General features: G+C 49.4%; 37 protein-coding genes and 1 pseudogene. 14 read left to right on the top strand and 24 right to left on the bottom strand.

Annotated features, from left to right (window positions below; genetic code table 11):
• The first annotated feature begins 219 nt into the window (after nt 1-219).
• On the top strand, nt 220-1,350 hold the full coding sequence (locus tag Q0986_RS16090) for a THUMP domain-containing protein (RefSeq protein ID WP_299412529.1): 1,131 nt from the start codon (nt 220-222) through the stop codon (nt 1,348-1,350).
• A gap of 17 nt (nt 1,351-1,367) precedes the next feature.
• Here Q0986_RS16090 and Q0986_RS16085 read toward each other — a convergent pair whose 3' ends face one another.
• On the bottom strand, nt 1,368-1,931 hold the full coding sequence (locus tag Q0986_RS16085; protein WP_299412526.1) for a Uma2 family endonuclease: 564 nt from the start codon (nt 1,929-1,931) through the stop codon (nt 1,368-1,370).
• A gap of 746 nt (nt 1,932-2,677) precedes the next feature.
• Here Q0986_RS16085 and Q0986_RS16080 point away from each other — a divergent pair.
• Nucleotides 2,678-4,690 carry a lipoxygenase family protein gene (locus tag Q0986_RS16080; RefSeq protein WP_299412523.1) on the top strand — a complete coding sequence of 671 codons (2,013 nt, stop codon included), beginning with the start codon at nt 2,678-2,680 and terminating at the stop codon, nt 4,688-4,690.
• Nucleotides 4,691-4,717: 27 nt separating this feature from the next.
• On the opposite strand, the gene Q0986_RS16075 is transcribed toward Q0986_RS16080, so the two are convergent.
• The 5 genes from Q0986_RS16075 to Q0986_RS16055 form a co-directional block, all read right to left on the bottom strand.
• Complete coding sequence (locus Q0986_RS16075) at nt 4,718-5,776, bottom strand: PleD family two-component system response regulator (protein ID WP_299412519.1); 1,059 nt, start codon at nt 5,774-5,776, stop codon at nt 4,718-4,720.
• Between the two features lie 71 nt (nt 5,777-5,847).
• Nucleotides 5,848-7,113 carry a diguanylate cyclase gene (locus tag Q0986_RS16070; protein WP_299412516.1) on the bottom strand — a complete coding sequence of 422 codons (1,266 nt, stop codon included), beginning with the start codon at nt 7,111-7,113 and terminating at the stop codon, nt 5,848-5,850.
• The gene (locus Q0986_RS16065) at nt 7,106-8,374 is read right to left on the bottom strand and encodes a hybrid sensor histidine kinase/response regulator (protein WP_299412512.1); all 1,269 of its coding nucleotides are present in this window, start codon (nt 8,372-8,374) and stop codon (nt 7,106-7,108) included. The genes Q0986_RS16070 and Q0986_RS16065 overlap by 8 nt, the downstream gene beginning before the upstream one ends.
• 6 nt (nt 8,375-8,380) lie before the next feature.
• Nucleotides 8,381-8,776, bottom strand: coding sequence for a response regulator (locus Q0986_RS16060; protein WP_299412510.1), 396 nt, complete (start codon nt 8,774-8,776; stop codon nt 8,381-8,383).
• Complete coding sequence (locus tag Q0986_RS16055; RefSeq protein ID WP_299412505.1) at nt 8,773-14,262, bottom strand: ATP-binding sensor histidine kinase; 5,490 nt, start codon at nt 14,260-14,262, stop codon at nt 8,773-8,775. Before Q0986_RS16055 ends, Q0986_RS16060 begins: the two co-directional genes overlap by 4 nt.
• 992 nt (nt 14,263-15,254) lie before the next feature.
• Here Q0986_RS16055 and Q0986_RS16050 point away from each other — a divergent pair.
• The gene (locus Q0986_RS16050; RefSeq protein ID WP_299412500.1) at nt 15,255-17,042 is read left to right on the top strand and encodes an SLC13 family permease; all 1,788 of its coding nucleotides are present in this window, start codon (nt 15,255-15,257) and stop codon (nt 17,040-17,042) included.
• A 32-nt stretch (nt 17,043-17,074) separates the two neighbouring features.
• On the opposite strand, the gene Q0986_RS16045 is transcribed toward Q0986_RS16050, so the two are convergent.
• On the bottom strand, nt 17,075-18,100 hold the full coding sequence (locus Q0986_RS16045; RefSeq protein WP_299412498.1) for a WG repeat-containing protein: 1,026 nt from the start codon (nt 18,098-18,100) through the stop codon (nt 17,075-17,077).
• Between the two features lie 200 nt (nt 18,101-18,300).
• Here Q0986_RS16045 and Q0986_RS16040 point away from each other — a divergent pair, with 200 nt between their 5' ends.
• The 6 genes from Q0986_RS16040 to fabZ all read left to right on the top strand — a co-directional run bounded on the left by Q0986_RS16040 (nt 18,301) and on the right by fabZ (nt 24,299).
• Nucleotides 18,301-19,116: an inositol monophosphatase family protein gene (locus Q0986_RS16040; RefSeq protein ID WP_299412495.1), complete on the top strand. Its 816-nt coding sequence runs from the start codon at nt 18,301-18,303 to the stop codon at nt 19,114-19,116.
• A gap of 17 nt (nt 19,117-19,133) precedes the next feature.
• A complete protein-coding gene (locus Q0986_RS16035; protein ID WP_299412492.1) occupies nt 19,134-19,541 on the top strand; it encodes a DUF1824 family protein in 408 nt (135 codons plus the stop codon).
• 109 nt (nt 19,542-19,650) lie between these two features.
• Nucleotides 19,651-20,388 carry a phosphoribosylaminoimidazolesuccinocarboxamide synthase gene (gene purC / locus Q0986_RS16030; protein WP_299412490.1) on the top strand — a complete coding sequence of 246 codons (738 nt, stop codon included), beginning with the start codon at nt 19,651-19,653 and terminating at the stop codon, nt 20,386-20,388.
• A gap of 87 nt (nt 20,389-20,475) precedes the next feature.
• On the top strand, nt 20,476-22,965 hold the full coding sequence (locus Q0986_RS16025; protein ID WP_299412486.1) for a BamA/TamA family outer membrane protein: 2,490 nt from the start codon (nt 20,476-20,478) through the stop codon (nt 22,963-22,965).
• Nucleotides 22,916-23,791 carry a UDP-3-O-acyl-N-acetylglucosamine deacetylase gene (lpxC, locus tag Q0986_RS16020; RefSeq protein ID WP_366918604.1) on the top strand — a complete coding sequence of 292 codons (876 nt, stop codon included), beginning with the start codon at nt 22,916-22,918 and terminating at the stop codon, nt 23,789-23,791. The genes Q0986_RS16025 and lpxC overlap by 50 nt, the downstream gene beginning before the upstream one ends.
• Nucleotides 23,792-23,828: 37 nt before the next feature.
• A complete protein-coding gene (fabZ, locus tag Q0986_RS16015) occupies nt 23,829-24,299 on the top strand; it encodes a 3-hydroxyacyl-ACP dehydratase FabZ (RefSeq protein ID WP_299412482.1) in 471 nt (156 codons plus the stop codon).
• A 233-nt stretch (nt 24,300-24,532) separates the two neighbouring features.
• Here the strand turns inward: fabZ and Q0986_RS16010 are convergent, their stop codons facing one another.
• Complete coding sequence (locus tag Q0986_RS16010) at nt 24,533-24,730, bottom strand: hypothetical protein (RefSeq protein ID WP_299412479.1); 198 nt, start codon at nt 24,728-24,730, stop codon at nt 24,533-24,535.
• Nucleotides 24,731-25,083: 353 nt separating this feature from the next.
• Between Q0986_RS16010 and lysS the strand changes: the two genes are divergently transcribed.
• Complete coding sequence (gene lysS, locus Q0986_RS16005; protein WP_299412475.1) at nt 25,084-26,634, top strand: lysine--tRNA ligase; 1,551 nt, start codon at nt 25,084-25,086, stop codon at nt 26,632-26,634.
• Between the two features lie 213 nt (nt 26,635-26,847).
• Nucleotides 26,848-27,855 carry a hypothetical protein gene (locus Q0986_RS16000; RefSeq protein WP_299412470.1) on the top strand — a complete coding sequence of 336 codons (1,008 nt, stop codon included), beginning with the start codon at nt 26,848-26,850 and terminating at the stop codon, nt 27,853-27,855.
• 38 nt (nt 27,856-27,893) lie between these two features.
• On the opposite strand, the gene Q0986_RS15995 is transcribed toward Q0986_RS16000, so the two are convergent.
• The 4 genes from Q0986_RS15995 to Q0986_RS15980 form a co-directional block, all read right to left on the bottom strand.
• The gene (locus tag Q0986_RS15995; protein ID WP_299412466.1) at nt 27,894-30,395 is read right to left on the bottom strand and encodes a hypothetical protein; all 2,502 of its coding nucleotides are present in this window, start codon (nt 30,393-30,395) and stop codon (nt 27,894-27,896) included.
• Between the two features lie 84 nt (nt 30,396-30,479).
• Complete coding sequence (locus tag Q0986_RS15990) at nt 30,480-31,025, bottom strand: hypothetical protein (RefSeq protein WP_299412463.1); 546 nt, start codon at nt 31,023-31,025, stop codon at nt 30,480-30,482.
• A gap of 100 nt (nt 31,026-31,125) precedes the next feature.
• On the bottom strand, nt 31,126-33,780 hold the full coding sequence (locus Q0986_RS15985; protein ID WP_299412459.1) for a chloride channel protein: 2,655 nt from the start codon (nt 33,778-33,780) through the stop codon (nt 31,126-31,128).
• Nucleotides 33,781-33,799: 19 nt separating this feature from the next.
• Complete coding sequence (locus Q0986_RS15980; RefSeq protein ID WP_299412456.1) at nt 33,800-34,705, bottom strand: ABC transporter permease; 906 nt, start codon at nt 34,703-34,705, stop codon at nt 33,800-33,802.
• Between the two features lie 185 nt (nt 34,706-34,890).
• Here Q0986_RS15980 and murA point away from each other — a divergent pair, with 185 nt between their 5' ends.
• Nucleotides 34,891-36,186, top strand: coding sequence for a UDP-N-acetylglucosamine 1-carboxyvinyltransferase (gene murA, locus Q0986_RS15975; protein ID WP_299412532.1), 1,296 nt, complete (start codon nt 34,891-34,893; stop codon nt 36,184-36,186).
• A 90-nt stretch (nt 36,187-36,276) separates the two neighbouring features.
• On the opposite strand, the gene Q0986_RS15970 is transcribed toward murA, so the two are convergent.
• The 4 genes from Q0986_RS15970 to Q0986_RS15955 form a co-directional block, all read right to left on the bottom strand.
• Nucleotides 36,277-36,729, bottom strand: a complete 453-nt coding sequence (locus Q0986_RS15970) for a nucleoside deaminase (RefSeq protein ID WP_299412453.1) — start codon at nt 36,727-36,729, stop codon at nt 36,277-36,279.
• 36 nt (nt 36,730-36,765) lie between these two features.
• Entirely contained in the window at nt 36,766-38,250 is a 1,485-nt protein-coding gene (gene gatB, locus Q0986_RS15965) for an Asp-tRNA(Asn)/Glu-tRNA(Gln) amidotransferase subunit GatB (protein WP_299412449.1), read from the bottom strand.
• 197 nt (nt 38,251-38,447) lie between these two features.
• Nucleotides 38,448-38,540, bottom strand: coding sequence for a cytochrome b6-f complex subunit PetL (petL, locus tag Q0986_RS15960; RefSeq protein WP_299412446.1), 93 nt, complete (start codon nt 38,538-38,540; stop codon nt 38,448-38,450).
• Between the two features lie 152 nt (nt 38,541-38,692).
• The gene (locus Q0986_RS15955; protein ID WP_299412443.1) at nt 38,693-39,034 is read right to left on the bottom strand and encodes a hypothetical protein; all 342 of its coding nucleotides are present in this window, start codon (nt 39,032-39,034) and stop codon (nt 38,693-38,695) included.
• Between the two features lie 376 nt (nt 39,035-39,410).
• Between Q0986_RS15955 and Q0986_RS15950 the strand changes: the two genes are divergently transcribed.
• Entirely contained in the window at nt 39,411-39,794 is a 384-nt protein-coding gene (locus Q0986_RS15950) for a hypothetical protein (protein ID WP_299412440.1), read from the top strand.
• 500 nt (nt 39,795-40,294) lie between these two features.
• On the opposite strand, the gene Q0986_RS15945 is transcribed toward Q0986_RS15950, so the two are convergent.
• The 6 genes from Q0986_RS15945 to Q0986_RS15920 form a co-directional block, all read right to left on the bottom strand.
• A complete protein-coding gene (locus tag Q0986_RS15945; RefSeq protein ID WP_299412437.1) occupies nt 40,295-40,504 on the bottom strand; it encodes a hypothetical protein in 210 nt (69 codons plus the stop codon).
• A gap of 248 nt (nt 40,505-40,752) precedes the next feature.
• Nucleotides 40,753-43,689, bottom strand: a complete 2,937-nt coding sequence (gene infB, locus Q0986_RS15940) for a translation initiation factor IF-2 (RefSeq protein WP_299412434.1) — start codon at nt 43,687-43,689, stop codon at nt 40,753-40,755.
• 405 nt (nt 43,690-44,094) lie between these two features.
• A complete protein-coding gene (gene nusA, locus Q0986_RS15935) occupies nt 44,095-45,444 on the bottom strand; it encodes a transcription termination factor NusA (RefSeq protein WP_299412431.1) in 1,350 nt (449 codons plus the stop codon).
• Between the two features lie 71 nt (nt 45,445-45,515).
• On the bottom strand, nt 45,516-45,980 hold the full coding sequence (gene rimP / locus Q0986_RS15930; protein ID WP_299412428.1) for a ribosome maturation factor RimP: 465 nt from the start codon (nt 45,978-45,980) through the stop codon (nt 45,516-45,518).
• A 154-nt stretch (nt 45,981-46,134) separates the two neighbouring features.
• Nucleotides 46,135-47,619 carry a hypothetical protein gene (locus Q0986_RS15925; protein WP_299412425.1) on the bottom strand — a complete coding sequence of 495 codons (1,485 nt, stop codon included), beginning with the start codon at nt 47,617-47,619 and terminating at the stop codon, nt 46,135-46,137.
• 39 nt (nt 47,620-47,658) lie between these two features.
• Nucleotides 47,659-47,970: a thioredoxin family protein gene (locus tag Q0986_RS15920; protein ID WP_299412422.1), complete on the bottom strand. Its 312-nt coding sequence runs from the start codon at nt 47,968-47,970 to the stop codon at nt 47,659-47,661.
• 160 nt (nt 47,971-48,130) lie between these two features.
• On the opposite strand from Q0986_RS15920, the gene smpB reads away from it, so the two are divergent.
• On the top strand, nt 48,131-48,595 hold the full coding sequence (smpB, locus tag Q0986_RS15915; protein WP_299412419.1) for an SsrA-binding protein SmpB: 465 nt from the start codon (nt 48,131-48,133) through the stop codon (nt 48,593-48,595).
• An 18-nt stretch (nt 48,596-48,613) separates the two neighbouring features.
• Here smpB and Q0986_RS15910 read toward each other — a convergent pair whose 3' ends face one another.
• Nucleotides 48,614-50,071: a carotenoid oxygenase family protein gene (locus Q0986_RS15910; protein WP_299412416.1), complete on the bottom strand. Its 1,458-nt coding sequence runs from the start codon at nt 50,069-50,071 to the stop codon at nt 48,614-48,616.
• Nucleotides 50,072-50,169: 98 nt separating this feature from the next.
• Nucleotides 50,170-51,004: pseudogene (locus tag Q0986_RS15905) on the bottom strand (sodium:calcium exchanger); the annotation flags it as partial.

Here is a 51,004-nt window from a genome sequence, read left to right as displayed (position 1 = left end):
GGCATAAACACTTCATGAATCATGGGTTAGTTTTCCGAAACGAATAGCAAGATAAACCAAAGCCTATCCAGTTTGAATTTTATCCTGTTCAGGGCTATCCACACTATCTCCTTTGCGGAGAAGGAATAAGCTAATGCAACAAGATGCTTCAATAGGCAAAGCGATGTTGTGGACATCTGGGTGATTCTGCCACCAACTTTAGAGAGAGAGGCCCCGTTTATGTCCAGGCAATATTTTGCAACCGTTGCCCGAGGATTAGAGTCCTTAGCCGCTCAAGAACTGGCAGAACTGGGGGCAACGTCCGTTGAGCCAGGATTTTGTGGGGTGGCTTTTCAGGGCGATCGCAAATTGCTATACCACGTGAATCTCTGGGCCAGACTCCCTTTTCGCATCTTGCTGAGACTCGAAGCCTTCCCTTGTCGAACGGCAGAGGATCTCTATCGAGGGATTCAAGGGTTACCTTGGCAGGACTATTTAACCCCAGACTACACATTGGCCGTCGATGCCACGGGGAAAACGCAGCAGCTTAACCACAGTCATTTCACCGCGCTGCAGGTCAAAAATGCGATTGTCGATCAGCAACGCCAGCAGTTTAGGGCGCGATCGCACATCGATACCCAAACCCCCGATGTGCGGATCAACGTGCATCTGCATCGCGATCGCTGCGTGGTCAGTCTCGATAGTTCTGGCAGCAGCTTACATCGACGGGGATATCGTCCAGCGGTAGGGACTGCGCCCTTGAAGGAATCCTTAGCTGCTGCTCTTATTCGCCTGTCAGGTTGGCAACCCGAATCAGCTTTTATGGACCCGCTGTGTGGGTCTGGCACCCTGCCCCTAGAAGCCTGTCTACAGGGTTTAAACGTCGCCCCAGGCCTCTTTCGACAACAGTTTGGGTTTCAAACCTGGCCAGATTTTGATCCGTCTCTCTGGCAATCCTTGCAGACAGCAGCTCGGAAGCAACAACGGACTCAACTGCCGATGCCGATTTGGGGCAGCGATCGCAACCCTGATGTCATTGAACAGGCTCGTCTCAATGCTCAAAATTGCCACGTCGCAGACCATATCTGGTTCGAACCTATCGACTTACAGGATATTGAACCACCTACTGATAGCGGCATCTTGATTTGCAATCCACCCTATGGCGAACGGTTGGGTAATGCGCAGGAATTAGGCAGTTTTTATCGTCAGTTGGGACAAATCCTTAAGCAGCGCTTTAAAGGCTGGACAGTCTTTGTTCTCAGCGGGAATAAAGCGCTGTCTCAGTCTATTGGTCTTAAATCTTGTCAGCGAACAGCCGTCAATAACGGATCGATTCCCTGTCAGTTCTTAAAGTACGAGCTATATCGTTAACCATCGGTTCTGAACCGCTATTCCGGTAAGGATAGCCAGCTAAAGATATCGTTTGCAGACAATACGAGTTCCAGCTCCGGCAACAGCGGTAAGGGATCAAGATCCTGATATAGCTTGATACGGGAGTCCGCAGAAATCACGAGGATACTGTCGGCTTCTGGATCTAACAACCACCCCCATTCCGTACCGTGATCAATGCAGTGTAGGAGTTTTTCTAAAGGCTTCGTTTGGGTTTGCTCAGGCGAAAGGATCTCAATCGCCCAATCGGGACAGATCTCGAATCGATTAGCAATTCGCCCTGAGGCGGTCCGTGGAATCCGTGGCCAGCGAAATACAACGATATCAGGGACAATAGCAGCTCCGCCAAACACACAGCGAAGCTCGGGAAACGCATAGGCCATACGACGGGGTTTACCCACTGCATTAATGGCATTCACTAATTCACTTTGCAAGGTACTATGTTCACCTTGTGGCATCGGTTTCTGCGTGATCTGATTATGGATAAATTCGCTGGCAGGCTGGGTCTCCGATCGTTGCAAAAAGGTGTCTAGCGTTAGGGGTTGAGCAGAGATGTGTACCATGGTGGATATTCTGATGCTGCTTCTATCCTAATCCTGAGCTGCGAAACTGGCGATTTTTAGCGATATGGAGCTGTGGCCGCTTCGAAGATCTTTAAACCTGATTGAGGATTTTGGCAGTGACAAGGTAGTTTTGTGATTTATCCATCATTGCTAACGGGTGCGATGGTTTCCGACCGGCCCGTGGCCATCGCAAAGAATCATCACACTTTCGTAAAAATCATCTCACCAGCAGATAGATCAATAGAAGGAATCTACAACCCATTTTGTGGGCTTGACTCGCTGATTTTACGAATTCTGTTAAGTTTATATTTTTATTCCGTAAGAGATTATAAAATACCCAGCTATAGTCCCACCAAAAATACTGACTAATTGCCTCCTTCTCTTTTATATCAATTATTTCAGAATATAAAAGAGACTATGAAATCATAAAAATTTCACAGAGAAACTGTGATATTGATCATGTTATAACGACGATAAAAGATGCATCCTAAAGAGTGAAATAGGTTCTCTCTAGACCTATTGATTAATCGCTCTCTTGCAGACACTTAACTCCATCTATCAAAGATCTAAAGGTGACTTGATTGACATCGATTTTCATCCATGTGATTAAGCCTCCGAAGGGTGAACCTCACGGATCACTATCAATGGTTTTATTCATTACCAATCGTCTCCTACAAGAAGCACTAAAGTAACGCATCCCAACTGATTGAAGTCCACTTTTATTATTATCTTGTACGTCAGGTCCTATGGATATCTCTCTGCCTCAAAACGATCCCAAACCCTTTCAACGTCAAACTGCTTTAAAGGCAGCTCGCCAGAAATATCAATACAACTATACCTATCTCAACGGTGGGGCGATGGCCGACCAAGTCCCTCCCCAAGATCAATCCCTTGGCAAATTTGACTGGATTCAAGGTGCCTTATCTTTACTCCTACGTATTGATGCCAATCAAGCCTTACAAGATGTCCAGGAAACAGGGTCAGCTCGCCAACTCCGCAGATTTGCCTGGCTCACTCGGATCGCCCGCTATTTAAATAACCCTAAGCGAGATGATTTCTTAAAGTTTCTGCTCGCACGAGTCCTCCCCATTATTCAGTGGTTTCAACGGTTACGAGATCGCAAGCCATCCCCTACGCAGCCGACGATGCCTCCACCTACCATGGATGGAGGAGCTGCCAATCCATCCTTATTAGGAGCCTTAATTTCAGAAGTTCAAGAGCCGAGAGACCATACCCAAGAGCAGGAAAAGTTGGATCGCCATGCGCTTGATATGCAAGGCAAGCAAATTCAAGGCAGTTTGTCAGATTACGCAACGCTCTTTCAGGCTTACAATGATCTCTTTCAAATCATTTATTTGCCCTGCATCAGTCATCAATTTTGGACCGATCGCGCCTTTGTGGCACAACGCGTGGCGGGTGCTAACCCGCTCGTTCTAGAGCAATGCCAGATCTTGCCAGACCATTTTCCGGTCACAAACGAACAGTATCAGGCGGTGATGGGAAGCGCCGATTCTCTCCAGAAAGCGGGCCAGGAAGGGCGGCTCTACCTCACGGATTATGCTGTGCTCGACCAGCTGGAAGCGGGCACCTTTCCCGATACCCAGAAGTATGTCTATGCGCCGTTAGCCCTGTTTGCGGTTCCAGCAACCGGGAGTGGATCGCTGGTGGCCGTGGCCATTCAATGTCAGCAGCAACCGGGTCCTGAAAATCCTATTTTTACGCCACCCGCTGACCAGAGTCCTCAGTCTGAGCAATGGGCCTGGTTGATGGCAAAAACCATTGTCCAAATTGCCGATGGTAACTACCATGAGCTTATTTCTCACTTGGGACGCACTCACCTGTTAATTGAGCCCATCGTGGTGGCCACCTATCGCCAATTGGCCGCCAATCATCCTTTGAGTGTGTTGCTACGGCCCCATTTCGAAGGCACCCTCTTTATCAACAATGCAGCCATTTCCGGCCTGATCAATGATGGTGGCACTGTAGATGCCGTGATGTCGGGCACCATTGAATCGTCCAAGGCACTCAGTTTAAAGGCCGTGCAAGGGTTTCCCTATGGTTTCAATGACTCGATGCTACCCGCTATGCTAGCCAAACGAGGGGTAGATAATGCCGAGCAGCTCCCTGATTATCCCTATCGAGATGATGCGTTGTTAGTTTGGGGTGCGATTCATGATTGGGTCGCCAGCTATCTAGATTTGTACTACCTTAGCGATGAGGATGTAGTGGCGGATACTGAGCTCCAAGCCTGGCTGGCCGAAATGATCGCTGAAGACGGGGGACGGGTGACGGATATTGGTGAGACCTCATCGGCCCAGGAGACACCCAGTCTGCGCACTAAAGCGTACCTGACTGATATGGTGACCCTGATTATTTTTACCGGGAGTGCGCAACATGCGGCGGTCAACTTTTCCCAAGCCGCCTATATGACCTATATCCCCAATTTGCCCTTGGCTGGATACCATCCTGCTCCCAGCTCGACCCAGGCAAGTGTTCAAGACTACGTTAAGCTGCTCCCATCCTTGAAACAGGCGGAAAACCAAATGGATATGACGTACCTGTTAGGGTCTCTTTATTACACACAATTGGGTGAATATGGAGACACCCACTTTAGTGATGCGAGGGTGCAAGCGCCATTACAGGCGTTTCAGCAGCGATTAGATGCCATCGGCATTGAGATTGAGGATCGCAACAGTCGTCGTCCGACCTTTTATGATTTTCTGCATCCGAACAAGATTCCCCAAAGCATCAATATTTAACGGATGTCGGGTTGAGTCCCCGAGGGCTCATTCAGGCTTTACGGATGATTCAGAGACAGAGGGATCGACTGAACCTGACGACAATGTGTGATCGCATCTGATGCAATCGCGTCCCTCTGTTTTAGCCTGATACAGGGCTTTGTCTGCGGCCAAGATCAACAGCGTTTCTGAACCCATCGATTGCACATCGGGAACCACGCTGGCAACGCCCAAACTGAGGGTGATGTGGGGGCTATTGAGAGAATTCTTGTGGGGAATAGCTAGGGTGTGGATGGCTCGGCGAATTCCTTTGGCCACATGCACTGCTCCCTCTAAGGGCGTATTGGGTAGGATCACGGCAAATTCCTCGCCACCATAGCGAGCAGGAATATCAGCCGGACGCTTCACACATTGTCTGATGGTACTGGCAACTTGAAACAAGCAATTATCTCCAAATAGATGGCCATAGGTGTCGTTATAGGCCTTAAAACAATCAATATCAGCCAATATTAAAGATAAATTCTGTTTTTCCCTGGATAACCGTCGCCACTCTCGATGGAGGGTTTCTGAAAAGACCCGACGATTAGGTAGTTGGGTTAACTCATCAATGGAAGCAAGGTGCGTCAGTTTTTGATTGGCTTCTTCTAGTTCTCGATAAAGCTGAGTTCTCTCTAGCTGAATGCGAACCCGTTGCCTGAGAACGGGCCAGTGGATTGGTTTTGTAATATAGTCAGAGGCTCCCGCATCAAAGGCCCAATCGACGGACGTTTGGTCTTCTAATCCTGTAATCATCAAGATAGGTGTGTATATGCTGTCCGGTAATTTCATGATTTGGCTACAGCATTCAAACCCATTCATGCCCGGCATCATGGCATCCAAGAGAACCAGATTGGGTGGGGTCTTCTGATAGGCAGCTAAGCAGGTTTCACCATCTTCGGCTTCAATTACTCGATAACCATCATTGGCCAAAATATGGCTGATCATGGCCCGCGTCATCCGATCATCTTCAGCAATCAAGATCACTGGACGATCTGGGTTTGCACCGATGGGAGAGGCGGATCGGGAAACATCCGCAAGGGGCAACGATTGAGTATTGATTTCTTGCATGGCCATCTCTTCAGGCTGAAAACACGCGTTACACCCAGTGTGCCCAGACGTCTGGTTAATCCTACGTGTTGCTACTCCGATGAGGGTAAGACGACGACCCGAGCGCGACCTAATTGTTTGGCTTGATAGAGGGCTTGATCGGCACGATGGATCAGATCTGAGAGTGGTTGGTTAGCATGCGATCGCAAGGATGCCCCGCCAATACTAATGGTCACAAATTGGCTCACCCTTGAGGATTGATGGAGCAATTGAGACTGGTGAATCACCTGTTGCAACTTATTGGCTACCACTTGTCCACCCGCCAGGTCTGTGTTGGGCAGCACAACGGCAAATTCTTCCCCGCCAAATCGGGCAACTAAATCTAGGGGGCGAACAATGACTTGATGAATTTTCTGAGCCACTGTTCTCAAACAAATATCCCCTTCTAGGTGACCGTAAGTATCGTTGTACTGTTTGAAATAGTCGATATCGCAAATCAGTAAGGTTAAGGGTTGCTGTTCCCGCAGCATTTGCTTCCAAATGGTTTGGAGATATTCATCAAATCGGCGGCGGTTTGCCAGCCCTGTTAAGGCATCATGATTGGCGAGCAGAGAGAGTTGCTGATTGGCTTCATCCAATTGCTTATTTGTGGCTTCTAAGGCTCGCTGAGCATAGAGTTTGGCCTGAATTTCTTGCTCCAATTGCTGATTCTTGGCTGCTAAGGCTAAGGTCTGCTGCTGCAATGCCTGAGTTCGCTCTTGGACCTTCTGCTCTAAATCTTGTTTGGCTTCTTCTAATTGCCGATTCAGCAAGGCAATTTGTTGGCGACTCTCTTCCACCGTCAGTAAATCTCGATAAGAGCGAATCGCTGTAATAATGGAGGAAAATAGCTTTTGCTGCGTTAACTCTGTTTTAGTTTTATAGTCATTGATATCGTAGCCCTCAATCACAGACTTTTCAGGGGCAATGCCCGGTTGGCCCGTGCGCAAAATAATCCGGACAAATAGGTTATGTAAATTTTCCCGAATGTATTTGACCAGCTCCAACCCAGCCTCATCCGTTTCCATCACCACATCCAATAACAGCACCGCTGTATCTGGATTCTCATCCAGGAGTTTCTGGGCTTCTTCACCGGAATAGGCAGACAGGATTTTCAGGGATTTATCCGCAAATTTGAAGTTTTTAAGGGCTAAACGGGTAACCGCATGCACCTGTTCTTCATCGTCGACAACAATAATTTTCCAACCGTGGGAGACTTCGTTGTCACTGATTTGAGCAAAGGATTCATCCAAAAACCTGAGTTCATCCTCTAGGTCTGAGAAGGCATGGATGCGGGTAAGTTGCGGATCCTTAGACATAGGTGGCATCATTTTCTAGGTTCAAGGGTAGATTCAGAATGAATCGCGTTCCTTCTGTGGGAGTGCTCTGACAGTGTAGGTTGCCCTGTAAGGTTTGAGTCACTAAATTGTGGGCAATATGTAGCCCCAAACCGCTACCGCCCCGATCTCGACCTGTCGTGAAAAAGGGTTCAAAAATCTTCGATTGATGCTCGATGGGAATACCACAGCCATCATCGGTATATAACAAGATCAGTCGATTCTGCTGTTGCGTTAAGTCAAATTGCAGCTGTCCTGCTTCGCCAGGTTGATAGGCATGCAGGATAGAGTTCATCACCAAATTTGTCACGACTTGAGAGAGGGCTCCTGGATAATTGATAGTTTTGAGCGCAGCATCTCCTGATACCGTTACCGTATGGCTGGTTTGTTTGAGTTTGGGCTCTAAGTTCGTCAATACACTTTCAATATAAGGGATGATCTGAAATCGACGTTTCTCATGACTGGTTTGGTCGACAGCCACTTGTTTGAAGTTTTGAATCAGAGCAGCGGCTCCTTTGAGATTTTGCAGAATCAGGTCACTACTCTCGTGGGCGATGTCCACATAGTTCCCCAGGGTCGATCGCTTAAGGGCACCGTCCTGGTAGGTCTGATAAAAGGTTGTCGTTTCACTATTGAGGACCGACGCTGCCAAAATGGCATTGCCCACAGGTGTATTGATTTCATGGGCAACCCCCGCCACTAACTGTCCCAAGGCCGCCATTTTTTCCGAGCGGATCAGCTCAGATTGGGTGGCTTCCAGCTCATGAAGTGTTTGGGTTAGGGTTTGGGTGCGTTCCTGGACTTTGCGTTCTAAGGTCTGCTGATACTCGACAATTTGTTGTTCTCGCTGATAGCTATTGAGTGCCTCTCGTACCGTGAGTTGCAAGTCAGCGGGATGCCAAGGCTTGGCAATATAGTGATAGAGCTGAGCTGTGTTAATGGCATGGGTAATGCCATCCACACTGGCCTGCCCGGTCAGCATAATGGTTAAGGTTTGCGGTGAAAGTTGATGGACCCGCTGCAATACCTCATCCCCTTTAATATCAGGCATCAGGTAATCGGCAATGATCACAGGCAGATCGCATTGCTCTTGCACTAACTCTTGCACGAGGGTAATGGCATCTAGCCCCCCCACTGCCGTTTCGATATCACAACTCTCTTCAAAGGTCTCTGATAGCTCTCTTCTGAGGCTATCTAAGACAGCGGTTTCATCATCAACACAGACAATCACAGGTTTAGACATGGTTGCTTATGAGGAAGATAAGGCAGATTGAATCGAGTCGATAAGGTCCTTCTCACTCCAAGGTTTCTGCAAGCAGCGATGCAAATTGGCCTGCTCCCGCGCCCGCTCAACAGCGGTTTCGTCCGCTTGACCCGTCAGCAAAATCTTGACAACCCCTGGAAATTTCTGATGCACGTTAATTAAAAACTCATCCCCTTTGGTTCCAGGCATTAGCCAATCCGACACAATCACCAGCAAATCTGTATTTTCTGCCTGAAGCTCTTCGATCAGCTCCAGGGCTTCACTGGCATTTTCAGCCGTCTCGTAAACATAATCATCCTCAAACGCCGTTTGCAACTGTCGCAGGAGACTATTGAGAATAATGACTTCATCGTCAACACAAAGAATCGCCAGTTTTGTCATGGTGATAGAAGGGGTTGAGTTGCAAGGGAAATCGGTAAGGTGACCTGAAAGGTCGTTTGCCCAGGAACGGAGTTTAAGGTTAAGGTCCCTCGATGCTTATCAATAATTCTTTTGACAATGTCGAGTCCTAAACCACTGCCCTCTCCAGGGGGTTTGGTCGTAAAAAACGGTTTAAAGATTTTGTCTTGGAGTTCAGGCGGTACGCCTGGTCCGCTGTCGGTAATCCTGACACAGATCTGATCACACTGTTGACTCACCTCAATGGCTAGTGTGCCCTGATACTTCATAGCCTGTAAAGCGTTGTGAATTAAATTCGTCCAGACTTGATTGAGTTCATCAAAATAGCAGGCAATGGTGGAAATTTTGGCGAAGGAACGTTGAACCTGCACGCCCTGTTTTAGGTGATTGTGATAAAGCGTTAACACGGCATCAATCCCATCTGTAATCTGGGCTTCAATCATTTCGCCGCTGTGATCGTAGCGGGCATAGGTTTTGAGGGCAAAGACAATTTTGGCGGAGCGATCGCTGGCCATGACGATATCGCGAGTACTGTCTCGAACACGGGCAAACTGGCGAACCATTTTTAAGAGGGACTCACTCTCGTCCGTCCTCAAGAGGGGCATGAGATCGTCAATGCGATCGCAAATTCCCATATCCACCAACAAGCTGGCGACGGTATCCGCCTTCGTGACCCCCCGCTCCGATAAGCGTTGGGCTAGGGCCTTGCGGGTATGTCGTCGCTCGCGACCAGAGAGGAGGGGAGAGGGGGTTAACGCCTGCTGCAATACCGCTTGGAATTGCTGTTCTCTTGTCGGTGATAAATTGCGAAAAAAGTCGGGCAAGGTGACGAGATACTGGTCGAGGAAATTGGCGATATAGTCAATCGAAGACCGAATCGCCCCTAAAGGGGTGTTGATTTCATGGGCGACTCCGGCAATCAGTTGGCCCAGGGCTGCCATTTTCTCAGATTGGATCAAGCCTTCTTGGGTTCGTTGAAGTTCTTCCAGGGTGTGGGACAGCGCTTGGGTCCGTTCACTGACCTTTTGTTCGAGCTGGGTGTAGAGACGGGCATTATCAATGGCGATTGCAGCTTGTCCCGACAGGAGCTGCAAAATTTCTAGACGATCGGCCGTAAACGCACCGGTGGTGAGATTATTCTCCAAATATAGGATGCCGCTTAATTGGCCTTGATTCAGTAAGGGCGCACAGAGAATCGATTGGGGTTGATGCGATTGGATATAGGGATCAAGGGCAAAACGGCTATCTTGACTGGCCTGCTTTAGGACCACACTGGTTTGGGTGCGCTGGACATAGTTAATGATGGTTTCAGGGAGTTGTCCGGCAACGGGTTGAGCGTGTAACACCTGATTGCGGTTAGATTCTCCCTCATAGGAGGCTTCAATCAGTAATTGCCCGTTCTGCTGCAGCAGCAGATGGCCCAATTGAGCGCCCGCATTGTGGACCAGAATTTGGATCAGTGTGATCAACAATTTATCTAAAACGATCTCACCGGCAATGGCCTGGGAGGCTTGGAGAACACTTGTGAGATCGAGCGATTGGGATGTCCGAACCGTGCTGTTTGTAGAGGTGGTCGTCAGCTTTGGGGCTGCTGAATAGGATGTCTGGATGGGTTGAGTGAGTAGAGCAGGATAGGTTTGCTTCAGTTGCTGCGATTTTGCGATCGCCCCCCACCGGGAGTAACCATAATAGGCTTCCTGTAAATACACGCGAGCAAACGTCTCTCGTTGCTGCTGCAGATAGAATTGGGCTGCCAGCTCATTCGCCAAAGCTGCGATAGGAAGATAATGGTGTTCTTGAGCCAGCGCAATCGCCCGGTCATAGGTTTCACCGGCCAAATAAGGCTGTCCTAAAACCCGATAGCGTTCAGCCGCCACTAAGTCATATTTATGCTGGTGATTGGTCGGAGCATGGTTGGCCCATTGTTGGAGTTGGCTTTGATTCGCGTCCACCTGGGCTAAAACCTGTTGCTGCTCCATTGAGGACAGTGACGGATACAGCGCTAATCTTGCCAGGGAATCATAAAAATTAAGGCTCACGATAGTTGCGGCTGCCGTCATCCCATCCACATAGGCGGCGGCCTGTCCAGTACTCTCTAACGCCACCGCGGGTTGCCCTAGCAAATACGCTGTTTGAGCTTTAAAGGTATAGAAAAAGGCCAACGCTAACTTATTGTCTGCACTCTCGACTGTAATTTGCGGCTCTTGCAGATAGCGACCCGACAAGCACCCCGGATCGAGTGCTGGCTCCATTAAATGGGCGGTTGCCTGCTGGAAAATTTGCAAATAGAGGCAGCAGGCAGCCTGTTGAAAGCCTGAAATGGCTTGCTGAAACCCCTGCATACGGGTGGCTAGATCGGGTAAATTTTGCCCCGTCAGTAGGGAGTGCATCGCTTCCCAACAGAGGGAATAGCTGGCATATTCCAAGTCGCCTGTTTCGAGACCAATTTGATACCCTTCATGGAGAGCCGGTATGGTTTGGCTTAAGGGGTCAATCCAATGGCGAACAAAGGCATTAAAAACAAACACAACGCGGCTTTTGGTCTTTTGGGCCTGGAATTTCTCCACCACCGTTAACGCTAACCGTCCAAATTGGTAGCCTGCTTCTAGATCACCCACCACACCACAGAGGGTAATGCCATAACAATCATAGGCAAAGGCAGAGGCCGGTGTATTCCCATACTTTAGGGAGAGATGGATTTGCTTCAGATTACTGAGAATAAAACGTTCAAAGGACGCTTGATATCCCGATGACAAAATATCTGATAGCACCTGCATGGCGGCCAGCTTGTCTGCTGCGACCATCTCAGGCAAGTCCACCAAAGATTGGATGGGACGATCGATCAGCTGTTGAGTCTGGTCCAGGGTCTGCTGGAGTTGTGCTGGCGTCGGTTCTCCGAACTCAATTCCCAGTCGGCTCAAAATCTCAAAGCCAATATCGGTCGCCTCTAGGTGACGATTTTGAGCCGAGCGGGCCAGAATTTTGACCCGGTAAACGTTAACCATCTCTAAAACGGTTCTGGCCTGCTGTAGCACCACCGCGGTTAGCTGGGTTTGTTGTGGGTAATCCTGATCGAGGAACGCCGCTTCAACCGCCTCTTCATGAAGTTTGAGGGTTAAGGCATAGGTTTGCTGCCACCCCGTCTCTCCCACTAGCCCCAGCCCGGTCTGGAGATAGCGAACCGCCGCCTGATACGCGGTGGAAGACTTCGCTTTCTGACCCGCCTGGAGATTCAGTTGAGCCACTTGATCGCGCTCTGCCCCCTCGGTGATCAGAGGCAGAGCTTGATTGAGATGATCGACGATTTCAAACAGGCGGTCTGCAGGTTGATCGGCATTGGCGTTATGCCAAAGCAAGCGACCGATGTGCAAGTGCACGGATGCTCGCTGATCCTCATCAATCAAGGTATAGGCCGCCTGCTGAATCCGGTCATGCCCAAATCGAAAATTCGTAATTACCAAATCTTCCTTTAAGTCAGACAAGGCGATCACCAAGCCCAACTGAATGGCGACTTTGAGGTCCTGAAACACCTCTAGCGGAGACTGTTGGCGAATCAGACTCAGGGTGTGCAACTCAAACTCAGCGCCCACACAGGCCGCTAACCGCAGTACCTCCTGCGTCGCATCGGGTAATTTCTTGAGTTTGCCAATTAATAACTCAATGACGTTATCGGTCAAATCCTGAGCCTGAATTTGGGCAATATCCCACTCCCATTGGCGGTCCTGGGAATTGAAGTACAGCAACGCTTCCCCATACAAATTCTTGAGGAATTCATTCACAAAAAACGGGTTACCCTGGGTCTTCTGGTGAACCAGCGCTGCCAACGTCTGGGTTTGGGCTGGAGGATGGCGAACCGTATCGGCAATTAATTGACAGAGGTGCGGCTGGGAGAGGGGCTGCAGGAGAATGGTCTGGATCTTGACCTGTTTTATCTCTAACTGCTTGACCAAGGTCATCAGGGGATGGGTGGCATCCACTTCGTTATCTCGATAAGCGCCGATCAAGAGTAGCGATCGCATCTGACGATCCGTCATCATTAGCTTGATCAGATTCAAACTGGCAGAATCAGCCCATTGCAAATCATCCAGAAAAATGACTAAGGGATGGGTGGGCTGACAGAACACCTGAATAAAGCCTTGAAATACCAAGTTAAAGCGATTTAAGGCTTCTGCAGGCCCTAGCTCTGGCATCGGGGGTTGGGGGCCGGTAATCAGCTCCATCTCAGGAATCACATCAATCACGACCTGACCATTCGGCCCCAAAGCCGCTAACAGCTTTTGCCGCCAGTGATCCAGCTGTACTTCGCTTTCAGTCAGCAGTTGCTTGACTAAATTTTGGAACGCACTAATCACGGCTGAATAAGGCACATCCCGCTGAAACTGATCGTATTTGCCCGCAATAAAATATCCTTGTTTTTCCGTAATCGGTTTATGAACCTCTGCCACCAGCGATGATTTACCGATGCCGGAGTACCCCGCCACGAGCATCAGTTCACTACTCCTCGTGGCCTCCTCCAGCTGACTGACGCGGGCAAAGGCCTTGAGTAAGGTCGTAATCTCTGACTTACGCCCATAGAGCTTTTGCGGGATCTGGAATTTATCGGATTGATCGTGAGTTTTCAAGGAAAAGGGATGAATGGTCCCCTGTTGCAGTTGTTGAAGGCAAGTCGTTAGATCGGATTGAATGCCAAAGGCGCTTTGATACCGATCTTCAGCTGTTTTAGCCATCAACATCAGCACAATGTCAGCCACCTCTTCGGGAATCTGAGGATTCAGGTGGTGAGGCGGGATAGGCTGCTGAGCCAGATGGCAATGGACTAATTTCAGGGGATCAGTCTCTGTAAAAGGCAACTGCCCGGTCAGCAACTCATAGAACATGACGCCGAGAGAGTAAAAATCAGTCCGATAGTCTAGGGACCGATTCATCCGCCCTGTCTGCTCAGGTGAAATATAAGCTAGCGTCCCTTCCAACACCCGTGGATTTTTAAGGGTGGGGTTCTCTCGACTCAATTGGGTTGAAATCCCAAAGTCGATGATTTTGAGCTGTCCCGTTTTGGGATTGACAACGATATTGCTGGGATTAATGTCCTTGTGGATAATATTGTGATCGTGAATCTGGCCTAAGATCTCGACGACTCGAATCGCGACGGGGAGAAACTCAGCCACAGGCAGAGCTTTACTCCAGTAGGCTTGGAGAGAGTGACCGCCAATGTCTTCCAGAACAATCGCTAAAGTGTGCTGATAGGGCTCTAGCCCCAAAACCTGGATCACACCGTCCACGTCAAGGCTGTGGGTGATCTCATACTCTTGGCGATAGCGAGTCAGTTCTGCGGCAGACGGATAATCTTGCTTTAAAACTTTTAGAATGACAGAACGTGAAGGGGAGGTTTGTTGACCACGATAAACAAGAGAGTTCGCGCTTTCATAGAGATGTTCAAGCAGCTGGCAGTCAGCGATAGTCCCCAACATGAATCATTTCTCCAAGCCAAACAATGGGAGCAAGAACTTTGTTCTGAAACAACACCAGTAAGTGCCTATTTTAGGTATTCCCAAAACTTTTATCAAACGTTCAGTTTTTAAGATTTTTTTTTCGAAGTAGCCTAAAAGTAATTTCCGAAGACGATGTATCTTTGAATATTTAATCTTATAGCCATCCTCTTATGAGGCCATTGTATAGGAATTACTTCAGGCTTTTTATTGAATTGCAGTCTAGAAAATCCATAGTTTCAGATGTATAGGGTTTGTACTAAATTTTAGAGAACATGTAAATTAACTTAAGACGCATGAGCTAGGATATCGCAAAATTGAAATCAACAGACTTAAAAAGCTTTTGCAGTAGAGGTTTAAATCATTTTATTTATATATATAGCCTGTTAATTTATCGTTTTTGTTATAACCATAGATTGATAACTTTTGTTAGCCTCTTCAGGATTAAAAAAGATTTTAGTTTTGTGAGACCATCATCACAACATTATTGACAGTGAGAATTTGAGTTATTAGGTAAAGCTTGCTAGGCTGCGGAGCTGCATTGAGCTGCATTTAATCGAGAGAAACGCCAGAATAATTACTGATTGAGATGCCCACATTTTCACCCAACCTCGAGAGACCTAGACCGGGTCAAACCCGATTGAGAGTGTTGGATATGTGGAGGTTGGATCAACAAGAGATTTTGTAGAACCTCAAGGCTCCTGGTGATTGGGGCTGTAATTTGTTCGAGACATCGTTTTGGCGTTCTGCCACTCGCAACATCCCTTACCATCATCCAGGAACTTTCTATATGTATGGACACACATAGATATGCAGCATGATATTGACGACTATGCTGCATAAGACTGGTAATTGTGGTTGAATTTGTGATAATTCTGCCTGGTAGGGTTTGGGGGACAAATAGGGGACCGTCCCCTGTTTGAGCAGGGCTGGAAACCAGTGATTTTGGTAATTTTTGGAGTGAATGTCTTTCTATGGAGCCAATTCTTCAGACCTTCTTGGTGACTGGGTTGACGTTACTCTGCTTTATCTTTGAATGGCTACCGCCTGATATCACTGCACTGGGCGTCATGGTGGTGCTGATGTTGCTGGAGCTGGTCACACCCGCAGAGGGACTGTCTGGATTTAGCAATTCTGCCACCATTACGGTTATGGCCATGTTTATTCTCAGTTCGGGGATTGCCCGTACGGGGGCCATTCAAATGGCGAGCGAATTCTTACTCAAATGGGGGGGGAAACGGCCTGCCAGACATATGTTAGTGATGGGGGCTGTGATTGGGCCGTTCACCGCCATTATCAATAACGTCGCCATTGTCTCTGTTTTTCTCCCCGTCGTTGAAGACTGGAGTCGTCAACGTCGTATTCCCGTTTCTAAATTGATGATGCCCCTGTCGTATATCACGATTCTGGGGGGCATGATCACGGTCTTGGGAACGTCAACCAGCGTGTTAGCCAGTGGCCTATCTGCCGATCTCGGATTAGGGGCGTTTAGCATTTTTCAATTTACGGCCTTAAGTCTCTGTACCTTTGCCGCAGGCTTAATCTATATGGCCACCATTGGTCATCGGTTGCTTCCCAATCGCAAAACGTCGACCAGTCTGAGCCAGGGGTATGGACTGAAGGACTATGTAAGTGAGGTGGTGATCACCCCGCAATCCAATTTGGTGGGACGAACGGTTCGCTCCAGTCAGATTCAGCGCGTGTTTGATGTAGATATTTTGGAACTCATCCATGATGACAATCATTTCCCGCAGCCCTTAGCCGATAAAACCTTGTCAGCAGGCGATATTTTGATTGTGCGAGGGGGGCGAGAGGATTTACTCAAAATTCGGGATGGCCAAGGCTTAGAGATTCTGCCCGATGTCCAGTTTGGCCAGAAGTCCTGGCAGGCGGATCTGCGTTCGGGACAGGAAGGTGCAGCCGAAGCCATGATTTTGGCAGATTCTAATCTGATTGGCTCAACGATTAAAGATATTCGCTTTCGCCAACGCTATAACTGCACAGTCCTTGCTATTCGCAGAGGTCAAGAGTTGGTCCGCGATCGCTTGGGGAAAGTGCCGCTTCGATTTGGAGATTTGCTGCTGGTGCAGGGGCCAAAGCAGAGCTTAGCGGGTTTACAAACCAGCAAAGAGCTATTGGTTATGGAGCAGCGTGATATTGAAAATCTGCGGCGGGACAAAGCGTGGATTGCGATCGCAATTGGTCTCTTTGTGGTGGGGGTTGCGGGAACGCAACGTTTCCCCATTGCCGTCACCGCTATGTCTGGGGTAATGCTGATGGTGTTGACGGGGTGCCTTAAGCCCGGTGAACTCTATCGCGCCGTGCGTTGGGATGTGGTGTTTCTATTGGCTGGTCTCTTTCCCTTAGGCATCGCCATGAAGAACTCGGGCGCCACCCAACTCTTAGCAAATCAGCTGATTGCGGTCGGGGGGGATTTGTCAGGGTACGGACTCCTCACCCTCTTTTTTGTCCTGACAGCACTGCTGACTGAGATTTTGTCCAACAACGCCACGGTTCTATTGTTGCTGCCCGTCGCCGTTCAGGTGGCCCAGGAACTCGACTATAATCCGCTAGCCTTTATGTTTGTGGTCACCTTTGCCGCCTCCAATAGTTTTATGACGCCCATTGGCTATCAAACCAATACGATGGTCTACGGCACAGGCGGCTATCGATTCCTAGACTTTCTGCGGGTGGGAGGGCCATTAAGTGTACTCATGACTCTAATTACCCCACCCTTGATTATTCTGCTTTACGGTTTGTAGCCGCAGGCCAGATGTAGAGGCACAGACGAAGATTATGGATTTCGCCAGACCATCTGCCCCGCAGAATTGACATATCCCTGTTTCCCTTGCTGCTTCACGAGGGCGAGACCTTGCCTAAAATTACTCGCTTCATCAAACTGAGGTTTAATCACAAAGTCGCCCGCTTTATTGATATAGCCCTGTTGATTGCCCACCGTGACCCAGGCTTTGCCTTCGGAAAAAGAGCCTGCGCGATCAAATTGGGGCGCAATTACGATTTGGCCTACTTTGTTAATAAAACCGTATTTCAGGCCCATGCGAACTAATCCTAACCCCTCACTAAAGGCCCAGGCCCTGTCAAACTGGGCGGTATGGGCAAATTGACCGTTGGTCTGGATATAGCGCCATTTCTGATCCGTTTCTACTGCCGCTAGGCCGTCTCGGAAAGGGGAAGCTTCATAAAATTGAGGGGCAATCACTGCTTGTCCTTTTTGATTGATAAATCCCACTCGACCTCTGCGCTGAATTTTGGCTAAGCCATTGGAAAAGTCATGGGCTAAATCATATTGGGCGGGAATTACGACTCGCCCTTGGCGATTGATAAAGCCATATTTTTTACCGATTAAGACACGCGCCATTCCGCCAGAAAAGGGACCCACCAAAAAGAATTGGGGCTTGATCACCCATTGGCCTCGGGCATTGATATAGCCGAGCTGATCGTTGATCATCGCGGCCGCCAAGCCCTCCGAAAAATCTTCCGCTAGCTCAAACTGGGGCTTGATCACCCATTGGCCTTGGGCATTGACATAACCATATTTTTCGCCAGATTGGGCGACTGCCAAGCCCTCTGAAAAGGCATGGCCATCCTCATATTGAGGGGGGATGACGGCTTGCCCCGAGCGATTAATAAAGCCAATTTTGCCCTTTTGCCGAATTTGAAACAGGGGCGTGCCCTGAGAGGGGTGAGACGAGTGAGTCGGTGTAGGCTGCGCTAGGGTGGGACGAGAAGGGAGCAGCGGTAGGGTTGCGATCGCAACCCCCAACCCCAAGACCAACCAGCGGTGAGAAAGATCAATCATAGTTTGATAAGCGTAATACCAACAGAAGGAACAGACTGATTTGACTCAGAGGAGCTTGAACCTGGGATCTGCAATCTGGTGAATATTTTTATACAGCCGCCAGGTATTTACAAAGAGAGACGAGCAAATCTGATAAATAGTTGCTCGATTATCCTTCACAAACACGGTACGGTAGAGGGCAACCCCCATATGGAAAATTGATGCAAACCTTCTGGACCTCAATCGTCACCTTTGCCCACACCGTGACTCAACAAGTTGGGGAACGTTTATTAACCGAATTTGGGGGAGTTCAGGCGACGTCTAAACCTGATGGTAGCTTAGTCACCCAATCTGACCAATGGGCCGATCACTTTCTCCGCCAAGCCATTGCCACGGCCTTCCCCGACCATGGGGTGCTGAGTGAAGAAGCAGAACATGTGTTTCCCAGTAATGACTGGTGTTGGATTATTGATCCCATTGATGGCACCACTAACTTTGCCCGCGGCATTCCCATTTGGGGAATCTCCTTAGGGTTGCTTTACCAAGGCGTGCCTGTATTTGGCTGTGTGCACATCCCGTCCTTACAGCAGACCTTTCATGGATTCTGGTCTGCCCCGGATCAAAAAAATGGAGCCTTTTGTAATCAAACACCGATTCAAACCCGAAAAGATACTCCCGCGAGTAATCAATTCTTTAGTCTGTGTGCCCGGAGCCTATCGGTGTTACAAAACCCCTTCCCCTGCAAAATCCGAATGCTCGGGGCTGCCAGCTATAACCTCTTAACCGTTGCCCAAGGAATTACCATTGGTGCCATTGAGGCGACCCCCAAAATCTGGGATATTGCTGGAGTGTGGCCAATTGTCCAGGCGGCAGGTGGGGCTTGGGTGCCCTTAACCTCCGAGCCCTCTTTTCCCCTTGTGGTGGGCAAAAATTACAGCCAGGTGCCGTATCCCACCTTAGTGGTCAGTCAAGCCCAGTGGATTGAGCAATTTGTGCCCCTAGTCACCTCCATTGGCCAACCTAGCCTCAAGTCATAATCGTTTTTGTTAACACCATGTCTCTTTCTCCCTCCGTTCAGCAGTCCCAAACCACCCTTGCTCAGTTTGCGGGGATGGAGTCGCCATCCTTAGCGACATCTACGCAGCAAGAGGAGGTCAAAGCCGCTTTACTTGCCTTAGCCCAAGTCACCGATTATCAAATGTTTGGTATCTTAGCCGAAACCTGTGACCAAGCCGTTGCTGCCTTAAGGGTCTATACTCAAGCCTTTGGCTACGAGATGCCTGCGACTTGGCAGCCCATTGCTGGACCCACTTACCTCAAATTTAATCCCAACTTAGGCAGTTGCCATACGGATCGCTATACAGGCGACCATCGAGGCGTGCTGATCTCTTTTCAGTCGGCAACTGAGGAGGAGATGACTCAAATCTACGGGCATTTTCCCTTAGATTTATTTGCCGCCTGATCCATCTCTAGAAAGTGTCACCCCTCCAGTGTTGACCTTAACCTGGATACCCTAAAATTCTTGCAGCTCATTGATACTATCCCCACGCCCTGAATATGAGGAGACTGTGATGTCCACTGGCGATGCTCTCTATGAAGGGAAAGCCAAAATTATTTATCGGACGGATGATCCCAACATCCTGTTAGCACAGTATAAGGATGATGCCACGGCCTTTAATGCTCAGAAACGCGGCACGATCACCAATAAGGGCCGGATTAATTGTGCCATCGCCACCCATTTATTTAAGGCCCTAGAAGCAGCAGGGGTAGCCACACATTTTATCGATCAACCGAACCCAGACCAGATGCGGATGCGAGCGGTGCAAATTGTGCCCTTGGAAGTGGTGGTGCGGAACATTGCAGCCGGGAGTCTCTGTCAACAAACAGGACTGGAGTTAGGTACCGCTTTGTCGCAGCCTTTAGTTGATTTTTACTACAAAGATGATGCCCTCGGAGATCCGTTACTGACACGTGATCGCATTTTTCTCCTAGAGTTAGCAACGCCCGAGCAGTTAGCGCAACTGCGCCAGCTGGCCCTGCAAGTGAATCAAATTCTGATTCATTTTTTTCAGCAGTGCGGTATCACCCTGGTGGATTTTAAGTTGGAATTTGGACTGACCTCTGACCAACAGCTTTTGCTCGCCGACGAAATTAGTCCAGATACCTGCCGATTGTGGGACGATGCTGAATCAGACCCCGATCGCCGAGTAATGGATAAAGATCGCTTTCGGCGCGATTTGGGGGATGTGGATACTGCCTATGCTTGCGTTATGGAGCGAGTTTTAGCCCAGGACGTATACGTTTCCTAGGCCAGTACGATAAAATACTCCCTGTTTTGGACTTTTTTAAGAATTCCCTTAGCAATCATTGTTGTTCAGTTGCATGTGGTGCGTGAAGTGACTCAATCTCAATCTATCAAGATTCTTAGTCTTCCACCGATTCTCGGTGCAACCGTACTCACGGCGGTCCTGCTGGGTGGTGTCGCGCCAGCCAAGAGCCAGTCGTCTTCTGAAATAGAGACGCTCCAAGAACAGCTCAATGCGTCTTCTCCGGGTGCCCAACCGTCACAAATCGGGCAACTTCCCACAGATGATACGCCCACCCAAACGGCCCCGGTTTTCCCACTTCCCTCCCAACCTGAACAACCCTCGACTTCAGAGGATCAAGCGCCTGCAGCAACAGAAGAGACCGCTCCTGTGGAATCCCCAGCCGTAGAAGAGGCCACCCCAGACACGGGTGCCCCTGGAGAGACTCCGTTAGAGACGGCCCCTGCCAATGCCCCAGCGACAGAAGAGACGGCACCCAGTGTGCCAGTGGTACCCACCGGAGAGGAAGCTCCCCCTGATGACCCTGAAGACCCTCCAGCTGCGGAAGAGGCAGCGCCTGATACAGGTGTCCCTGGAGATGTCCCGACTGCTCCAACTGAAGGGGAGGCACCCGCTACGCCCTCAGATGTTCCAGCTCCTGCCCCCTCTCCTGGACTGCCTGTTCCCAGTGGTGATATTCCCAGTGGCGATCCGGGGGAAACTCCCGCCCAAACCCCGCCCTCGGGAGAATCTGTTGAATCACCAGGAGCACCGCCACAGCCGCCAACAGAAACGGCTGAACCGGCTGCGCCTGAACCAGAGGTGCTGGTTTCAGAAGTCTTTGTGGAGGGGGTAGAAGGTGATCTCGCGATTAATGCCTATGAAGCCATTAGCACGCGACCGGGACAAACCACGACGCGATCGCAAATCCAATCTGATATCAACGCCATTTTTGGCACTGGTTTTTTCAGTAACGTCAGAGCTGAACCGAGTGATACGCCTTTAGGGGTGAGGGTCACCTTCTTTGTCCAGCCAAACCCCACACTACAAGCGGTCCAAGTTGCCGGGAATCAAGTGCTGACCCAAGAGAAGGTGGATGAGATTTTTAGCTCTCAGTATGGCAAAATTCTCAACCTCCGGGATTTGCAAGCAGGGGTCACCCGCGTCAATACATACTATAAAGACGAAGGCTATGTCCTCGCCCAAGTAGTCGGGGTTCCTCAAGTTGATCCCAATGGCACTGTCACCCTGCAGGTGGCAGAAGGGGAGGTGGAAGAGATTGATGTTCGCTATATCAATGAAGATGGCGAACCCACCAAAGGCAAGACCCGGAAATTCATTATCACCCGAGAAATGCGGACTGAACCCGGTGTCCCTCTAAACCGAAATAAGCTGCAAACGGACCTCCAGCGGGTGTTTGGATTGGGCCTCTTTGAAGATGTCAAAGTTGCTCTAGAACCGGGTCAGGATCCTCGGAAAGTTGTGGTTAACCTCAATGTTCAGGAACGCAGTACCGCTAGCTTTTCTGCGGGTGCCGGTTTTAGCTCCCGTAGTGGTTTCTTTGGGACAGGTTCCTTTACCCAGAGTAATTTAGGGGGGAATAACCAAAACCTAAGTATTCAAGCCCAGGCCGGAACGCGGGAATTCTTATTTGACGCAGGTTTCTCCGATCCTTGGATTGCGGGCGATCCCAACCATTCTTCCTACAGCATTAATATTTTTAATCGGTTGACCCTTCCCCTGGTGTTTGATGAAGGCCCCATTGAGGTGGATCTTCCCAATGGCGATACGCCCCGAGTAAACCGTTTAGGTATTAGTGGTGTTTTTAATCGCCCCTTCACCACCGATCTAGATAACCTCAGACAAGCCTGGACCGGATCGGTTGGATTCCGCTATCAGCGCATTTCCATTCGTGATGCTGACCTCTCCATTTCTCCTGTGGATGAATTGGGTAATGCCCTGAGTTTTAGCGGCTCAGGCCAGGATGACCTGTTGACAGTACAGTTAGGACTGGGGCGCGACTTGCGAGATGATCCAGCCGATCCCACCAAGGGATATGCATTGCGCTTTGGCGTAGAACAGTCTGCCCCCATTGGCTCCGGAAGTATCTTGATGACTCGGCTACGGGGGAGCTTCAGTTACTTTGTACCGCTCAAACTCACCAACTTTACCGAAGGGCCACAAGCGCTGGCCTTTAATGTTCAGGCCGGCACCATTTTGGGCGATCTACCACCCTATGAAGCGTTCTCTTTAGGCGGCAGCTCTTCAGTTCGGGGCTATGGTGAAGGCGACTTGGGCAGTGGTCGTAGCTTTATGCAAGCCACCGCTGAATATCGCTTCCCGTTGATTAATTTCTTAGGCGGTGTGGGGGCAGTTCTCTTCTTTGATGTTGGTAGTAATTTAGGCACGCAAAGTAGCGTCCCTGGCAACCCTGGCATTGTGCGGGGTAAGCCTGGTGTTGGCTTTGGCTATGGCATTGGCCTACGGGTTAAAACTCCGATTGGTCCCGTGCGCTTAGACTATGGCATCAATGATGACGGAGATAATCAATTCCACTTTGGATTTGGTCAGCGTTTCTAATCCATATCAGCACACCCTAAACCGCAGCCTCACTCTTTCCGGCCTTGGCTTACATACGGGTGCTCCTGCAAGTGTCACCATCCATCCGGCGGCTCCTAACCAAGGACGGTTTTTTGTGCGAATGGATAGAGATCCCGTCCGCTCTATCGCAGCCAATCTCACCACCGTTCACCAAACCCAGTTCTGTACCACCTTGAAACAGGCTGATACTACGGTAATGACGGTGGAACACTTGCTGGCCGCTTTAGCCGGGATGGGAATTGATAATGCCAAAATTGAACTGCAGGGACCTGAAGTGCCTATTTTGGATGGCTCAGCTCAGCGATGGGTCAATGCTATTCAGAACGCAGGGTATCAGAGGCAATCTCACTATCGATCGATACCATCGCTGGATCATCCGGTGCTTGAGCAAATGGGTGAGGCGTTTATCATTGCCCTTCCAGATCTCCAAATCTCCTTTAGCTATGGCATCGACTTCCCGGAGGCTGCGATTGGTAAACAGTGGTACCGATGTAGCCTGAGCGATTTTTGGTCAGAGATTGCCCCGGCCCGCACGTTTGGACGAGCTGAAGATGTAGAATTCTTACGAGCTAAGGGGTTCATTAAAGGTGGTAGTCTAGACAATGCTTTGGTCTGTCGTCAGGGTGAATGGATCAATCCGCCCTTGCGCTTTGCCACCGAGCCGGTTCGCCACAAACTGCTGGATTTAATCGGCGATTTGAGCCTATTAGGGACCCTCCCTGTAGCGCATTATGTTGCCTATAAAGCCAGTCATGCCCTCCACATTCGCTTTGCCAAGCGTCTTCAGCAAGTCTTGCTCGGCTGACGGGTTCGAATCTTTTATTGACGAGTGATTACTGATTATGTCCAACCCCTCTGATGGTGCTACAGAACCCAAGACAACCTTCATGATTGAGGAGATTCAAGAGCTACTGCCGCATCGCTATCCATTCTTGCTCGTTGACCGCATTATTGACTACAAAGAGTCTGAGCGGGCAGTGGGGATCAAAAATGTGACGATGAACGAAGAGTTTTTTCAAGGTCATTTCCCCGGTCGCCCATTGATGCCAGGGGTGTTAATTGTGGAGGCTATGGCCCAAGTTGGGGGCATTGTCCTCTCTCAACTCCCCGATATTCCTGCTGGCAAACTCTTTGTGTTTACCGGAATCGACAAGGTGCGGATTCGTCGTTCGGTTGTACCAGGCGATCAACTGGTGATTACCGCTGAGCTGTTGTCTTTAAAGCGGAAGCGGTTTGCCATGATGGAAACGCGAGCTGAGGTGGAAGGAAAACTGGCCTGCTCAGGAGAACTCATGTTTGCCATGGTTGACTAAGCCATCCTATGGCCATTCTTACGGGCTTGCCGTAAAGCGGTTTGTAGATTGTATTTATCCCGAATTCAGGTGTAAGGAAGGCAATCAAAATGAAGATTGCAATATTTCCATTCCAAACAGCATCTTACCTGAGATAGGCAGCATCAAAACACCTCCAAGTTTCTAGAACTTGGAGGTCGATTTGTCGGTAGAGTTGAATAGACGAACTCCCCTAATACAGGTAGCGGTCGGAATTAGAGCAAATGCCCGTAAGGTAACTCTTTACTCATTTGCTCAAAGTAGCTTTGGAAAGAACCAGACCCCGCAAAGCCGTCATCATTTGGTGTTTCATAGACATCGTTCGTATCTTCGGCATTTTCCGGGAGCACAAACAGTCCACCGGCGATGATTTCTTGCTGTTGATCAGACAGTTCAGTCAATAGTTCAGACATGATTTACCCTCAAAGGATAGATGATGAATGGCACTTAAAAAGTGTAAGTAAACTTGCTACTGTAGGCATTAGAACATCCAATCTTGAGCCCTTCAGTGATGTCTGAGTGTTGTCGAAGTGATTCAAAACACGCCTTAGGTGGTGTCGTGTCTTTTGGTAACGAGGCTTGGAACTGACTCCATGATTGGAGTATAGGGCTTCAATAGGGCTAGAGGAAGTATCTGCCATTGATGGAGGAAAGCTGTAGTCCATCCTTCCTCTATAATCGAACTCTGGCATTGCAATCACCCAATTGGGTTAGTTGTAATTTGAGCTAGAACTTAGTCTGAAAATTTTTGTTTTAAGGATTATTTATGGCTGCTGATCGGGCGTCTGAGTCACCCAATCCAGGCTCTACATTAGAAGAAGTGAGAGCTACCCGTTTGCAAAAGGTTGAGCAGCTTAAACAAGCAGGCTTAACACCCTATGCCTATCGGTGGCAGTCTACCCATACTGCCCAGGTCTTACAAGAAAAATTTGTGGATTTGGCCAATGGGGAAGAAGAAGATTTTGAAGTTGCGATCGCAGGTCGCATCCTCGCCCGCCGTGTCTTTGGCAAATTAGCCTTCTTCAACCTCCAGGACGAAACGGGAACCATCCAGCTTTACTTAGAAAAAAAGCGCATCCAGGCCCAGATGGGTGAGCAAGATGAGCAAGCCTTTAACCACTTGAAGCAATGGACCGATGTGGGAGACTTTATTGGGGTTCAAGGCACGATCAAGCGCACGGAAAAAGGTGAACTCTCCGTCTATGTAAGGGAATACACCGTTCTCACCAAGTCTTTGTTGCCCTTACCAGACAAATGGCATGGTCTTACAGATATTGCCAAGCGATATCGCCAGCGCTATGTGGATCTCATCGTCAACCCCACCGTGCGGGAAACCTTTCGGCGGCGAGCCCAAATTACGGCCAGTATGCGCCGCTATTTAGATGATCAAGGGTTTATTGAAATTGAAACCCCCGTCTTAAATTCCGAGGCAGGCGGAGCAGAAGCGCGCCCCTTTGTCACCTACCACAACACCATGGAGATGGATCTGTATCTACGGATCGCCACAGAACTGCATTTAAAACGACTGATTGTGGGTGGCTTTGAAAAAGTCTTTGAACTGGGACGAGTCTTCCGCAACGAAGGGATTTCCACTCGCCACAATCCCGAATTTACCACCATCGAACTCTATCAAGCCTATGCCGATTACAACGACATGATGGCGTTAACCGAGGCGTTGATCTGTGCCGCAGCTGAGAGTGCGGTGGGCAGTTTGCAGATTCCCTACCAAGGCGAAACCATTGATCTCACGCCTCCTTGGCAGCGAGTCACTATGCATGAGGTGGTGCAGGAAAAAACAGGCCTAGACTTTGCCTCATTTACAACAGTAGCTGAGGCCCAAACAGCAGCCGCTAAAGCTGGCATCACAGGTGTAGAAGACTGTGAGAGTATTGGCCATATTCTCAACGAAGCCTTTGAGCAAACGGTAGAAGCCACGCTGATTCAACCCACCTTTGTCCTCGACTACCCTGTCGAGATTTCCCCCCTCGCCAAGCCCCACCGTTCTCAACCCGAGTTAGTCGAGCGGTTTGAACTATTTATCGTTGGTCGAGAGACCGCCAATAGTTTCTCAGAGTTGACCGATCCAGTGATTCAGCGTCAGCGCTTAGAAGCCCAAGCGGCTCGAAAAGAGGCGGGCGATCTAGAAGCCCATGGCGTCGATGAGGATTTCATTACCGCCTTGGAGTATGGAATGCCTCCCACAGGTGGGTTAGGGATTGGTATTGATCGCTTAGCAATGCTTCTCAGTGATGCTGCCAGCATCCGCGATGTAATTGCTTTCCCCTTGCTAAAGCCAGACAAGCCTGAAGAAGAGTAACTCACCCAACGTTTTCTGAATCTTACATATGACGATAGAAAATCTTGCCTAGAATGATAGGGGGCGTCTCCTGCTGCCTCTTGCTAGGAACACAGCCCTATCCCCTGCTATAGCTGCAACCCTTGGTGGATCGATATCCATTCTGAGGGTGTTACGGTCAGTCGCCGGGCTTGGTATTTTTAAGTATGGCTTGGAATCGATCAGGTATCTACGATGTCTTTGTTAGAGCAGCAACCCACCCGCTCCCACCGAAGTCGGCAAAGGCCCTGGTGGAACCGCCCTTTGATTGGACAACAAAGTATGGTCGAGCGGATGAGTGCAGTTCTTCGCCGCTTTAAGAAAGAAGACGTACCTGATCGCGCCGTTGCGGCCCATGCAGAGGCCCTCCAAACGATTGGCCAACTGGTGAAGCGGGCTCAGCCCATTGATAGTAGCAAATTCGGCAACCCAGAGTTTTTGACCTTTGTTAAACTGAAACGTGCCTTTGCCGCAGGGCAGGACGGCTATAAACATCTAGATCGCTACTTGCAATTGCTCCATGCGGGGATTACAGCGAAAAATACCTTTATTGCCCTAGAGCGGATGGAGTTCAAATTCTTTGGCTCTAGGCAAGCGTTGCTCTATAAATATGTGGAAACCCTGTTTCAAAGCAAAATACAACAAGCTGAATTTTTAGAGAAAGTCCAGGCCAAGTTTTCTGAAGTCTACCCTCAACTACGGACAGAAGATGGTAAGGCTGCCTTGGAAAAGTACTACCAGCATTTAGAAACGATTACCCAACATCAATTTGGCTTTAGGCTCTTGCGCTCCTTTAAGCGCCATAAGCTCACAAACTATTCCATTCTCAATACCATTGCCAATGTTATCAATGGTCTCAATCGCTTGGATCTCCATGATTTGGGCGTCCTTAACTCGGAGGTGATTGCTCACTACGAAACCTTTCAGCAGTTGGGAGAGATTTTAGGCATGCCAGAGGCCCTGATCAATCCCAAAACCTTTGGGCGCATGTTGCAATATATTGCCTTAGAAGAGAAATATAGAACGGCCTATCCCAAGTTTCAGGCCTTAGTGGTTCTGCTAGAGCAATGGCATCAGCAATTCACTATTGCTCAGAATCTCCGCCATGAATATGGTCCCAAACAGTATCGACGTGTGAAGGCATTTTCAACGCCCATTCCAGGTGTTGATCTGTATGACAAATATAAAGCTTATTTTAATTAGGGCTTGCGCTCCAAGCCCGTCTACCCTTGGCAGGCTGGTTACCACTGGCGCTGGATAATCTGTATATTTTGAATCATGGCTGCATGAATTTCGGGACCCGCCATTTGTACCAAAAACGGTATCAGTCTGGGCAGGCTGAGGAAGAACCGGTCATGCTCCAGATGGGTCAGGGCGTGGAGAATCTTGCACCACAGCGGGTAATCCACCTGAGAGGGATGCAGTTGTGACAGCAGACGGTTGAGCGATTTAGCGCAGTTGATTGGATCCTCAAAATCAAAGGTGGTGGCTAGTGTCTGCTGGAGGACTGGATCGGGAAGAAATGCAGTCAAAGCATGAATCGCCTGTTGTCTGGCATCGCCAGGACTCAGTTTAATATTCAAGGCGGTTCGTTGAGCTTTGAGGGTCCCTAAAACGGTTGCATAGACTTTATTATCCTGGAACTGATGCCAGAGTTCTCGGATATGTATGAGGATGTTTTTAGAGCTGTAGGGAATGATTTCATCCAGAATCCGCTGTCGATGCTCCTGATCTCGGATCTGTTTTGCGATCGCACAGACCTCCTTCAGTTGCTGCTCCTTTAAGTGGGGAGCCAGTTGGTGAATGGCCCATACTTGAGGATCCATCCTCTTGATTTGGCAAGCAGACTTCAGAGCGGCTGGGATCAATTTGGGCCAGCGCTGGGCCAGAATCCAGTACGCTTCGAACTCTACCTCAACATCTTGGCATTGGGTAATGGCAAGCAGCGCTGAGGGCATCAGGGATTTATCTTGAACGGCCAAACGACTGAGGGCAGTTGCTCGTGTGGTTGGATCAGAAACGGCCTCTATCCGCGCCTTGATATCCCCTTGCATGGTTAAGGGAAGATGGGAAAAAAGTCCGCACAAAGCCTGACATTGCGCTGATTCCGAGGGGAATGCCTCAATGATCTCGATCAGTTTGCCACTGATACTAGCTGAGGGATGATAGGCACTAATGGGTAGGAGTGCACAGCGGACCGCCACGGGATTCTTAAATGTATCTAGGATCGTGAGGGCTAAATGGATATCAATCTCAGTCAATCTCGGGGCCAGTTTTCCCAGTGCGATCGCACAAGCCATTTCACTTGGAATCGTACAAGCCGTTTGAAAGGCCACTGTAAGCAGTTGTGGATGTTGCGGCAGGAGCTGGATTAGCAGATCGACACGGGCAGCGGCATCTGGCAAGACATGGATCAACGCCAACAGCTTGGGTAGGTGAGCACCAGAGATATTCGGAATAATTGCCCTCAGCAGATCAGCATAGACGGCTTCCTCCTCAACATTGCTCTGGGCCGCCTGCGCTAACATCTGCAAATACATTGCCTGGGTCTGCGGCCAACGCCTAACAATGCCACAGGCCGCCACCATGGATTCAGTCAGGTTCAAGGTTTGAGTAATGGCAAGGATCTGATCCAAGTCCGATGTGGGCAGAACAGCGGCTAATTCTCGCAGCACCATCGCCTTGTCACCGTCTGTGTCTAGGATCTCTACCCTCCTGAGTAGCTCAGGATAAAGCACTGGATCCAGCAACGGCACCAGAATACGGAGTAACTGGGCCTGATGGTTGCAGTGAGGTTGTTGCTGAATCACGTTCAGCAACTCGGGGTGCTCGGTCGACGGCAATGCTGGGATCAAGTTTTGGAGAACTGCAAATCGATGTTGGGGATCTAGAACCCGTTCTAAGTAGGCCAGGCTTTGAGCGGCCGTCCAAACCTGTTGATGGACAAAGGCAGCCACCAGGTTTGCTGGCAGACGACTCCCGGCATAAGAGACCACGGTCATCAGAGCGTATCGACATTGCAGTTGAATGGCCTGAACAGGGGCTTGCGCATACATGTCCTCTGCCAACTGCCATGCTAAGGCTAGATCTCGGTCAAAACAGTGCAGAGATCCTGTGCGATCGCACGTTTCATACCAGCCATTGGCTCCCGACTCAGCGTCCTCTTGCAGAAGCAAATGAATTTCGTCGCATTGGTTTGCCCCTTGCAGATGCCAGGTGAGATGGGCATAAATATAGCCATCATCCTCAAGGGTATGCCACAGCTGCTGGTAGGTCCGGGCTCGATAGCGGTCAATCAGAAGGGTATGGGCTTGCTGCGGGGACAGCTGCTCCCTGTAGAGCAAACACTGATAGGCCTCTTGATGTAGCGCAACGGGGAGTTGATAGGTTCGAGGTTGATCTGCCCGCGCGATCACCCCTCGCTGTTTTACCCAGTGTTGGAGTATGGCATCGGTATCCTCCACGGGCTGCTGCCAAAGGGTTGCTGCGGTTTTAGCCGTAAAGCTGGCATTTTCGGCTAAAATCCCTAGCCAAGCAAAAAATTCTTCGGGGTCTGCAATCCTGGATTGCGGATCGTGAACTTCTATGGGGTCGGCAGCAGAAGCATCAGCGCTATCTCGCTCTTTCTGGGCTGAACCCTCCTCGACAGCAGGGCCAGCTTCTTCGGAAAGCCCCTCGGGTGATCGAGGAATAAGTAGGGGTTCTAAACGCTTCACATCGGTGAACGCTAAGTTCTGAGACAACCAAACTTAGTATTCCCCATCGCTTCAGAGGATAGGACAAAGGCAAGGCTGCTCCGCCCTTCACAAGGGCGGAAGCGCTCGCTATTATCTACCAGGGTCAGACGTGCCCGCGTCGTTTTGCCATTCCGGGCTTAACTGTCGGAAATCTAGATTGGACACACCAGGGTGGCACTGCACACAGGTCTCCGGGGTGACTGACTCAGTAAACTCAACCCCGGGATGCAAGACTTTAAAGAAAAGCGATCGCTGGACTCGATAGGGAACCGGGCGGAGTCCATCTTCTTTCATGGGACGCGAGAAAAAACTGAGATACTCCCACGTTTGGGTCAGCTCAGGATTGCGGAACTCGGGCAGCCTCACGCCGTAGTGGTTCGTCTCCGGCAACAGCGTCTGCCACGTTTGGCTGGGCAATACTTGAGGCGGCAACGCCACATGACAGGTGCCACAGCGTTGACGGTAGAGCTGTTCGCCTTGCTTAAGTTGGGGAGGGACCGGATCAACACTCCCGACTGCGTCCTGAGGTTGGGAGGGTGACGAAGCTTGGGCTACATGGACTGGTTCTGTGGCCATCGAAGATTGGATGCGAGACAGTCCCCAGCCCAGAAAACAACTCCAGAGACTTAACAGCACGATCAGGCTCCAAATCGAGCGTCGTCGTCGCCTTTTCCTCAGTTTTGACATCTTCAACCCTGTCGATTACCACTGTCTGATTATGATTCAGACCTGTTCGTCATTGTTCCGAACTCAACTCAGCCGCAGGCCCTGACACCCATTCTGCAGGGCTTTTGTCCGCCCCCCTGACCAGAATAATAGTGGCCTCCGTGCCTTGTGCGATCGCAACCGGGATATTCCCTTTGAGCGCTTGATGAACCAACCCAGTCGGACTGGCACCAATCATAATCATATCGGTTTGCTGAAGGCGTGCCAGTTCAACAATTGCGTCCGCTATATTTTGAGCGCAAATTTGTGTACAAGTGACCATACTGTCCGGACACTGCTGCCGGAGGAACTGGACATAATGATCGAGGAAATTCTGATCCGGCAAATTCTTTGTCGGCGCGTACACCTGAAAGAGTTTGATGACTGGCGTCTTACTCATGGGCATTAAAGCAGGCAGTAATTGAATCGCTTGTTGGACATTGGGACCCCCCGAAACGGGGACCAACCAGCGATGGGGTTGACCCGTCTTAAAATTTTTAGCCGGTCGAATCACCAACACTTGGCTCTGGGCCTGACGAAGAATCGTCCGTACCGTGGGATTCCCAATTTGCCCTCCCGTGAAAAACTGCCCCTGCCACCCCATCAGTAGCAGATTGATATGTTCGTGTTGCTCCACCTCTAGAATGGCTTGGGGAATATCTTGAGCAACCCTGATCTGGGTATGGACGGACACCTGATGGCGTTGCCCATATCGCACTGCCTTTTGCAGCAGTCTCTTACTTTTGGTCATGCTGACAGGGGTTTCGGCTGGTAGGCGATTTCGAGGCAGACGAATAATGTGGAGGCATTCCAGTTCATAGTTGAGGGCTTGAGCCATCACCACTGCAACTTTTAATAATGTTTCTGCCGTTTGAGGATTGGCTAAGGGCAGGAGAATTCGCCCCTCACCCGTGGCTGGACCACGAGTCAGATAGACGCCATAGGACGGGGCAAAGGATGTTGTGTCCTGTTGTTTCTGGCTGGTGATGTGATCAAACTCAGCCCGAATAATATCAGCCCGCGTAATAATGCCCACCAATTTTCGCCCATCCATCACCGGGAGGCGACTGATCCGAGAGCGATTCAAGATATACAGCACATCAGACAGTGAAGCGTGGGGATTAACCGTCAAGGGTTGAGGTGTCATAATATCCCGAATTAACATATTTCCAGGCTGTTGCTGCTGCGTCACCCGGTTGAGATCAGTTCGACTTAAAATTCCAACCAAACGCCGATTGTCGAGAATAGGGAAACCGCGATGATGAGAGCGTGCAAAGATCTGTCGGGCTTGATCGAGCGGCAGATAGCTGGGTAAGGTTTCAACTTGGCGTTCCATAATATCGTCAGCAGTCAGTGCATCTAGCATCCGTTGGGCAGAGGGGGCCACGTTTTGGAGTTGAATACCCTGTTGCTGGAGCAGCAAATCATAAATGGAACGCTGACTGATTTGATCAGCGGTTAAGTAGGCCACCACAGAGCTAATCATGAGGGGGAGGACCAGGTTAAAATCCCGAGTAATTTCAAAAATAATTACGATTCCGGTCACTGGTACCCTACTCACTGCCCCAAAAAATGCCCCCATACCGACTAAGGCATAGGTTGTCGGTAAACCCGCATGGAGTACATTGACTTGTCCAAGTCCGACTAAATTGCCCAATGCGGCCCCCATCACCAGGCTAGGGGCAAATAATCCGCCTGGCGCTCCAGAGCCATAGGCAATCAGGGTCAAACTAAACTGGACGACAAAGGCCATGAGGGCAAGCTGCCAGCCGACCGTGCCTAATCCTAATAGTCCTCTCAATCCAGTGTTGTCTTGAAAAATGCTGGGTAACTGCCCCACCACTCCCCCACAGATCGCTCCGGCCATACCCATCCGCCAAGGGAGTCCAATCGCTGTCAGTCGTTGATTGAGCTTCACACTGAGGAGTAATCCTCGGTTGAACACGGCTCCCAATCCCCCCGCCAAAAGACCTAAAAAGATAAAAAAGGGAATCTCGGGCACAGAAAAGCTAGTGGTCGCAGTCACCTGTTCAAAGTTAATGGATAGATTTTGTCCACCGAGGACATGAGCCACCACTGCTCCGATAAAAGAGGACAGAATAGCTGTCCCCAACGTTAGCCCCGATAAATCGTGGAGTAGCTCTTCGACAATAAACAGAACGCCAGCAATAGGGGCAGCAAACCCGGCGGCTAAGCCTGCGCCTGCCCCCGCAGCAATCATTTGACGACGGTGATCTGGAGCCGTGGGAAACCAGTAGCTGAGTTGAGCCGCCAGCGCCGCACCCAGCTGAACCGTAGGTCCTTGCCGACCTAAGGTTAACCCTGCCCCTAAGGCCGTAATCCCACTCATCAATTTCACGAGGGCCACTTGCCAATTCAGGGCAATGGGGAATTGAGCCAGTGCAGCTTTAACTTGGGGAATGCCACTCCCTTTCGCATCAGGGGCAATGGTTTCAATCAGCAGGCCCGACACAAAGCCACCGCCAAACCCAATCACCGGCAAAACGAGAGGAGCAGAAAAATGGCCAGCATAATAGACTCGCCACCCCCCCATCCAACCAATCCCTTCTTGGAGAGACACCGCTGCCAATCCTGACACTAAACCAATCAAACAAGCTTCAAGAATCGCGAAGCGACTAGATTGGGTAAGGTAGCGCAGAGGACGAAACGCTAAGCGAAAGCGCATAGGGGCAAGAGCACAAACCCTAGTTTGTGTCGTTAACAGTATCTCGTTGTTGTAAAGGATTGAAGTATTCGCTCAGCCCTTCACTGGCAAGGGATAACCCAATGGATAGCAGCGCCATCGCTAATCCAGGGAATAGCGTTGTCCACCAAATATCACCGGTGAAATCTTCCAGGGCAATTTTTAAGTCATATCCCCACTCTGGGATATCAGCAGGTAATCCTAACCCCAAAAATCCAAGGGCACCCAACGTCAACACAGAGTCTGCTGCATTGAGAGAAAACAATACAGGCACACTTTGAATCACATTACCAAACAAGTACCGAGAAATAATGCGCCAAGGAGAGGCACCCAGCGCTCTGGCGGCTTCTACAAATAGTTCTGTTTTAATGCTAACGGTATGGTTGCGCACCACACGATAGTACTTGGGAACGTAGGCAACCCCCAAGGCGGCCGCAGCACTAGGCACGCCTCGGGCCGCTTCTCCAATCGAAAAGGACAGCGTCACCGCAATTAAGAGGCCGGGAATGGCATATATGGAATCCATGAGAAAGAGTAACGTGCGATCCACCCAACCGCCTAAATAACCACTAAGTAGACCTAAAATAACGCCAAATATAACGCTAAATATTGTTGCAGCCACCACTACTTGCAATGCAGCTCGGGCACCATAAAGGGTTCGCGCGAATACGTCATGTCCAAGCTGGTCCGTCCCAAACCAATATTTCGCTGAGGGTGGGCTGTGTTTGGAATTGCCAATAAAGAAATTTGGATCTTGAATCCAATGCCACTGTTCTAGCGTGGGAGCTAATAACGCAATCACGATAAAGACAATCGTGATCAAAATCCCGGTCAACATCAACCCCAAGGAGAGGTTAATGCGGCGTGGGAACGGCAAAAATCGTGGCCAAACTTTAGTTGAAGTCATTGGCAAAACACAAATATAGATTAAAGAAGTCACAAGAATTGATGCAGAATTCCAGGAAAATGTTACAAAAATTCTGATTCTTTGGTCGATTTTAGGGTACACTCTAGACCACAATCCCCTTCAATTTTTTGGTGTGGTGTAGGCCATTGGATACTCTTAAAACAATTTCTTCCCCCGTTAGCATAGTGGATCAACCCGTCTCGACAAAAGCATACTCGTCGATTCTCGAGGTTTGGGGCGGTACACCACTCCAAGGCAAAGTTAAAATTAGCGGTGCTAAAAACTCAGCTCTGGTGCTTATGGCTGGAGCTCTCCTATGTTCGGAACCCTGTCGTTTACGAAATGTTCCCTCTCTCGCTGATATTCAGGGAATGGCCAAAATCCTCCAAACTTTAGGGGTCAAGATCAAGCAAGACGACGATGTTCTAGAACTTGACCCGACCCACATCACAACCACAGATGCCCCCTATGAACTCGTCAGTAAACTGAGAGCTAGCTTTTTTGCGATTGGTCCCTTGCTGGCTCGCATGGGTGTTGCCAAAGTTCCCTTGCCCGGTGGCTGTGCGATTGGTGCTAGACCCGTCGAAATTCATGTTCGGGGCTTGAAGCAGATGGGAGCTGAAGTTTATATCGAGCATGGTGTCGTCCATGCCTATGCCTCTCGGCTTAAAGGGGCCAAAATTTATCTCGACTATCCAAGTGTTGGCGCGACAGAAACACTAATGATGGCCGCAACCCTGGCTGAAGGTGAAACCATCTTAGATAATGCTGCCCAAGAGCCTGAGGTGGCTGACTTAGCCAACTTCTGTCGATCGATGGGGGCCAAAATTACGGGGGCTGGGACCAAAACCATTACGATTTCGGGTGTTCCCAAACTCCATGGAACGGATTACAGCATTGTGCCGGATCGGATTGAAGCAGGCACGTTTCTAATGGCGGGAGCAATCACCCATTCCGATATTCTCCTAACCCCCGTAGTTCCCGAGCATTTAACGGCTGTAATTGCCAAGCTAAGAGCCATTGGATTCCAAGTGACACCAGATGCGAAACAAGGACTACGAATTCAGTCCAAAGGCGTTCATGCAGGAACTGAAATAGAGACTCTGCCCTACCCTGGCTTTCCAACCGATATGCAGTCCTTGTTTATGGCGCTGCTAACCTTGAGCGATGGAAATAGCGTCGTCACCGAGACAGTGTTTGAAAACCGTCTGGGCCATGTCCCCGAATTGGTCAGAATGGGAGCTGACATTCGAGTGAAAGGTAATATTGCCGTGATTCGGGGTGTTCCGTTCTTGTCGGGGGCACCCGTTACAGGTACTGATCTACGTGCAACTGCAGCGCTAGTGGTTGCAGCCTTAGCCGCCAAGGGTAAAACCAGCATTGAAGGGTTGCAGCATCTCGATCGCGGTTATGCAAACTTTGAGCAAAAGTTACGGGGTTTAGGCGCTAAAATTGAGCGAGTTTCTATCGCTGATTCCTAATTCTAGCTCTGCCCTATTCAAGATTGGTATCAATAGTTAGCTGCAGGACTGGGTTCTGGCATGCTAAAAATAGCGTGAGACCTAAAGCGTCTAAGGTTGCTCAACGCCAATATCTTCATGCCAAAGTTGTGGCGTTGTTTGAATGAACGCTTGCATCATTTGGTAACACGTGGGGTGATCTAAGACCGTAACCTTCACGCCATGGGCTTTGAGCAAGGCTTCTTCGCCCATAAAGGTTCGATTCTCGCCAATGACAACATGAGGAATCTTGTAGAGTAAAATAGCGCCTGTACACATGCTGCAAGGAGACAGTGTGGTATATAGCGTTACCTGCTGATAAAACATCGCGGGTTGACGTCCAAGAGATTCCAGCGCACTCATCTCTGCATGCAGAATTGCGCTACTTCGCTGTACCCTAAGATTATGGCCGCGACCTACAATGATCCCGTCCTTTACCACAGCTGATCCAATGGGAATTCCCCCAGCAGTGAGTCCCAGCTTAGCCTCTTGGATCGCTGCCTCCATAAATGGGTCTAAAGTCATTTTCTGAACCAATAGACAAATCAGTGGGGGTGAAGATTAACCTTTTAGCTTTTTAGCCAGCATTTGATTCGTGGCTTTAGGATCTGCGCGCCCACTGGTTCGCTTCATTACTTGTCCCATAAAAAAGCCTTGCAGTTTAGTTTTACCGTTGCGGTACTGCTCCAACTCTTGGGGGTGATCGGCTAACACTTCATCAATCAGAGATTCCAGGGTAGCAGTATCCGAAATCTGAGTGAGTCCTTTTTTCTCAACTAACTTTTTAGGAGAACTGCCTTTTGTGAGTAGCTCTGGTAAGAGTTCTTTGGCAATTTTGCCGCTAATGGTGTTAGCTTCAATTAGCTCAATCAGCTCCGCTAAGGCTTTAGGAGTTAAGGCGATATCAGTAATGGATAAGTTCTCATTGTTGAGATATCCAGTGATATCTCCCATCAGCCAGTTGGCCGCTTGTTTAGCAGAAGCCCCTGCTTTTAAGGTTGCCTCGAAATATTGGGTAAGGGCATGATCATCCGTGAGGATGCGAGTGTCATAGGGGGACAATCCAATTTCTTCTTCATACCGATGACGCTTGGCGGCAGGAAGTTCAGGCAATTCCGACTGCCATTGCTTTAGAAGTTTGGGGGCAACTTCAATGGGGGTCAGATCGGGTTCTGGGAAATATCGATAGTCACTGGAGCCTTCTTTACTGCGCATACCAATGGTGCGCTGTGCCCCTTCTTCCCATAGGCGGGTCTCTTGAATAATGGTCTCGCCGGACTCAATGGCTTCAATTTGGCGGGCGATTTCATAGTCAATGGCGCGCTGAATGGCACTAAAGGAGTTCATGTTTTTGATCTCTACCTTAGTCCCAAATTCCTTCTGGCCCTGGGGACGGACGGAAATATTGACGTCACACCGCAGAGAACCTTCCTGCATATTGCCGTCACTGACGCCGAGATACCGAACAATTCGGCGAATCTCTTGGGCATATTCTGCTGCTTCTATGCCCGTACGCATATCGGGCTCGGAGACAATCTCAATCAGGGGGACCCCCGTTCGGTTGAAGTCGACTAGGGAATGGGTCGAACCTGCTAAGCGGTCGCTACCGCCATGCACCAGTTTGCCCGCATCTTCTTCCATGTGTAGACGGGTAATGCCGATTTTCTTGCGAGTGGCTTCCCCTTGCTCATCAACGATTTCGACTTCTAACCAGCCATGCTCAGCAATCGGTAGGTCGAACTGAGAGACTTGATAGTTTTTAGGTAGGTCAGGATAAAAGTATTGCTTGCGATCGAATTTGCTGTATTTGGCAATCTCACAATTGAGGGCGCGACCCGCCTTGACGGCATATTCCAAAACGGTTTCGTTAAGAACAGGCAACACACCCGGCATACCCATGCACACGGGGCAGACTTGGTGATTCGGATCTGCACCAAAGGCAGTGGCGCAGTTACAAAAGATTTTGGTGTCGGTACTGAGCTGGCAATGGGTTTCTAAACCAATTACTGCTTCATATTCAGTCTTTGCAGGAGCCTTAGTAACCATGTAGCGTTTGCCTTATTGCAATAACTCCTCTCCATTCTAGAAGGTTTAGCGTCTAGAACAGTTAACCAGGTCGATTGTTCAGCGTTTTGCAGTGGCCCCGATGTTGCTCACTTGGTCACACTTGCCTCGTTGCCAGAGACTAGGGTCAAGATTGGAAAAGCTTGGAGGAAGGGCAACTCCCACCAAGCGATCTGTACTTAAATCAATTTGACAGCTTTGAGACCGTAGTAGAGTCCTAGTGCTATCCCAGTAAAAGTGCTGAGAAATAGTACGTATGCGATAAAACCCATGCGAATACCTCTAACTGAATGTGATGGTAACGATAGTGTTACATTCTACTCTTGAGTAGCTTATCGGATGGGAATCACACCTGTCCAAGTTTTTGATAGAAAAATATTTTCGATGGGGTATTACTGTTCAGAGCTGTTCGCTCCCATGCCTCCTAGGCCTCAAGAAATTCATTGAGATCTTCAATGGTACGCGTCAATTCTGCCTCTGTGGTGAGTCGAATTCGATCATCTCGAATGGTAAGCAATACTTTTGCAGCGTATGGACTGGGCCAGATATTAGGATTGCAAAAGCATTCCAAAAAGATATCTCCTGTATACTGATATTCCATTGAGGGTTGAGGCTGAACCTTTTCCCCAGGTGTTTTATTGGCAACTGCTTTTAGGCTTTGCACTAAGGTGGCAATCTCAGCTTTAAACGCCTGAGCGGCTTCAGACGTAAAACTAAAGGTCACAGATCCTTCTATTAAATTGAGTTTCAGTTGAGCAGAAGACATAAAGAGAATAGTGAATTGCTATATCCCTCAATAGTACCTGTCTATTAGGTGCATAAATGAACTTGAGGGAACTCTAGCCGTTTGTTCTCTAGCACGAAGACCTCCATAATCAGAGAATTCGTTACAGAATGATTGATCAATATGAAATGGGGAACATCCTAAGAGAAGACAGCATCATGCAGATATGTACTAAAAAAAATGATGAAATGTGTCTAGAATCGGCTACATTACTTAACTTTAGTAGCACTTCGGTGCAATGAAAGCTTAAATAGATGAATTATCAGCATCTAAATTTTAATTGTCGGATGCCGTGTTGCTGATATAGATCAGTTCCTTGGTGTTATTGGATTATTTTCTATCTAAAGGAGAAGTTTATATGGTTCGTTCTATTCGAACACTCTCAGCCACTCTCACCGTCGCTAGTACACTGAGTTGCTCTAGTCTGTTGTTGCCTGCTCGGGTTAGCGCTAACCCCACAAACCCAAGTCAAATTGCATCGGCGAAATATACTTACAACCCACACCTAGTGCGCCTATATACCTATGAATGCACCAAGAAATTACAAGAGGTGAAGGGAGAATCAATCGATCAAGCCACTCAGATCTGTCAATGCTCTATTACAAAGATGCAACAGCAACATCCACAATCTCAAGCAATTCGAATCTTTAATCAGGCCAATGCCCAGATGAAAACAGATCCGCATGTCATGCCTAAGGAATTGTCTCCTTTCTTTACGCCTTGCATTTCCACAAGAGGTTAGCTGCCGCTATTAAAGAGGAGGTAATCGCATATAAAGGATACTTGTTGTAGTCCTTAAATACTAACAAGGTCCTAAATCCTCTTTGAAGCTGGCGCTCGCTATTCCTACCCATAGAATGATGGAGTGGAACCATCAGCCATTCCCATTGAAGAGCGAATACTATTAGGGAAACGCTGAGCCCAGAGGGATAAACGCCAACCTTCCGCTCGCCACAATCTTACTGAATAGACATGGTGTTAACAGCAACAAGCCCTGAATTAATGGGTGCGTTGCTGGATTTGTTTGTTCATTGGTACCTGTGTCAGGCTAAAGATTGGACTGAAGGAACGCTCCCTCTTTAGCCGAGATTATACGCTCTATTTTGCTCGATAGAAGGGGTTCTAGACGTTTGCGGAGAACTCAAGATTTGTGGTTACCGTTCCATCGGTCACCATAGCCAGATGTTTGACTATCAGCGATAAGGTTTTAATCCCAATTTATGAAGGAACCTAGCGCTTGATTTAATACGCTAATGTTTCCAACGTCTGTTTGAGATAAGAGCGGACCAAAATATCTAAGGTAGTGCCTTGAGCATTCGCGTCAAGTCCCTGCTCTAACACCCAGCGCTTAAACCCTGAACTCCCAGAAATCACTTCCCTTAGATCGGGCCAAAATACATCAGTATGGTCGAAGAGAGAACGGGGTGTGGTAGGAGACGTAAGAGAACTCATAGTTGTCTTCCAAAGTAGGTGAGGAATAATCACTCGGCATTTAAATCTTCTTTAAGAATAGCCGAGTTTAGGGGAGCATGCATACCGTGCCGTTCAACAAAAATGCATCATTAGTAATGTGCGAGAACACGGGCAGCGCTCGCCTTTTGCAAGTTGGATAAGCCATTCGAGATTTGCATCAGCACAATCTCAGCATACTCACAGTGAAGGCTCAAGATTGTGCTGGGGAATACAAATGCAGGGAGCAGCTAGGTGGAAGACAAGGTTCGACGCTTCGTTACCATCTGATAGGCTTCGATGCGATCACCTTCGACCCAGCCACTAAAGTTATCTACTCCAACGCCACATTCATAACCCGAATTTACTTCACGCACATCATCTTTCATCCGTTTGAGGGAATCTAGGATACCTTCAAACACAGTCTCGTTATTGCGCTGAACCCGAAGACGACAATTGCGCAGGAGTTTGCCAGACTGGATGTAACAGCCTGCGATCGCACCCCGTCCCACTGGGAACACGGCCCGTACTTCGGCTTCGCCTAAGTCTTCTTCGACGAATTCAGGTTCTAGGAGACCTTCCATAGCGCCTTCAATGTCTTCGAGGAGCTTGTAGATAATGTCGTACTCACGGATATCAACCCCAGCTCGGTCGGCAGCTTGTCGAGCCCCACTGGCTAAGCTGGTATTGAAACCAATAATGACAGCCCCACTGGCAGAAGCCAAATCCACATCTGTTTCGCTGATTTCGCCGGGAGCAGACAGCAACACGCGAACTTGAACTTCATTCTGCGGCAGTTGAGCCAGGGACCCTAACAGCGCTTCAAGAGATCCCTGCACATCTGCTTTGATGATCAAGTTCAGTTCTTTCAGTTCTCCTTCCCGGGCCTGTTCAGACAAGGCATTGAGAGAGACACGGCGAGAAGCCATAGCTTGCTGTAAGCGAGTATGGCGCTGCTGATCGGTGCGCTGTCCGGCCTGAGAACGAGCTTCTTTCTCATCCCCGAAGACTTCAAATTCTTCGCCCGCCGCCGGCACTTCACTCATCCCCAACACCTCAACGGCAAAGGAGGGACTGGCGGAATCGACGCGGGCACCCCGATCGTCCACCATCGCCCGCACTTTACCAAAGACAGACCCAGCGACTAACACATCGCCGACTCGGAGGGTACCATTTTGGACGAGTAAGCTAGCAACCGGACCTTTGGCCTTATCTAAGTGAGCTTCAATCACCGTTCCCTTAGCTGAGCGATCTGGGTTGGCCTGCAAATCTTCCACTTCAGCGACCAGCAGCACCATTTCCAGTAGCGTATCCAGGTTTTCTCCTTTCAGGGCGCTGACTGGCACCATCACCGTTTCACCCCCCCAGTCTTCTGGGACGAGATTATGCTCGCTCAACTCTTGACGGACTCGGTCCAATTGGGCGCCTTCTTTGTCGATTTTATTGATGGCAACAATAATGGGAACTTCGGCTGCCCGCGCATGGCTAATGGCTTCTAAGGTTTGTGGACGCACGCCGTCGTCGGCCGCCACCACCAGAATGGCAATATCCGTCACGCGTGTCCCCCGAGCCCGCATCGCGGTGAAGGCTTCGTGACCGGGAGTATCGAGAAATACAACCTGTTGCACCCCGTCTTCGTGGGGTAGGTCCACGTGGTAAGCCCCAATATGCTGGGTAATACCACCCGCTTCCCCTTGGGCCACCTTCGTTTCGCGAATTGCATCCAAGAGAGTGGTCTTACCATGATCCACGTGGCCCATAATGGTGACCACAGGGGGGCGAGATTGAAGTTTCTCTAGATCTTCAACGTCCAGCATTTCTGAGACTTTACGGGCCTCAGATTCCTCTTCCTCCGTTTCGACCAAACAATCTAGCTCTTCTGCCACCATTGTGGCGGTTTCAATATCGAGAACCTGATTGATATTGGCCGCAATTCCCTTCATAAAGAGAATCTTAATCACCTCTGTTTCAGGTACAACGAGTTCTGCTGCTAACGCTTGGACCGTCAACTCAGAGGTCAAAGTCAGCATTGTTGGCCGTTCGACTTCTGCCTCTTGCTGTTGACGATAGCGATTGCGCTGTCGTCGGTTGCCACCTTTGGAGGGACTTGGAGCCCGACTGATCGGAACCGTCGTGGGTTTCGACTGCTTCATAGATTTGGGCTTAGGCGGGCGGACCAGAGATTGGCTGACATCAACCACCGCTTGGCTATTGGTATCATCGCCGCCTAAGAGATCATCTTCATCTTCTTCTAGGGCTTTTTGGTTACGCCGTTTTTGCTTTAGACTTGCCTTAGATGCCTTAACAGGACGCTCTTCCAGCTCCTCTGTCTTAGAAGAACGTTTATCTTTTTTCTGGCGAGATGTGGGCGGTTTTAGGACTAAAAGCTCGGTCGTGTCATTGTCGGGCGTGCCTGAGCGTGCGGCAACGGCTTCTTCTGCTTCTTTCTTGGCCTGCTGTTTGGCCTTCGTAATCGAAATCGGACGGATCAAACGAGGCTGGGAGGGTTCCTCCGGCGCAGGTTTGGTGGGAGGGGTGGGTTTAGAAACAGCCACCTTTTCCACAGGGCTTGCTGGCGCTTCTGGAGCAGCGGGCTCTGGCGGTTGGTTCAAGGTGGGCTTTTTCAAGAGTTGAGGCTTAACCATCTCCGGCACTTGAGTGGCGGGTTTGGTCAATACCTTCTCTACCACCGGAGGCGGAGACAAAGTGGGGCCAGAGCTAGGGGTGGGAGAAGACGCGGGCTTGCGAACTGGGGCTGGCTCCTGACGGGCAACCGGTTGTTTAGGGGTCTGAGCGGCTGGGCGAACAGGTTTAGGCGCTTGCAGTGGTTCAGGCGGTGTTGCAGTACTGGTAGACGCAGAGGGGGCAACCGGCTCAGCAGGCTTAGATTTTTGTTTGCGAATCTCAAGAATTTGCTGTTTCTTAGGACGATTGGGCTTGTTAGATTTTGAAATCGGCTGTGGTTTACGGTTGGTTCCCGCTTTAACAGGAGCTTTACGATTGGGTGGGCGGCTCGATGAAGGGCTGGGAGCAGCAGCCCGAATTTTTTCTGCTTCGGCTTCAGTGATCGTGCTGCTATGGTTCTTAACAGCAATATCCAGCTGATCGCAAACTGCCAAAATATCTTTATTCTCCAAATTTAACTCTCTTGATAGCTCGTAAATTCTAACTTTGTGACTGCTACTCATCCAATGGCCCCTTTTGTCTCCTGTGATCTTACATAGTTCTACCCTTTATGCTTTTGGGATAAGGATATGTTTAGTGCTGTTTCTTAGAGTCTAGTCCTTAGATTGGCTCTATTGGCTAGGCACTAAAATACTCAACGTTTCAATGGATCAAGTTCCTTCAATATGCATTATCCATGCTGTTTGACCAACGAACGACTGGCAGAACAGACTTTCATATCGTAAGTTGGCTTATATTCACTCTAGATCAAGCATCCACTGTATGGGAGGGATAATCAAGCACTCTCCCTATTATCAACTATTTTTTGTGCACGTAAGTTTAAGAGTTGGTCGCCTAACGTGTGCAGGTGTATCGGGTCAAACTGGGTGACCACCTGCTATGTGTCTAGTTGATTTGGACAGTCGATCTTAATCCTCTGTCTCTGCTATCAATTCCTCCTCCTCTGAGTGATCAGTATTCTCAGGCTCTGACAGGGATTCACTACTAGTCGCAGATACGTCCGTTTCCTCAACGGCTTCAACCGGATCAGTAGGAGTGGGTTCTATGCTAACGCCCTCACCCTCCCCTTCAATATCAGTTTGTTGCGATCGCAACTCGCCCAACTGTAAATCCTCCGCTTCTTGGTCATAATTAGCGATATCTTTAATATCAATTTTCCAACCTGTCAGTCGGGCAGCTAATCTGACATTCTGTCCTTCTTTACCAATGGCTAGGCTCAGCTGATCTTCAGCCACTAAAACATGGGCCTGACGTTCTTCGGTGTCAATCAACCGGACAGCGTCTACACGGGCGGGGCTGAGCGCATTGGCAATATAAGTGGCGGGATCGGGGGACCAGCGAATCACGTCGATCTTTTCCCCTCGCAGCTCATTGACCACGGCTTGGATGCGTGATCCCCGTGCGCCAATACAGGCACCCACAGGGTCAACATCTCTTTCCAGCGTATCCACCGCAATTTTGGTGCGCGGACCCACTTGGCGAGAGGGGGGATTGGCTTCTCGGGCCACGGCCACAATCCGCACCACCTCATCTTCAATTTCTGGGACCTCATTAGCAAAGAGGTAGACTACTAACCCGGCATCGGCTCTAGATACCACGAGTTGGGGACCCCGATGGGGACCATCCGCCACGCGTTTGAGAAAGACTTTGAAGGTGGCATTGGCTCGATAGTTATCATTGGGAAGCTGTTCTCGCTTGGGCAGCTCCGCTTCAACCTCTGGTTGGCCGAAGGCACTGGTCACGGCCATAATCACAGAACGGCGCTCAAACCGGAGGACGCGGGCCTGAAGAACCGTTTTTTCTAAATCTTGAAACTCTTCTTGAATCAGTTTGCGTTGTTGATCTCTGAGTTTTTGCGAAAGCACCTGTTTGGTCTGGATAGCAGCCATCCGTCCAAATTCGTTCTGTTCAGGCGTGACATCTAAAACAACGGTGTCTCCCAGCTGGGCTTCTGGCGCGACTTCTCGCACTTCTGTTAGGGCAATCTGATGATCGGTACTTTCCACATCATCAACGATCATTTTGGTGGCTAAGACGAGAAATCCTTCTTCCTCGACATCTAATTCAACGTCAAAGTTATAAAAATACTCTTCATCAAACTGGGCACCACTGTCTAACAGCAATGTCCGGCGGTACCGTTCATATCCCTTGAGCAGCGCCTCTTGGAGTGCAGCTTCCACTGCTGGTTTGGGTAGGTTGCGTTCACGACTGATCACCTCAATCATTTCTGCTAAACCAGGTAACTGAACCATTGACATAGGCTTACTCCATTACTGACAGGGCGTGAGAAGAGGACATTAGGGGGCGAGAAAAGACTGGCGGACAGTCGTTAGGCTGGGGAGTCATAGAGCTGCACTTGCAAGATTTCTTCCCGAGGGATTTTAATAGTTCGACCTTTTTGGTTGAGTTGAACGAATTGGTCATCTCGACCGGTGAGATTGCCAATCCACTGATGATGGCCCCGATAGGGTTGGTGGGTTTGGATCAGCACGGGAAACCCCCTAAAGGAAACGAAGTCGCGATCGCACGTCAGTAGCGTTGACAGCCCTGGACTGGAAATCTCCAGCACATAAGCCTCTGGGAAAACATCCGCGTCGTCCAAGACCGTTTCTAACGCACGACTCATTTTCTCGCAATCTTCTAAACCCGTATCCGCATCACCATTGCGAATATCAACTCGCAACACTGGTGGACTCTGGTTGGTTTGGAACACAGCGCCCACCACTTCTAAATTAAATTGGGCTGCTACAGGGGTAGCAAGGTCGATTACTTGAGGGATCAGTGGATGTGCCATGGAAATAACCCTGACAATAAAAAAAGTGGGTTAACACCCACCCTAAAAGCTCAAGCATGCGCAAGAGCCACAGGCAAAATAATGCCTACTCAGGTCTTAGTGTAGCGCAGCCCGACTCACATTGGGCGAATTGGCAGGATTAAGACACTGAAGGCTATTGCTGAGAAGATCCTGGAATGACCTGTACAGAAGATAATCGACCTGACTCATAGGTGACTTGACGCAAATGCTCAACCTCAGCAGCGGCTCCCTCGCCACTTTTTGACTCTAGGCGTTGCAAAATCGTCAGCTTGGTCTCTTCCAAAAAGTCTGTGAGTAGGGACTGGATTTCATCTAGAGTTTCTTGATTTTGCAGCTCACCCCGTAAGGCATCCGTAAAATGTTCTCCTAGCTGATCGAAGATATCCTTCCCTTTCTGATCATTTAAGACCTTCGTCAGAGTGGACTGAGACGTTTGGGTGAGTTGTTTCGACACTTGCTGGGCAATCACATTGGGAAGCGTCATCATCCCGGGCAATTGTTGAGCCTGCCGATAGAACGGAATATCACTCAAGGCTTCCACAATGGCATGGCGAATCACATTCTCTAGGTCGGGGGTTAGTTGCGGTAAAACTTTGTAAATAGTGATTTTGACAGCTTGAAGAATCAGCTCTTCTATCTCATTCACCTCATTAATCTCGACCGTCTCAGTCTCAGGGTTCAGCAGCCATTGCTCAATTACGCCTTGCTCGATGGCATCCTGAGCAATGCCAACGGACTGCACCAAGACGATTTCCGTCATATCTCCAGCTAGACTTTCGGCTAAGAACCGATTGATTTGAGTTTGCATCCGGCTGAGATTAATCCAGCCCACCTGATGCAGCCGCAAGGTGATCGGCAAAATGCGTAGAATTCGCCAAATGGGTATGAAAAAGAGGAGATCATACCAACGCCAAAAAATCGTATCTTTCCAACTAGTCCCCTGGCGGCGACGACTCAAGTAGAAGGTGCGGACCAAATAGTCCAATCCAAACAGGAGGACGAAGGGCAAATCAATAACGACGAAGAAGTCAACAAAATCGCCGCTTTCCCCAAAGGGACGATAGTAGTTAGAGGCAATCAGAGGTCGAATATCTTTATTGAAAAATTCGAGTTCCCGCGTCCATAGGTTCTTCTTGAGGTAATCGACACTCCAAAACTCTCGAAAGGAGCCCTTGGCCGACTCATTATCCAGTTGCTCCCGCATCCGGTTCTTGATCTTTTCTAGGGTTCCGGTTTTGTTGGCAAGCTCAAAGGGATTTTCATTGACCATTGCTTCACTTTGGTCCCGAATTTGGGCCAATAGCTTCTCTATCTCTGGCCCTTCTGGTCCAGATTTAGCAAGTTGTTGCTCTATTTGGTCAACGGTTTCTAAATATTGCTGGGTATCTCGGTAAGGCTCGATGCCCTTGATGGGGTCATAGAGTTCTGTAATTTGGGGCAGTCGACTTAAATAAAAATCTCGAAACGGAATATAGGTGATATTGAAGAGTACTAAGCTCAAATTCGCTAGAGCCGCTAGGGCCATTAGTCGATCTAAGCCCAATAACCAAGGATTACGCCGAGTTCGTCGTCTTTTGTATTGCTTCGTATTGTTGCGACTAACGGGGGTCGAGGGCATACCAGAAGATAAAGAAGAACATCAGGATGATAGCGAACTTTATGCAGACCCTAGGACTGCTTGGAGTCGGCTTCTAAATTCCCCTTTGGGATGTCCGCCTTTGACTTCGCCCAAAACTGAAAACTCTGCATCAGGGGAGTCACAAATAATATAGGTGGGCCAACCCATCTCTGATTTATCGGGGTATTGAGTCAGGAGGATTTTGCGATATTTGCGGTAAGTTGCAGTGTCCTGCATTTTGACATCAATAAATTCTAAGCCCAGCTCTTCTGTGACCTTCTGATCATAGAAGGACATTTTGTGGCAAATCCCACAGTCTTCAGAAGAGAACTTGATGACGGCTCTACCCATTTTTGCTTACCTTAAATAGCCCAGTGTGCGTTATTGTCCATGCTATCAGTCCGAGTGAATCCCTCAAATCCATCGGTCGGTCCATACCCATCTTTGGTGACATGGGGGTACGGGGGACTGAAAGCAACGAATTAGGATTTGGCAGAGTACATTAGAAGGTATGAGTGAGTCTTACAAAGTTATTAGTGATAATCGCCAAGCCCGATTTCAATACGAAATCCTAGAGGTGTTTGAGGCAGGCCTTGCCTTAACTGGCACGGAAGTTAAATCGATTCGAGCGGGGAAAGTGAACCTGCGTGATGGCTTTGCCCAAATCCGGAAGGAGGAAGCCTTCCTACTGAATGTGCATGTCTCCCCCCATACTAATGCTGGCCAGTTTTTTAATCATGACCCTCGGCGGACCCGCAAACTCTTGATGCATCGCCAAGAGATTCGCAAGTTAATTGGCAAAACTGAGCAAAAAGGACTGACTCTAGTGCCACTGAAGCTTTATCTGCAGCGCGGCTGGATTAAAGTAACGATTGGCCTAGCGCGGGGTAAGAAACTCCACGATAAGCGGGAATCGATCAAGAAACGTCAGGATAAACGAGATATGGAGCGGGCCTTAAAGCGGGGGGCTGAGTAGGGTTGAGCACAGAGGAGCTTACGCCCTAGCCTGCCAAGTGCCATGAAACCCAAAGGGGATAATTTCGGCCAGTCCTAAAACGGCTACAGGACCTGCATCTAACTGATTCGCTGAAAAAATTTGCACGGTACTTTGATCCTGGTTGCCATCAAAGACCACGGTTAACAACCACCCTTGATCAGAACTGTTGGGATCAGGGGCATAAATTGCTTCCATGGGGTAACAGCCAGAAGGAAAGGCCATACTTGTGACAGCTAAGGTTGTGCCATCAATTCGAGCAATGCAGTCAAACATTTCCTCTACCGGTCGTTGGGTATGGGAATGATGGTTCAAGTAAATGGCGGTAGTCTTCTGTCCGGTTTCCAGGGGGGAAATGGTCGGGAATTCGCAACCAAAGTTAAACAACGGTTCGTTGGACAGAATCTGGTTGGATTGAGGATTAATCTTGAGCTGCCATAGCTTCCCGGTCGCAGGGGTTTGCGGATAGCCTGTGACCACTTCCTTTAGCCACTGATTGGTTTGGAAATCCTCATAGCGAACATAGTCCACGACAATATTCCCGGCAGCATCTTCATAGCCATTGCCAAAGTGCCATTGGAACCAAGGATCCGTTTCAAAACGAGTTACCTCTTCAAAGGTGTCGCGATCGATGATGATGATTTGTGTTCCCTGGTGGGGTTGCCACTGCAAAGCATCGCTTAAACTTTTTGTTGCCAACATAACGGGCAACATCTGCAATCGCAGTGGAGGCACCACAAATACGAGATAACGCCCCGCTAAAACAAAATCATGAACCATAGATAAACCCGGCAAGGGAATTGAAGCTTGCCGAACAATGTCGCCTGAGGCATAGCTGCCATAGATCTGAATATAGGTTTTGGGGCCAAAGATAACGCCAAAGTTATAGATGTTTCCCGTGTGTGGATCACGTTTGGGATGAGCAGAATAGGTGAGCTTGGTCGTTAAGCTTGAAAGGGTAGCCAATCCATGGGTTTCTAAGGTGACGGGATCAAGGGCATGGGGATTGCCGCCTTCCCAAAGGGCAAGCAATTTGTCAGGCAAGGCCAAAACCGAGGTATTGGCTACATTTTTTGGCGGAACTCCCCACCGTTTCCACACTGGACCAGGGGCCATTTGTCCATAGCCAGAGTAAAGAAATTGATCTTTGGCTTCTTCTGCCTGTAGTTCTTGGGTTTGGACATAGCGGTAACGGGCTGTTGCCTCTCCATCGTCAAAGTGAACAGCTAAAATACCGCCGTCTCCGTCAAACCAGTGATCGACCGTTTGCTCCTGGCGAGATAAACGCCCAGGGCCATTGCGATATAGGGTGCCCTGAAGACCTTCAGGGATTTGGCCAGACAACAGGGGTAGGGAGATGGGACCAAATTCCGTAGCGGGGGTTGCGATCGCACGGACCCACAAGGGCTTTCCTTGAGCAAAGTGGTCTCGTTGGGTATCACGGTATTGAGTGTGCATGGACACCTAAATATCACTGAAACAATGGATGAGCTAACTTTACCCCAAGATACAAGGTAGCCCCCTTGAACAGGGGGCTGATGGTGTCGCGTTAGGACCTACCAGAGCGCTCGCACGGGGGGTGGAGATTCAGGCTCATCACGAGAGGGGGCAGCCGTTTCTTGTTCAGGTGCAGGTCGTTCTATTGGAGCAGGGGATTGTTCCGTCGGTGTTGCTGATGGCTCACGAGAGTCACTGGGACGAATGACTTCGCCTGGACTCGTTTCCCCTTGAGGTGTCGTTTGGGTAGTTCCGGTTTCAGGACTTGTGCTGGGCACGTTTCCCGGTTGCGGAGACGGTGACGGTACAGGAAACGGGAATGGCTGGGACGTCGATCCACTCGATGGCTCTGTATTAGGTTGAGGTGCAGGAGTTGCTCCTGGGATTGGTTCTGGATTAGGTGTGGGTTGAGATGTTGGACCTGGAACAGAGCCAGGTGTTGGTACAGGTGTAGATCCTGGCCCTGGCGTGGGGATTGGCATAGGAAATGGTACAGATCCAGGCGTGGGTTCTGGAGTCGGTTCTGGCTCAGGCTCAGGAGTTGGCTCAGGCTCTGGTTCCGGAGTTGGTTCTGGTTCAGGTTCAGGTTCCGGAGTTGGCTCAGGTTCAGGTTCCGGAGTTGGTTCTGGTTCAGGTTCTGGAGTTGGTTCTGGTTCAGGTTCTGGAGTTGGTTCAGGTTCTGGAGTTGGTTCAGGTTCAGGAGTTGTTTCAGGTTCAGGAGTTGGCTCATCTGAACCATTGTTATTGCCTGCGACGCTGGTAATTCTACTGCCTGTAGAATCTGAATCAATTGTTTCTAGTGCAGCCTGGCTGAAATAACCATTCAGCTTATCTATCGTCAGTGAACCCTGCAAATTTCCAATTGAAGGGCTTGGCCATCGTGCGGTTAAAGTA

The sequence above is a fragment of the Acaryochloris sp. IP29b_bin.148 genome, assembly GCF_028285565.1.
Lineage (GTDB): Bacteria > Cyanobacteriota > Cyanobacteriia > Thermosynechococcales > Thermosynechococcaceae > Acaryochloris.
This window is presented reverse-complemented; position numbering and strand designations above follow the sequence as displayed.

Bases quoted from the DNA above. Each gene is read 5' to 3' on its own strand.
- Q0986_RS16090 (WP_299412529.1), top strand. From the start codon at position 220: ATGTCCAGGCAATATTTTGCAACCGTTGCCCGAGGATTAGAGTCCTTA.
- Q0986_RS16085 (WP_299412526.1), bottom strand. From the start codon at position 1,931: ATGGTACACATCTCTGCTCAACCCCTAACGCTAGACACCTTTTTGCAA.
- Q0986_RS16080 (WP_299412523.1), top strand. From the start codon at position 2,678: ATGGATATCTCTCTGCCTCAAAACGATCCCAAACCCTTTCAACGTCAA.
- Q0986_RS16075 (WP_299412519.1), bottom strand. From the start codon at position 5,776: ATGCAAGAAATCAATACTCAATCGTTGCCCCTTGCGGATGTTTCCCGA.
- Q0986_RS16070 (WP_299412516.1), bottom strand. From the start codon at position 7,113: ATGTCTAAGGATCCGCAACTTACCCGCATCCATGCCTTCTCAGACCTA.
- Q0986_RS16065 (WP_299412512.1), bottom strand. From the start codon at position 8,374: ATGTCTAAACCTGTGATTGTCTGTGTTGATGATGAAACCGCTGTCTTA.
- Q0986_RS16060 (WP_299412510.1), bottom strand. From the start codon at position 8,776: ATGACAAAACTGGCGATTCTTTGTGTTGACGATGAAGTCATTATTCTC.
- Q0986_RS16055 (WP_299412505.1), bottom strand. From the start codon at position 14,262: ATGTTGGGGACTATCGCTGACTGCCAGCTGCTTGAACATCTCTATGAA.
- Q0986_RS16050 (WP_299412500.1), top strand. From the start codon at position 15,255: ATGGAGCCAATTCTTCAGACCTTCTTGGTGACTGGGTTGACGTTACTC.
- Q0986_RS16045 (WP_299412498.1), bottom strand. From the start codon at position 18,100: ATGATTGATCTTTCTCACCGCTGGTTGGTCTTGGGGTTGGGGGTTGCG.
- Q0986_RS16040 (WP_299412495.1), top strand. From the start codon at position 18,301: ATGCAAACCTTCTGGACCTCAATCGTCACCTTTGCCCACACCGTGACT.
- Q0986_RS16035 (WP_299412492.1), top strand. From the start codon at position 19,134: ATGTCTCTTTCTCCCTCCGTTCAGCAGTCCCAAACCACCCTTGCTCAG.
- purC (WP_299412490.1), top strand. From the start codon at position 19,651: ATGTCCACTGGCGATGCTCTCTATGAAGGGAAAGCCAAAATTATTTAT.
- lpxC (WP_366918604.1), top strand. From the start codon at position 22,916: ATGATGACGGAGATAATCAATTCCACTTTGGATTTGGTCAGCGTTTCT.
- fabZ (WP_299412482.1), top strand. From the start codon at position 23,829: ATGTCCAACCCCTCTGATGGTGCTACAGAACCCAAGACAACCTTCATG.
- Q0986_RS16010 (WP_299412479.1), bottom strand. From the start codon at position 24,730: ATGTCTGAACTATTGACTGAACTGTCTGATCAACAGCAAGAAATCATC.
- lysS (WP_299412475.1), top strand. From the start codon at position 25,084: ATGGCTGCTGATCGGGCGTCTGAGTCACCCAATCCAGGCTCTACATTA.
- Q0986_RS16000 (WP_299412470.1), top strand. From the start codon at position 26,848: ATGTCTTTGTTAGAGCAGCAACCCACCCGCTCCCACCGAAGTCGGCAA.
- Q0986_RS15985 (WP_299412459.1), bottom strand. From the start codon at position 33,780: ATGCGCTTTCGCTTAGCGTTTCGTCCTCTGCGCTACCTTACCCAATCT.
- Q0986_RS15980 (WP_299412456.1), bottom strand. From the start codon at position 34,705: ATGACTTCAACTAAAGTTTGGCCACGATTTTTGCCGTTCCCACGCCGC.
- Q0986_RS15970 (WP_299412453.1), bottom strand. From the start codon at position 36,729: ATGACTTTAGACCCATTTATGGAGGCAGCGATCCAAGAGGCTAAGCTG.
- gatB (WP_299412449.1), bottom strand. From the start codon at position 38,250: ATGGTTACTAAGGCTCCTGCAAAGACTGAATATGAAGCAGTAATTGGT.
- petL (WP_299412446.1), bottom strand. From the start codon at position 38,540: ATGGGTTTTATCGCATACGTACTATTTCTCAGCACTTTTACTGGGATA.
- Q0986_RS15955 (WP_299412443.1), bottom strand. From the start codon at position 39,034: ATGTCTTCTGCTCAACTGAAACTCAATTTAATAGAAGGATCTGTGACC.
- Q0986_RS15950 (WP_299412440.1), top strand. From the start codon at position 39,411: ATGGTTCGTTCTATTCGAACACTCTCAGCCACTCTCACCGTCGCTAGT.
- Q0986_RS15945 (WP_299412437.1), bottom strand. From the start codon at position 40,504: ATGAGTTCTCTTACGTCTCCTACCACACCCCGTTCTCTCTTCGACCAT.
- infB (WP_299412434.1), bottom strand. From the start codon at position 43,689: ATGAGTAGCAGTCACAAAGTTAGAATTTACGAGCTATCAAGAGAGTTA.
- nusA (WP_299412431.1), bottom strand. From the start codon at position 45,444: ATGTCAATGGTTCAGTTACCTGGTTTAGCAGAAATGATTGAGGTGATC.
- rimP (WP_299412428.1), bottom strand. From the start codon at position 45,980: ATGGCACATCCACTGATCCCTCAAGTAATCGACCTTGCTACCCCTGTA.
- Q0986_RS15925 (WP_299412425.1), bottom strand. From the start codon at position 47,619: ATGCCCTCGACCCCCGTTAGTCGCAACAATACGAAGCAATACAAAAGA.
- Q0986_RS15920 (WP_299412422.1), bottom strand. From the start codon at position 47,970: ATGGGTAGAGCCGTCATCAAGTTCTCTTCTGAAGACTGTGGGATTTGC.
- smpB (WP_299412419.1), top strand. From the start codon at position 48,131: ATGAGTGAGTCTTACAAAGTTATTAGTGATAATCGCCAAGCCCGATTT.
- Q0986_RS15910 (WP_299412416.1), bottom strand. From the start codon at position 50,071: ATGCACACTCAATACCGTGATACCCAACGAGACCACTTTGCTCAAGGA.